Genomic DNA, 57,671 nt, shown 5'->3' on the forward strand with positions numbered 1-57,671 from the left:
CTAGGTGTACTACTTGCTTGTGCATTCGGTATCATCAACGCTCTTTGGTTAGAGCACACAGAAATGATGGACAAAGACAGTGAATAATCTCACTGACTTGATGACAAAAATACATGCGCCGTTAGATAAAGCTCCACTGCGAGTTTTATCTTTGGTGCTGGGCTTCTTCCATGTTGCGATGCTAATGTGGAACCCTCATGCTTATTCAGAAGCAATTGGTGGCTTTAACGCATTTATTTCACCATTGCTGATTTGGGCAGTGTGTTCAAGTATGGTGTTTGGCTTGTCTTTCAAACCAAGAAATTGGTATTGGCAGGTTTTATTTAGCCCATACATCAGTTTGGGCATCTTGAGCTACTTAACAATCGCTTACGTTTTGTAGCAATAATTGCCTAAATACTCATCAAGAAACCATTGAAAAAGCGCCTGATTTTTATATCAGGCGCTTTTTTTTCGTCTAACATCAGAATTCAGCTTTTAGCGCTTGCACATAAGTCGTTGTAATGCGTTATAGTATTGCGTTAAACAAAGGATTTACGGGTAATATTGTGAGTAACACTTTGGAAATATTTTCATGGCCTGTCACGGTCTATTATGAAGATACCGATGCCGGTGGTGTGGTCTATCATTCCAACTATTTAAAGTATTTTGAAAGGGCAAGAACGGAGATGCTTCGCAGTGTTGGCGTTTCACAACATGCACTTTTGGAACAAAATATTGGTTTTGTAGTCCGACATATGGACATCGATTATTTACAGGGTGCAAGGCTTGATGATCAATTACTGGTGAATACTTCGATCGCCGAGTTAAAAAAAGCATCGTTAACATTCTGTCAGGAGATCGTAAATCCTGACGGCAAGACATTGTGCCGCGCCATGGTTAAGGTAGCATGTATCGACAATCAGAGGATGAAACCAACTGCGATTCCTCAAGCAATATTTATGGAGTTTTCTGGAAGTGACCGCTGATATCTCAATTCTTGATCTGTTTTTGCAGGCGAGCTTGCTCGTAAAAATGGTAATGCTGATTCTTCTTGGTATGTCGATTGCCTCATGGGCGATGATCATAAAGCGCAGTAAAGTGCTTTCTCAAGCAGCAAAAGACACAGAAGCGTTTGAAGACAAATTCTGGTCAGGTACAGACCTATCTGTGATTTACCAAGCGGTGGCAAAACGCAAAGATGAACTCTCAGGTACTGAAGAAATTTTCTACTCAGGTTTTAGCGAATTTGCGCGTTTACATAAATCGAATGCGAATTCACCAGACTACATTATGGAAGGTACAGGCCGTGCTATGCGCGTTGCAGTTGCGCGTGAAGTAGACGAGCTAGAAACCAGTCTACCATTTTTGGCAACCGTTGGCTCAATCAGTCCATACATTGGTCTATTTGGTACGGTATGGGGCATCATGCACGCCTTCATCGCGCTGGGCGAAGTGAAACAAGCCACCCTTGCTATGGTAGCACCAGGTATCGCCGAAGCGTTGGTCGCGACAGCAATGGGCTTGTTCGCCGCTATTCCAGCAGTTATGGCATACAACCGTCTAAGCAACAAAGTTTCTAAGCTTGAGCATAACTACGCGACCTTCTCAGAAGAGTTTCATAGCATTCTGCACCGTCAAGTGATGGCGGGAAGGGAGTAACGCATGGCGGGTTATCAACCTAAAAAGCGTAAAATGACGGCAGAGATCAACGTAGTACCATACATCGATGTGATGTTGGTATTGTTGATCATCTTTATGGTGACTTCACCGTTCGTTACTCAAGGTGTGGAAGTTGAACTACCAAAAACTGAGAGCGCGACCCCAGCCCAAGATTTGGCGGGTGACAGTGATGCAAGCTTTATCATCGTTGAAGTAGATCGCGATGGTAATTTTGGCTTGAGCGTCAACGACGAAGAAGTGATTCGTGGTATTTCTTTGCAAGATCTGATCGTACGTGTAAAAGCAGAGCTGAGCTTAAAACCTAACTCACCAGTTGCGGTGGGTGGAGATGCAGCGACACCATACGCAGAGATTGTATTGATATTGGATGAGTTGAGCCAAGCAGGCATTGCCAAAGTCGGTCTGCTAACGGACATCAAGGAATAAGTCGTTCACTGCATGAAAGACCATAAGCTAAATAAAAACAAAATGGGCAAACCGATCTTAGTATCGGTGGCCCTGCATGCGACTTTAATTGCAGCACTTATCTGGGGTACCGATTTCACGATGTCAGAACCTACGCCAACGGCGGGAATGGTTGAGGCGGTAGTGATTGACCCTGCGTTGGTGCGCCAGCAAGCGCAGCAAATTCGCAAACAGCGCGAAGAAGCCTCACGTAAAGAGCAAGACCGCCTTGATAAACTCCGTCGTGAAAGTGAACAGCTTGAGAAAAACCGTAAAGCGGAAGAAGAACGCATTCGTAAACTGAAAGAGCAGCAAGCAAGAGAAGCAAAAGCAGCACGCGAAGCGGAAAACAACAAAAAGAAAGACAAAAGAAAGAAAGTTCGCAAAGAGAAAGAGCGAACAACAACGAAAAGAACATAAATAAAGAAGCGGCAATAGCAAAGCTGAAAAAGAGCGCATCGAAAAAGAAGCTGCAGCAGCGAAAGCAGAGCAGCAGCGTATCGAGCGTGAAAAACAAGCAAAAGCGGCCGAAGAGAAAGCGCGTAAAGAGCGTGACGCTGCAGAGCGAGCAGAGAAAGAGCGTATTGCTAAAGAAAAAGCAGCGAAAGAAGCCGCAGAAAAAGCGCGCAAAGAAAAAGAACGTTTAGAACGTTTAGAGCGCGAGCGTAAAGAGCAAGAAGCGGCTTTGGATGACATCTTCTCTGGGTTAGAAAGTGAAGCAGAACAAAACAGTGCGGCACGCGGCCAGTTTGTTGATAGTGAAGTTGCTCGTTATGGTGCCATCTATACGCAACTTATCAAAGATAAGCTATTGGTGGAGGACTACTTTCGGGGAAAGTCCTGTCGAGTTAACTTACGTCTCATTTCGACTGGGGCAGGTGCGATTGTCAGTAAGTTTAGCGTTCTAGAAGGCGATAACCGAGTGTGCGCAGCAACGGAGCGTGCCGTGTCACAAGTTACTAGCTTCCCGCTGCCTACCGACCCGAGTGTGGTTAGTAAACTAAAGAATATTAACCTAACTGTTGAACTTTAATGAAAGGATGAGCTTGTGTTAAAGCGATTAATATTAGGACTCGTACTGATTGTTTCGAGCACCATTCAAGTAGCCAATGCGGCACTGGAATTGGTGATCACAGATGGTATCGACTCGGCTCGCCCGATTGCTATCGTACCATTTAAATGGGAAGGCGCAGCGCCACTGCCGCAAGATGTTTCGGCAGTGATTGCCTCTGACTTACAACGTAGTGGTAAGTTCAGCCCTGTTGCGACTAACAACATGCCTCAAACGCCTTATACTGATGCTGAAATTAATTTTGAAGCATGGACACGTATTGGGGTCGACTCTCTGCTAACAGGCACAATTACCACAGACGCAAAGGGCGACTACGTGATCAATTACCAATTGATTGACGTTGCGCGTGGCCAATTGACCAAAGGTCAAAGTAAAGCACTCGGCGCCGATGGTGATCTTATACTTTCTCGCGATCATGTGCTGTTTAACAAACGTGCAGTGGTGCCGAAAAATCGTCTACGTGAGTATGCGCACCGCATTTCAGACCTTGTTTACGAAAAACTAACTGGCGAGCGCGGCGCATTCTTAACGCGCATTGCTTACGTAGTGGTGAATGACAAAGACCCATACCCATACCAACTGCGTGTGGCGGATTATGACGGATACAACGAGCGTTTAGTATTGCGTTCTAAGCAACCTCTAATGTCACCTGCTTGGTCACCAGATGGAAAACAACTGGCGTATGTGAGTTTCCAAGACGGCCAGGCGGAAATTTTCATCATGAACATTTACACCGGCAAGAGTGAAAAGATTACTTCTTACCCACGTCACAACGGTGCACCACGTTTTTCACCGGATGGTAAAACACTTGCTCTAGTATTGTCGAAAACGGGTAGCTTGCAGGTTTATACACTCGATCTAGCGACACGAAAGTTAACGCAAATTACGCGGGGCAGATCAAATAATACAGAACCATTTTGGCACCCTGATGGAAAATCCTTGATCTTCACTTCCGATCGGGGTGGTAAACCTCAGATTTATCGAGTAAATTTGGCAGACGGTGCCACAAGCCGTATAACTTGGCAGGGTAGCCAAAACCTGGGTGGCCAAATTACGCCAGATGGTCGTTATTTGGTTATGGTAAATAGAAGCAACTCAGGCTTTAACCTTGCCAAACAAGATCTGGAATCGGGTGCAGTACAAATATTAACCAAGACACTTTTGGACGAATCTCCAAGTATCGCGCCAAATGGTGGCATGGTTATTTACAGCTCTATCTATAACAAGACCAACGTACTATCGATGGTTTCAATAGATGGCCGCTTTAAAGCTCGTTTACCAGCAACAAATGGTCGCGTCCGCGCTCCGGCATGGTCACCGTTTTTGTAGCAAGTAAGTTTAAAATAGTAAGGAAAACACAAATGCAACTTAACAAAGTTCTTAAAGGGCTACTAATTGCACTACCAGTTCTAGCGGTTACGGCATGTAGTTCAAGCGACGATGCTGCAAATGCGGCTGGCTCAGAAACTAACAACAATGGTTCATCAACAACAGTAACAACTCCGATTGATGAGCAAGGTCAATTAGCTGAGCAAGAGCTTAAAGATCAAGTAATGCAAGCTTCAACTATTTACTTCGCGTTCGACAATGCAACTATTGCTAGCGACTACGAAAAAGTACTAGCGCTGCACGCTAAGTACCTAAGCTCTAACCCAGCAATCAAAGTTACTATCGAAGGTCACGCGGATGAGCGCGGTACTCCTGAGTACAACATCGCTCTTGGTGAACGTCGTGCACAAGCAGTATCTATGTACCTACAAGCACTAGGTGTACAGGCTGACCAAATCGCTATCGTAAGCTACGGTGAAGAGAAGCCGCTAGTTCTAGGTCAGTCTGACGAAGCATACGCTAAGAACCGCCGCGCAGTTCTAGTGTACTAATTCGAGGACGACCTCATGTTCAGTAACTTAAAGCATGTTTTTTCGCTTACGTTACTGGCAAGTGCAGCGAACCTAGCGTTCGCTGCACCAGCTCCAGTAGCCGATCTCAGTGGCAGCTCAGCCAATTCTTCCTTTTCTTCAAATGAGAACGACATTCAGCGTCTAGAACGACTGCTGGAAAACCGTAATCGCGTGCAATTACAATTGCAGCAACAAGTGGACTCAATGGCACTTGAAATCAGCGATTTACGTGGTCAAATTGAAAAGAATAATTATGACATGCAACAAATGTTGCAACGTCAGCGCGAGCTGTTCATCGAGCTCGATAAAGTTCGACAAGAAAAAGCAACGCCAGTTGTCGCGCCAGTTGAAAAACCAACGGCAAAAAAAGAACCGCAAGGAACGTTTAGCAGTAATGTGGACGAACAAACCGCGTATCAAAATGCGGTCGATTTGATCCTCAAAAAGCGTGACTACGCAGGCGCTATTGCAGCGTTTGTGCAGTTCCAAAAAGACTTCCCTGATTCTACCTTTATGCCAAATTCCCATTATTGGTTAGGTCAGCTTTATTTCGCTAAAAAGCAAGATAAAGAAGCAGTGAAGAGTTTTGCTGCAGTTGTGGCGTACCCAGATTCAAACAAACGCGCTGATGCGTTAGTGAAATTGGGGGATATTGCAGAGCGTAACAATAACGCTGAGCAAGCGAAAAAGTACTATCAACAAGTGGTAACTGAATACCCTGGTAGCGCTTCAGCCAATATGGTGCAAGAAAAGCTAAAGTAAAACATTGAGCTTTTGAAAGAGGTGCTTCGGCACCTTTTTTTGTTTACGGCTCAGTGCAACTCGCAATAACGCTATCAGCGAGTATCAGCCAAAGCGCTTTGATTCTTGATATCGATCGGAGTTACAATACTCGGACTAACGGAAGTTGCGTAGAGCAGAGCAATGAGTCACATTTTAGATAAAATCGATACAGTTTATCCTTTCCCTCCAAAACCAAAACCATTAAGCGATGAACAAAAGCGCGCTCATATCGAAAACATTAAGCGTTTGCTTAAAGAAAAAGATGCGGTATTGATCGCCCACTATTACACCGATCCCGAGATCCAAGCATTAGCGGAAGAGACGGGTGGTTTTGTTGGTGACTCATTGGAGATGGCGAAGTTTGGTAACCGTCATTCTGCGAGTACATTGATCATTGCTGGCGTTCGTTTTATGGGTGAATCAGCGAAGATTCTTACTCCTGAAAAACGTATTTTGATGCCAACACTTGATGCGGAATGCTCACTTGACTTGGGCTGTCCTGCAGATAAATTCACTGAGTTTTGTGATGCGCACCCAGACCACACTGTTGTGGTTTATGCAAACACTTCTGCAGCGGTTAAAGCACGTGCTGATTGGGTGGTTACCTCAAGCATCGCGCTTGAAATCGTCGAGCACCTAGACAGTGAAGATAAGCCAATCATTTGGGGCCCAGACCGCCACTTAGGTTCATACATCGCTAACAAAACTGGCGCAGATATGCTGCTATGGCAAGGTGAGTGTGTTGTTCACGATGAGTTCTCTGCTGATGCACTGCGTAAAGCGAAAACGCTTTACCCTGATGCAGCGGTATTGGTTCACCCAGAATCACCAGCAAGCGTTGTAGAGCTTGCTGATGCAGTTGGTTCAACTAGCCAGTTAATCAAGGCAGCCAAAGAGCTACCACAACAAAAAATGATTGTGGCGACAGACAAAGGCATCTTCTTTAAGATGCAACAGCTTGTGCCTGAGAAAGAACTGATTGAAGCGCCAACAGCGGGCGCAGGCGCGACTTGTCGTAGCTGCGCACACTGCCCTTGGATGGCTATGAACGGCTTGCAAGCGATTGAAGCGGCACTGACAGAAGGCGGTGAACAACATGAGATCTTTGTTGATGAAGCACTACGTGTGAAATCACTGATCCCACTGAACCGCATGCTTGATTTTGCCGAGCAGCTTAATATGCAAGTGAAAGGCAATGCCTAATTTGCCTTACTGAATGACTGTTTAGATACACGATTCAGAATATGATTTTCAAGCCAGCAGTTTTGCTGGCTTTTTTTATCCGCTTGCGCAGCCTCTCATCTTATCGTTCGTTATTCGCATCAATTCACTATATCTGCTTGAATTACACTATGGTTCATAATAATCAGCGGAATGATTGATGACACTGTGGCTTTATCTCAGGCGCGCATTGAAAGCGACCTTATTTGACCTCAGCACTCGTAATTTGCTGCTATTAACCGCTCTTTACGTGGTTTTATCATGGCTATTGTTGAAGCTCACGGGTGAATACGAGCTGACGGACAATTTCTCCAATTTTATTTACTACTTGATGGTCACTGCGAGTACGGTGGGCTATGGCGATCATTCACCCGTAACCGACATGGGGAAATGGGTGGTGGTGATCTTTATCATTCCAGGTGGATTGGCACTATTCGCTTCAATATTGGGGCGTATTGGTTCAAATCTTGTCGACTATTGGCGAGCAGGCGTATTAGGGAAGAGAAAAGTGAATACTGACAATCATATTTTATTATTGGGCTGGAATGGTCAACGCACTCTGCATCTGATTCGCATGTTGCAACACGAAGAAGAGGGGAATCGTCCAATCGTGCTTTGTACGCGTTCAGATATTGAAAATCCGCTGCCGGGTGAAATCGGGTTTGTTAAGGTGAGTAGCTACACCGATGCACAAGAGATGAAAAATGCCCGTATTGATGTCGCGAGTTGTATCGTGGTGGACAATTTAGAAGACGACATCACGCTCTCTGCCGCGCTCTACTGCACGAATATCAACCCTGACGCTCATCTCGTTGCTTACTTTAAAGACGAGGCTCTGAGCGCGCTATTGAGCCAGCACTGCCCTAATGCGGAATGTATTCCTGCAGTGGGTGCAGAGATGTTGGCAAAAGCGGCCGTCGACCCTGGCTCAAGTGCCTTGCATCAAGAGTTATTGGCATCAACTCGAGGAATGACGCAATACTCAACCTACTATCCGGCTACGGCATTGGAGATTTCGGTAGAGAAAGTGTTCTTGTTTATGAAAAATCACCATCAAGCAACGTTAATTGCGGTTGAAGGCGAGGGTAATATTGAGTTAAACCCAGATCTGGAGACGGTCATTAAGCCTGGAAATAAATTGTTCTATATTGCTGATGAGCGCATCGAACAGTTTGAGTGGGGGAAGATAGTGTAAGATTAGACTTGCCATTTCTGACAGCCAAAGTCCAGATTTGTCATTCCTGATTGCCGTAGTCAGGAATTTCGCCCTTTATTGCTTTGACCATAAACAAAAAGGCCCCACTGTCGCGACGCCTTGCATAAAATGTCGACGTAATTCTCAACTATAAATGAAAAGTGAATGGTTGAAGTTAGTTCCCTCGATTTATTTGCAACAAGCCCTTTCTTGGTGCCTAGGAAGTGGCTTTAAATACTATCTTTCATCTTAGTACTCTTAATTACAGCGTGTTTCTGAGACATCGCTTTTGTGGCCGCAACAGGTGATGAGCCCATTATTGGGTATATAACCATGCGTCTGATGATGGTTTTCTCCATGGTAATACGGTTGAGAAAGCGCCGTTGAATAGAACGTTAAGAGCAAGATAAATATATTTCTAGTGAGAAAATAAAATCCTTATAAATATACCTATTTAGTATTCGATTGTTCATTGGAAGCCCGCTTGCTAGAAGATATTAATTGAAGCAAATAGTGCTATGTCAAAATAATTGGTGTTGTCCGTTAAGTGGCTAATGAATAAAGCCCCTGAGCATAAATAAGCGATGTAAATGGGGGAGTGAATTCAGTCAGTAACGCGGCAACTTCAAGGAAGAAGTGTATAAGTTTTTAAGGAAAAATATGAAGTACAGTATGTTAGTGGGTGGAGTGCTGATTGCTTTCTGTCTGGGTTTTATGGCCAGTCATTATCAACAGATACCCCCATTAGAGTCACTTGATTCAAAGGCAACGGAGATAGTTGAAACGGCAGAACCTGTTGCTGACTTCAAAGCCATCTATCTAGCGGCGCGACAAGGGGATGCTGAAGCGCAATTTCAGATGGCGATGCATCAGAACGTCAAAATACTAAACCACTCTGCTTTTATTTGGTTTAAGCGTGCGGCACGTCAGGGACATGTCGAAGCAATGTATCAATTAGCAGGGTTATACTTTGAATCATATGCTAAAGATAAGCGGGCTAGAGCTGAAGAGTGGGCGATAAAAGCGGATGAAGCGGGTCATCCGTTAGCCGCTTTATTGCTTGCACGCCGAGCTCCTGATAATGAGCGTCTCAAATGGCAGGAAAAAGCCGCTTTAACCGACCCTGCTATTGGACTTCAGTTAGCTTCGAATCTTAGCTGCGGCAATGAAACAGAAAAGCGCTGCCTTCAATTGATTGAACAAGCTGCTGCTTATGGTTACGCTGCGGCACAATATCAGTTAGTGCCTCATGCCGTTTTTGGCTACACCTATAGTCCTCCCTCTCCGAAGCAACAACAACTTGCAAACCGTTGGCTATCATTGGCAGCGAAACAACGTTACGGTGAAGCACAGCAAAGCTATGCCGAATTCTTATTTGAAATAGAAGATTATCCCAATGCCTGGGTCTGGGGGAAAATTGTGCGAGACGAATATCTCTATAACGACGCCGAACGCGAATTATCAATGGTCGAGTTCGGTCCTGTATTGGAACAATTAGTCTGACTTTACAGCGTTATCAGATCCCAGAAAATAATGACGATAGGTATTAATTCAATGAAGATCAAAACTCAATATCTGTTTTCTGTGTTGATGGTGATTTTTACAGCGAGTGGCATAGTTAGCGCTAATGAGGACAAGGTTGATGTCCCCCAAAATATGGCTTCACCTTTAGCAGAACATTACCAAGCAGCGTTAAATGGTGAGCCTGAAGGGCTTATGGCAATGGTGGCACTGTATGAAAGATTCCCAGGTTGGGGCTCTGAAGAACCTCTTCAGTATTGGCTGGAACAGTTAGCAGATACGGGTGATACTGGTGCCAAGGCGAAGCTCTGTCAGTTTGATAATCAAGTTGCTTTTGATTATTGCCTCAGTGCTGCAGCGAGTGGGGAGATTCAAGCAATGCTCTCTATTGCTCAAAAATACAGCTTTGGCGATGGTGTTGAAAGATCAGAGAAAATCGAAGCTTACTGGTTGCTGAAAGCCGCTCAAGCTGGCGACTCAAGAGCTCAGGAGTCTATTGGTATTTCCTATTATTGGGGACATGGTGTTTCAATAGATTACCAACAAGCTTATCAATGGTTTACTTTGGCAGCGCAGCAGGGAGAGCCTACAGCACAACGTTTTTTAGGGGTGATGTATCTAGAAGGCACGGAGCCCGTTGTTCAAGATTATGCTCAAGCACTAGATTGGCTGCAACAGGCTTCTGAGCAAGGAGACAGCTCGGCGCAAATGGAGCTTGCAATCATGTACTATAAGGGGCTGGGTGTTGAGCAGAAAAAAGTTGAGTCCTATGCCTGGATGCGTTTAGCACTAGAGCGTGTTATAGGGATAAATAAGGGACAATGGGACGCTAATCTAGCGTCAATAAAATCTGGATTAAGCGAAACAGATATTGCAGAGGGAGAAAAGTTATTTCAAAAACTGCAAGAAGAGTATTTAGACTAATTAATATTATGCGTCGTTCCTTCATTATTCTGGGTGTTTCTGGCTTGTTGAAAAAATTAATTCAAGGTTGAAACTATCATCGTATGAAATAAGGGTTGCTGAGAGCAATGACGAACGATTTCATCGCTATTCATGGCTTTCACCGCAAACAAAAAAGGCTTCACTTAGTGAAGCCTTTGAACCAATAGCGTTAAAGCAAGTGATTACTACTCACCAGCCTCAACCAACTGAACGCCACGCATGGTTAAACCACACAGCATGGTTGGAATAGCGTTAAAGATCTCTTCAAACTGATCCATGCCTTCAAAACCTTGAGCAGCAAGTGTGGTAAGAGACGTTTCTGGATCGTACAGCATAGTCAGAGACAGCAGTACACCACCTAACAGTGCGTTGTCTTGGCTATCTTCAGGCATGATTTCTTCCCAGTCATCGCGTGCCAGTTGGTAACCTTGCAGCAAGCCTTCACAGAAGTCGCGAGTTGCTTCAGTTACAATCTCTCCTTCGTCTAGCGCGCAGCCTTCTGGCCATTGCCACTCATTGTTTAGTAGAGCAGGGCGGTATTGATTCCATAGATTGATCACCTGCTCGATGTAGCTCTCTAGCTGCTCACCGTCAGAGAATGGCGCAACTTCTTCACCGCCCCAAAGGAACGGTAGCCATTCATGTGGGTCAAGGATATGAGGTGCAGTCGCCATAGCCGTAACAAAGCCGTGAGTTTTTGCATTGTTGATCAGCTTACCTTCTAGTTCAGGTAGCGCGAGAATTTGTTCTAAAGTCAAAATCAATACCGATTCAATTTGAGATATAGGATGGGCATATACTATCAGGGCATTGTTAACAAAAATAGTTTGCTGTTCGATATTATCTACGCCCATTAACCTCAAGATACTTAGTTTAGTGAGAACGACTTGGTTTGTAGACAAGGCAACGAGTGGGCGACCTAGTGATTTTCAATTCTGCATCTTGACGTTACTCAGGTAAAGACGACTTACTTGAACTGGGTTCAGTGAAAAGTATGGAAAACCTGTATCTTGGCCCGACTTGTGTATACTGATTATCTATAAACTCCAAAAACCCAGTTGGTTATGACGGCACGTTCATCGTTAAAACGTAAGAGTATAGTTGCTCTTGCCCTCTATCTTGCTCTGGTGGTCGCAACCATTGGGGCCGTGAGCTATTTTGCTGTTGAGCCACCTATTCGCGCACAATTGATGCGTAACTTAGACTCTCGCTCGCAAATTATTGCCAGTGAAATCGAAACCTCCTTTCAATCCTCTTTAGGGGTTTTGAGTAGCTTAGTGGGTATCGCTAGAACAGGTCAATCATCCGAGCTACAAGCGCAGATAGTGCAAAACATTTTCCATTCTCTTGATGGGGTAACCGTTAGTGGTGGCTTGTGGCCAAATCCAAATATTACCAAAGGCCAGGTTAGCTATGACAGCCTATTTGTTAATCGCACATCAGAGGGTGAAGTTGAGCGCATCTATTCTTGGAACAATGCAACCCTTGGTGGTTATGATGGGGAGCAATGGTACAGCGATGCTCAAATAGAGCCGCTTGGTAGCGTGGTTTGGTCTCCAGTCTATATTGACCCATTTACCCATGTGCAAATGATTACTGCTTCCTCTCCCTATTATGTCAACGGGGAGTTTGCTGGCGTCGCTACCGTGGATTTATCACTGACTCGATTACTCGATGCAATCAAAGCGCATGCAGAGCAATATGGGCTCGGGATTATTATACGCGATGCAAATCATCAAGTGGTGCTCAACCATAACGTACAATTGGTTGAAGGCATTTATATCAGCCATCAAACCTTTGGGGACTTTGGCTGGACTTTAGATGTCGTGAACGCCAATCAGCGTGTTGCGGATCAAACCTATGATTTGGTCTCGAAAGTAGAAATGGGCATCATGCCAGTGATGTTGGTTTGTGTCTTAATTGGTTATGTGGTGATCAACCGAACCTTGATCGATCCTATCGTGCGGATTGCGCGTGATGTCGATGATTCTAAACAGGGGGGCGTTATCGATATTGATTACCGCCAGGACGATGAGATCAAACATCTAATAGACGTGTTTAATGAGAAAACACGTTACCTAGAGCGAGAGAAGCAAAATGCACAAGCTTCAACGCAAGCAAAAAGTGCGTTTTTAGCCACTATCTCTCATGAGGTTCGCACGCCAATGAACGGTGTGCTCGGCACCGCACAGATATTACTCAAAACGGATCTTACGAGTGAGCAAAGAAAGCACCTAAAAACGCTCTATGATTCAGGCGATCACATGATGATGCTGCTGAATGAGATCCTCGATTACTCGAAAATTGAGCAGGGACGTTTAGAGTTAGAAAAAGCGCCGTTCCCACTCTCTTCAATCTTGGGCAGCATTAACAGCGTTTACCACACTTTGTGTGCAGAAAAGGGGCTCGAGTTTAGGATCGTCAATAACATCGATAAGCTGCGTTGGTACAACGGTGATAAAGCACGTTTAAGACAGGTGCTGTTCAATTTGCTTAACAATGCCGTTAAGTTTACCGCTAGTGGCTTTGTGGAAATCAGTTTTGATGAAGTCAGTTTAGATGGACGTAACTGCCTGAATATTAAAGTGACTGACTCGGGTGTCGGTATTGCGCGCTCTTCGTTAGACAAAATATTTAAGCCGTTTGTGCAAGCTGAGTCTTCTACCACGCGAAAATTTGGCGGTACGGGATTAGGGTTATCCATTGTTAAGCAGATCAGTGAGTTGATGCAGGGTGATATCTCGGTACAAAGTGAATTAAATAAGGGTACAACGTTTGATGTACTCTTGGCTTTGGATACCTGCTTACCCGCTCAAGCCGATATCGTAGAGCATCACAAGCTCGATTACAGCGGATTAAAAGTACTTATTGTGGAAGATAATCGTACTAACAGTATTATTATTAATACCTTACTGTCTGCTAAGGGTTTTGAATGCCAAGTGGTTGGCGATGGACAACAGGCGATAGACACGCTTCAAAGCCACCAGTTTGATTTAATTATGATGGATAACCACATGCCGATTAAAGACGGCATTAGTGCCACCAATGAAATTCGTGCGATGCACAGTAAACAAGCGAAAACGCTAATATTTGGCTGTACCGCCGATCTATTCAAAGAAACTCAAGACAGAATGCGCGCAGCGGGTGTGGATGCGATCGTTTCCAAACCGATCGATGAAAAAGAGCTCGACGATATGCTGTTCCGTTTTGCAGATAAATTGTACCAATTCAAATCTCCTCATCAAAGAGCTGTAAAATTTAATACGGAGCAAGAGTTGATTGCTCTCTACATCGCATTAGAGAATCGCAACTCGAGTGAGGTCAATGATATGTTGCAGCGCTTCTACACTCAGTTTGAAACGACCGAACATGACCAACTATTGACCTTGCTTAAGCAGATGATCGAACATCGTTCCTTGCCCTCACAATACGAAATAGACTTGCTCACCATGTTATTAAAGGATGTTTAATCCTCACGATAAATATTCCATAACAATCTAACGCCTCTAGTGAAACTTGCTACTTTTGAACAAAAATCAGTGGTTTATTAACCGTTAATTAAAAAATATGGAATCTAAAACTGGAAAATTAATGTTTTAATAGCGCCAATTGCTAGCTGGTGGTCTTAATCATAGTTATTGGTGTTGCAATTTGGCTATTTAACTAGTTTTTTATGTTGAGGTTGGAATGAAAGTCTTTGGGGCTTTAAATATTCGAGGTGCATTGGCTGATACTTTTGCAATGGTAGTGTTTTGTTTTGTTACTGGTATGTTTATCGAGATATTTATCTCCGGTATGACATTTGAACAATCACTAGCATCACGCTGTTTATCGATTCCGGTGAACATCGCTATTGCTTGGCCATATGGTGTATTCCGTGACTTTATGTTGCGTACAGGCCACCGTATATCGCCAACGTCAATTATGAAAAACATCGCAGATTTGTTGGCATACGTATTATTCCAATCTCCGGTTTATGCCATCATCTTGTTGGTAGTTGGCGCATCAACTGAGCAGATCATGACGGCAGTCGCTTCTAACGCACTAGTATCGTGTGTGATGGGCGTTTTTTACGGTTACTTCTTGGATGCATGCCGCAAGTGGTTTCGCGTGCCAGGCTACTACATGCCAGTTACAGCGGATAAACTCTCAGCAGATTAGCCAATAGATAACCAATCAGACATCTATCGGCGGATTTTTTCAGGATTAAGCTTGACCAAACCCTCTAGAATCATTAAATTAGCGCCTCGTTAGCGTAGCGCTAACCACAATTTGATTTGGTGAGTTGTCCGAGTGGCTGAAGGAGCACGCCTGGAAAGTGTGTATACGGCAACGTATCGAGAGTTCGAATCTCTCACTCACCGCCACATTATAAAGGTCTGATTTTCAGGCCTTTTCGTTTCTAAAGCCTAGTGAGCTGCCAGAGGGCACAATGGAGCGCACAATGGCACATCAATCTTCACTCAATCCATCTCGTCGGGAATGCACGTATCTAGTGCGTGGTAGGACAGGGATCATTCTTTCGTTGGAACGTTGCTGATAACGGAACGTATCGACAGACCAAGCTCAGTTTAAGAACCCGTGACTATCTTAAAGCAATCAACTTAGCTTCAACGCTAGCATTAAAAATCACGTCGATAGGAAATATCACACCAGAAGATGTTCAAACCATCTATAGAGAGTTTAAGGGAGAAACTGACAAAGTATCAAAATGCATTCATTCTCTGTATGTTGAAGAGGCTTTGACTGATCTTGCACCTAAAGTCGGTTGGAGTATCGAAATTGTTGGCTCACATTTACGAAGACCCTCGATGCTTCCACGACAATCACTACCATTCGAAAATCCCATATAGAGAAGTGGAAAGCGACACAAACGTGCAGTGAAACCACATTAAAGAAAAAGTTACGCTTCTCTCATCATGTTTTAGTCGCTTGAGATTTCATACGAACCGGACTGGTTTAGGTTAAAGATCAAATCAGGAGGATAAGTCAAAACGCGCTCTAGAGCAATCTGAGTTAGAAAACTATTCAGCATCACTCGACAATACAAACCAGCAGATCAATCAAATAGAGCGGGTGCTTGGAATATTTACCTAGATTAGCTGCTCTCACAGGTTGCAGGCTTAACGAGATTGCACAAATGCGCGTAGGTGATGTCACCTACAAATAAGCCATTCCTTTCAATCAATGACAGCGGGGACACTAAACGCCTTAAAACCGTTCAAGCCGGAGAAATATTCCGTCTCTTCTCAATTACATGACTTATTGATACCGCTAGTTCAAGGCGGGAAAAATCAGAATTACTATTTAATGATCTGCCATATCGTGAGGTTGGTGGCTATGCTCCAGTTCCTAGTAAATGGTTTACAGGCATATTCAAAGCAGCATTCAATGATTCTACGATCACTTTTCATTCAATACGGCATTACGTCGTAACGTCGTTATTCAACAATAACTGCCATGAAGACCTAATTGCAGAGCTTGTCGGGCACAGTATTGGTAAGCGGATGACGGGCAAAGTCTACATGTCTGGATTCAGTTTCGACATAAAGCTAGCTGCAATATCTACATTGACTATCTGTAACTAGAGGATAGTTTCTGATTTTGAAAAATTGGATAAATTTTTCACGCCGATTCATGGATGTGGGGAGGTGTTGGCCGTGGTCTCGCCCCCACACATCTAAACTTTCATATTAATCATTGTGTTGAACTTTGGAGTTATATAATCAAGCTATGATGAAGTTCACATTTAACAATAGGCACAGTACTCCCCAAAAAATATTAAGAGGTTAATATTTCACCTATGTGTATCTAGTTTGAATATAATTTCCCGAGGTAAAGATGATGTATGGGGTCATAAAGTCATACGACGGAGTGGAGCAATATGGCTACGTGATGGATGTCGATACCAACAAGAGTTATCACTTTTCATTTCGCAACTGTGATTATTCGTTGATCCCTTTCATTAACGATGGTGTGTATGTCACTTTTGAGCTAAAGCCATCCCCGAAAGGTTATAAAGCAATAAATGTAGAGTTATTGAATGATAGTAACTTCCTTTACGAAATACCTAACAAACTCTTGACCTCAAAAGGAACCAGCATAGAAGGCTGGAATTTGCACCAAACACCAGATTGGTATGTTGTAGGGAGTGGTGAATCTCCTGATGAAGCGCGACAATCGATGTATTCGCATTGTCGTGAATTGGGAGCAACAGGAGTTCTAGCTGTATCGTACCAGAAGACGACTGGTACGGACGGAAACTATCAGTTTACCGTTCACAACTATGTTGGAGCCCCCGCGATGCTAACGAGAAAGCACCCTAGAGGGACAATTCACGGTCATGAACTTGGCGACTTGAATGGAGAATTAGCGAAGTTAAAAGCTACGTATATAAACAAAACGAGAACTGCATTTATGGTTAGGCTCGGACTTATTATATTAATAGCCATCCTTGGCATCGGTTTTTTTGGAGAGTTTGGTGGGCTAGTTGCCTTAATACTGGCGATAATTTTCGTTCCACGTAGGACATACGGAGAGTGGCTTCAACGATATACACCAAAGAGAAAATACTCGACGGGTAAGGAGTGGAAGTCACTGTGAACCCTCATTGGTAAATTGTGTAAAAATCGAGGTTTGAGACAATTTATTGAAGGAATGCATTTATGCATGTTTTATGCAGTATTTATTCATCTAGTTTTGGCTGGAATACATAAGAAAACGAGCAACTCAACCCAAATCCTCGAGTTACCCACTCTCTGTAGTGCAGATTAGATACATTATGTTAAATGCGGTTGATTTCTAAACAATTTGAGGAATTGCAGAGGCATGCTCCGATTCATTCGCAATGTCTGCAAGGATGAAGGCTAGTGGGTTCTCTTGATTACCCGATAGTTCGACCTGTTGTTTTGCATTCCAGTTACCACGACTACGGCAACGTAACCAGAATTCCATCGCACGTACGTCAGGCGGCAATTCTTCACGGTACTGAACTATCTCACCTGAACTCAGAACCTTCTCCTTAAGCAAAGTAATTCCAGTAGCGCGCTTGAAGAGTTGATAGGCGACCTCAGCATCTGCCTGTAACTTGCCTCGCTTACGAGCTTCTGCAAATTCAGGGTAGAGGCTAACCCAGTGGAATATCGTATCACGGTGTACGTCGAAGAAGTCCGCGAGGTCTTGATCGCGTGCGCCCATTAAACAAAGCTTGTAGGTTTGTTTTGCGTATTCGGAACAGTATTTGTTGCTATTCAAGTTCCCCAGAGGTGCAGCCATATCCGTACTCCTTGTAGTCAGCAATCTTTATTATACTCCCATTAATTTAGCAAGTGCTAATGTATGTCGGAGTTAATATTAATATCGGTAATATTGGGTTTATTAGCTGGTAGGAATATTTCTGCTGGTAGGAGCTTAAGAAGAAAATGCCCATTTCTTGTTCGTGCAAATACTCATTCATATTTTGTTAACGTGAATTTGTACTACTGCAAGTTATGTGTATTTCGCCCATTCAGGAATTATGCCTCTTAGCAGTGTAATATCTTTATACGGATGGTAAGGTAATGATTTATAAATTAATAAATAATTGAAAACGATATTTTATGAAGATTATAAACGGCTATTAGTCGTCTAATCAGCGTTAAGTGTTAAGGGTGAAAATAAAGGTTTAGCGTATGAAAATTCCAGCTCAGTTTATGCATGTCGGATCTTTGACTTGTTGTGTGATGCATTGATACAACATACCCAAGCGCAACATAGTGAAAATAGTAGTTACAGATGTAACCGTTTTCCTGCTCGTCTATTTGCATCTGTTCTGTCTATCGAAAATTGTGCTAATGCTTTACTTCAGCAAATTGAAGTATCACCGCAAACATTGAATGATTTAGACAGGATGCCAGCTTTATCAAAATAGACATGTACTTACGAGTTGAACATCAGATGTCAGGCCTAGACTACGGGAGCAATATAGTTCAAAAGTTAAAGAGTTACTTCAAATCCGCAATCAGTTTGTACATCAGAAAGGAAGCAAAATCAAAACTGATATTGGTAAACCAGAATATGGTAAGGGAAATTGGATCCTCCTATGGACTTGGAAGGCAAATTACATAAACAAGTGAAAATTCCTAAATGTTCAATGTTCTGGAGTCACAATCACGCATATGAAGTGCTTAAAACAGTTTTCAATTTTACAACTATTTGTTTTCAAAACTCGTTCCCTCAGTGAGAAGGAGTTAACCCCAATGCTGATGAACCGAATTCAATTCAATTACTATGTAATGCCAAATTTGTTTGATGAAATACAGGTTGAATTACAAGAGGCAGAAAGTATTGGTCTTAAGTTAAAGTTTTTGATGCCGCCCTTGGAAACGTACTTAACAAAGCAACTTAAGACGGATTCACAACGCTTGGCATTTTGTTTCTACTTCAAATTTAGTATTTATGGCACAATGCTTTAGGATTGATGAAACCATTGTGGAGAAAAGCTATCTGACGAGATGTTAGTGCGCATTCAGTAAACATAACAAACGCTTTAAGACAGATTCGCAACACGTAGCATTTTACCATGCGTTGATTTAGTGATTATGGTGGTGTGCAGAAACATTGCATTACGTTGATCGCGTCTAAATCGGTGTTATATAGTGTCAGTAGGTAGGTTTATGTCAGAGAAAAATGGTCACAAGTAGATAAGGCGTATACATTCTTCCTGAGAGTTTTAAGTCTGACATGAGTTCATGTTAGATGAATTAGCTGAAAAGACAGGTTGGAGTGTATCTACAGTAAAACGTATTTACGTAAAAAATGGGTATCATTGCTAGAGCGGACGAACAATGGTTATAAGGTCACAGAAGTTATTACAACTTATAACTCAACTACTTTTCGTCAGCACCAAAGCCAAAAAGATGAGGTAGAAAAGTACCTTCACCAGATCATGTTAGAAAAGGCTATCTCGGCGTGTATCTCAGCGATAGAAATATATAACAAACCTAATTTTCAGCATCGAGAAGAGACTTTCAATTCTAATGACAAATGCATGGGAACTTCTTCTAAAATCCAAGTTGGTAAAAGATGATGGTGATAATCCTGAGTCCATTCATGTTTTTAATAAGGGCGTTGTAATATCCCCAAGCGGTAACCCAAAACGATTCCATTAGGCGCCGCTCTAAATCGTTTACTAGCTAATGGGTTATCCCAAAGGTGGTCGGAGATAACATTCGATTGTTAATGAATATCCGAGATGATTCGGTGCATTTTATCTGTGGTGATCTTGAGTTGAGCACTAGTATCCAAGAAATTGGTACAGCATCACTGAAAACTTCATGACTCTTGCAATGAACTGGTTCAACCATGACTTTAGTCGGTACAACTTCTACCTCATGCCTGTATCATTTTCCATCTTTCAGATGTTGCTAGTTTTAGCGTGGATAGTGAGGTTAAATCAAACCTCTTGAAGTATCTGAAAGACATTGAGAAAGATCATGAGCGACAAAGATGCAAACTATGCTATATCGTTGAAACTTCATACTAAGTTGGTAAAACGACAAATGATGAAGCCTTACAAGTGCGTCTAACTAATGACCCTGATGCTCCAGAAATTGTTTTTCCGAAGAAGATGCTCTGAAAAATTATCCACACGATTACAACGAGCTGCTAGAAATACTCAAAGCACGTTATACGAACTTTAAACAAAATAAGGTCTTTCATGACCAAATGAGGACGTTAAAAGCTGAAGGTGAAAGGTACTGTAAACTGCGCCGATTAGATCCAACCCTAGAAGTATTAGTAAAACTTTCTATCACAACAGGGTCATCGACCAGTTTGACCAATGGTACGAAAGGGTTCGGGTCAAATAAACATATACAAGATACTATGGCGTTAATAGCTGACTTTTGACGCCACCGTCACTCCACATCACATAGTCTCTCTGTTTCGATTGGAGTATCACAACCATTTAAGGTTTCAAGATACTTTATCAACCTCAGATAAATGCGTTAGAGATCATTAATCTAACGCATTTATATCCATTTTCGTGTCTGCACGATCTGTGTTGAATATGTGATCCTTCGAGAATCAAAAGTGAATCAATCGTCACCTTTTCTCAAAAAATGCAAGACTCGATAAACGCGGTGTCCTCGTCGGTGAGGGTGTTGCGCTTTCTCACGTCTTTGGCAGAGTTACGTTTCGGGTTGTTCCTACGGAGAATCATCTTCCTGATTACGTAAAACAAGCCAAGCGCGACCAAGGCGACTATGATGGCAAAGCTCATGCTGTTATCGGCAAAATACGCTTCTATTTGGTTGCTGAACATTTAGATACCCAAAGCAAGGTTGAAGAAACTCTGTTCCATGAAGTCTAGGGTGACGTGAATAATCCTAATATAACTGGTAGTTGCTTGATGTGATGTACTGCTTGTTACTATTCCCCAAATGGCTGCCTGTTAATTTAATACCCATATTACCGACATTAATAACTAATAGGTAAATCTCATAAAAATTTGAGGTCGGTATCCGCTATTGTGGCACCGCTGATAGAGTTATCTATACTTAGGTTTCCTTACGATGATATGAGGGAACAAGTAATGGGTATGAAGAAGGGTATCAAACAGTTTGGTCAACGTAAGCAGAAGGTCTACATCACTGATGGCTGCGTACCTGAAAAATGGATTTTCAATTGATAATGCAAAGAAAGCTACAGACATCGCCGTAGATAATGAAGTGGATAGTTTTGTAGACGAGCAGTTCAAGAATAAGGATGCAGCAGGAATTACAACTCGAATTGCTGAATTTGGTAAGAAGGATGATTAAATTTCACGTTTTTAAAGCGAAGCTCTCATGCCGAGAGCTTCGTATTTAGTTGAATTGTTATACCCGCAATAATCAGGGTGTTTGTAATAAAGGATGGTTGGGTGTCTTTTTCTTATCTAAATATTATTAAAATCAATGAGTTACGGTTTTGTGGTGTTCCATAAAGTGTCGTAAAAGCGCTTGTCTAGAGTAATACCTAAAGTAATACCCAGTATTCCTACTTGATGCTAGTATTACTTTGAGCACTAAATCAGGTATTACTTTATCGTCATTTTCTCTATCAGTTCGATCTTTAACTTTATGTAAGTTAAGCAGTTATCGACTAAAAGTGATACCTAGATTTTCGAAAATCGAGCATTTTTAGGTATTACTTGAGAGGTAAAATTGCACCTGTGTTAGTTCCCCACTCACACGAAATACTGTATGTGTTTTTCTTTTGCTGACTTTGCATTGCTGGAGTTACAAGCATAACAGCCGATGCGCATTGCTGTGTTAGTCTCACATTGTGGGCAATACACATAATACCCGTATTTGCCATATCTAGGCTCTGTTTCCATGTTTTGGCATTTCTTACAACAAAAACCATTTTGAATGTTGGTTTGGTAGTTTCTTTGAGCGTTTCGGTAATACCGTATTGATTATGTCGCTCAATTCCTACTGTTTTTGGTTTAATTACTTTTTGATAACTTGCTGCTGTCGGGGTGTGTTGTTCAACGAGAAAATTAACAATTGAAACAGTTCATCACGGCTGAAGTTAGGGTTAACATTGAGAACTAATCCAGAACGGCGCCGTTTAATCAGTTTGTCGACTGCGCTACCAATTGATTCAGATTTAACGAGTTTCGTTGAGATATCTTTAGGCATAGAGTTGCGATCAATTAGTGCATCGTTTGAAGCAGCACATAGCTGATCCCAACAACGACCGCCAAGTATTCCTGAATAAATGCCACTTTTCCCAATAGTGATTTCGCATTTTCATTTAGTAAAGATTTAAGCAGTTGACTCTGCAATTTCGCTTGTTCGATTGGAGAGGGCATCCCTGTCCATTTCCCCGGACTGTTCGACTCATCTGAGTTGCTCATTGATTTTCACTTCCCACGAATGGATTTAGATTCGATAATAATGAATCTTTATTGTAGATAACAAGATGATCAATTTGAGCTGTTTCATGTTTAAGCTGGATGCGTAGATCATTAATAACGAATACGTCGTTAACTTCGCCAAACTGTCTACGCAAATAAAAGCAACGTCTTGCTCAACTTTCCTACTTTTCTTTGAGGTTTTGTATCTGGTTTTCGGTCTCTGTCTTTGGTAATCATTTTATTATCCCAAACACTAACGTTCTTATTGAAACAGAGTATCAGGTGCAACCTAATTCATACTTTGTTCTTTATAAAATATGTGACATAAGTGGTTCTTAGTAGGAAATTGCTTATAAATATGACGTTGCCAACATAACCCAATACTTTTGCTCGGCTTTATCGCCATCCATTGTTAATCCGTATACCATCTTGAATATATGATATGCGGGTTGTTGTATGGATTCAACATCTTCTTTACGAAAAAATGCCGCTGAATTGGCAGAGCAATATAATGCGCTTGATTTTGAGACTGTCCACCAAGGTGGTTAGCGTATTGGCCTTCAAAGGTGCCAGTGTTTTGGATGTTGGTGCTGCTCTGGTCGTGATGCTAAATGGATGAGCGTAAGTGGCTGCAAAGTGGTGGCCGTCGAACCATCGTATACTGCTGCGAATTGGGATGCGCAATACAGGAGCATCCGTCATTTGGCTTGATGACTCCCTGCCAGATTTACTCAAAACTCAAGCGTTGTCCCGACAATATAGTCTCATTCTTATCTCCGCCGTGTGGATGCATATTCCAATTAAGTTACGTGCTCACTCCTTGCTACGTTGAGTAGCTTGTTAACTGATGAGTGGTTGGTTGTTACTGCGTCATGGCTCATTTTAGATGGACGTGTTTTGGCGTTTCTGTTGCCGAGCTAGAAAGTTTGGCTACTGAGTATGGTTTAAAACTGGTTAACGTAAGTGATTCCGAATGATTCGATGGCAAGGATGGATGTGACTTGGCAAACCGTTGTGTTGGAAAAAGCTGGTGGCGAGAAGGTAGTAGTGTCGCTAGATTATTATGTAGATAAGTTTCAAAACTTAAATATGAACAGTAGCAACGGCAAGAAAAGCCCGCATAAGGTTTGTATGCTGCTGAGTGTGATGGATCTCATAGCCGCTGGTCATATTTCATCAAATCGTATTGAGTTCAATCAGCCACTTAAAGATAGATTTAGCTTTACTTTAATAACCTTGCCCAAGACAACGATCGTAATACGCCAGAAAACCCATATTTCCATTTAAGGAGTGAAGGTTTTGGCATTTGCACTACAAAGATGGATTTGATCAAGCCAACACGAAACGTTATTCCTCGAAAGCAATTGAATTTGCTTCATTGGATGATGATCTGTTTGTGTATATGCAAAGCTCAATTGTTTCAAATGAACTAAAAGATGCCTTGGTTTCGAATCTTGCAGATCTACCCTCATTATTCTCGCGCTGGCTGTTAGATATTGGTAAATCAGATAAAACAGTCACTAATTATCTCGGCGCAATTCGAGGTTCAATTTCGAATTGGTTGATGGATGACCAGCTTGATCGGTCTTTGATTGAAATTAAATCGTTTAAGCAGTTTGCTCATTACGAAAAGTTGCTCGTGAGTTGGATGAGTTCAAAATAAAAGACTCAACGAGGAAGGGCATGTATAGCGGCTTATCCCACTACCACCAATTCTTGGCTGATCTATCACGAATCGATGTGAACGCTGATGTGCGCAGTGATGAGTGACAAAAAGCTTAGTGAAACCGAGAAGTCGATTCTGGTCAATGCAAGAATGGGGCAAGGGCATTTTCGCTCAAATTGATCGATTATTGGGGTGGCTGTGCTGTAACGGGATATCGAAATACTCAGTTATTGGTTGCATCGCATATTAAGCCGTGGAGAGACTCAAATAATGATGAAAGATTGGATAGGTTCAACGGCCTGCTTTTGTTAGCCAACATAGATAAGGCTTTTGATTTAGGGATTTATCTCTTTTAACGATGACGGCAAAATATTGATATCAAAATTCTTAGAAAAGCCAAGTGTTCTGGGGTTGGAAGAGGGGATGTCATTTCATGTCAGAAATGAGCACAAACCTTACCTTGGTTACCACCGAGGATTCTATTTAAGGGACTATAATAACCAAGCCCGCGACAACCAAACAGTCATAGCGGGCTTGTTCATTTAAAGTGCTAAAGATCTTAATCCATCAAGCTTTTTGACTTAATCGCTTTTTTGGCAAGCTCTTTAGCAAAGTCAGCGATGTCTGCTTCCATTGCGTCGATGGTAGGGCGAATCTCATCGAGGGTTACCGTTTGCATTTGGCGGTTTTCCATCACCACTTTGCCGTTGACGATGGTGGTGTCGACGTTGCTTGGGTTCGCTTGGAATACCAACGTCGCGTATGGGTCGTAGTTTGGCATCATGTTGGCGGATTGGGTTTCAACAATGATGATGTCAGCTTGTTTGCCCACTTCTAATGAGCCGATTTTGTCTTCCATATGCAGAGATTTAGCGCCGCCTAGCGTTGCCATTTCAATCACTTGTTCTGGGATCATAATCGTGCGGTCATCATGCTTTAGACGTTGCATGGTTGAGGCATAGCTGAGTGTGCGCCATAGATCGACTTGGTTTGAGCTCATTGGGCCGTCAGTGCCTAGGCCGATGCGCACGTCATCACGGTACATTTCCCATGCAGGTGCCATGCCTGTTGCGCCTTTGGCATTCGCCATCGGGTTGTAGGCTACGCCAGCATCGGCTTGTTTTACCAACTCAATATCGTTTTCAGAGAAGTGAATACCGTGTGCGAGCACAACGCGCTCATCTAATGCGCCGATTTGTGCTAGGTATTCAACCGGTGATTTCGCGCTGTGTTCTTCTTTAATACGTCCTTCCTCATTTGGGAATTCGGCAACGTGGATAAGCACAGGCACGTCATGCTGTTTTGATAAGCGGTTGATCTCTTGCAGTTTATCTTTGCTGACGGTGTATACCGCATGTGGCGCATAGGCTGGCGTGATCAGGGGATCCTGCTTGTATTGCTCAATAAATCCCTCTGCGTACTCAATACCGCCATAAGCTTCTTTGCTATCTACTACAGGGAATTTAATCACGGTTTGGCCAAGTACTGCTCGTAGGCCGACTTCTTTGGTCGCTTTGGCCATTTCATCCATGTGGTAATACATATCAACGTAAGTAGTTACGCCGCTTTGTGCTAAGTCGATGGCACCCAATTTGGTTGCATTGTAGATAAGCTCACGGCTTAGCTTTTCACCTTCCAATGGGAAGAAGTAAGCAAAGAGGCGGTTAGCGATGCCTTCTTCACCTAAGCCACGAAAAGCAATCATCGGTAAGTGGTTGTGGGTGTTGATCATCCCTGGCATCACAATGCCATCGTTGGCATCAATGGTTTTTGGTGCACGGTATTGTGCTGCGATGTCTGCTTCACCAACGGCAATGATTTTGTCGTCTTTGACAACCACCACACCATCTTCGATCACTTGCATGGTCTGGTTGATAGTTAACACCTCGCCATTGGTGATGATGAGGTCAGCATTATAGTTAGGTGCGAACTGAGCGCAGCCGCTAACGGTAAGTGCAACAAAGGAAGCAAGCAAAGTAGGCTTAAGCATGAAAGATCTCTTCTATGGGAGGTTTTACTGGAGATAAAAATCGCGCGCATCATAGAAGAGGCGATGAATCAAAGCGACGCAAACGTTTCAAAACAGTGATGTTAAGAGCAAAAATGTTGATAAGGGGAGAGGAGAAAAGCGTGCTGATATGCAATTGCATCAATGAAATCGGCCAATCGCTCAAGAGACGCCAGAGCGATTGGAATTTGTATGGATGTTTAATTGCCTAGTGGCAATACGGTCGAGAACTTGAGAGATTCCATCGCAAAGGTTGAAGTCACATTGGTTAGGCCATCGACGCGGTTGACTAAATGTTTGTAGAAGCGGTCGAACGATTCCATATCTTCTACCTGTACGCGCATCATATAGTCGTATTCACCCGCCATGCGGTAGAAGTCCATTACTTCTGGCATGTCGAGTACTGCGAGAACAAATTTCTCATACCAAGCGTGAGAGTGATCGGAGGTTTTTACCTGAACAAAAGCGGTAAAGTTAACGCCGATTTTTGCAGGGTCGAGTAGGGCGACGCGCTTGGTTATCACTCCCTCTTCTTCAAGGCGTTTTAATCGTTTCCAGCACGGGGTCGTGGTTAGGTTTACGATTCTCGCCAATTCATTGAGTGGTAGCGTTGCATCTTCTTGTAACGCCGCCAAAAGCTGACGATCCACTCTGTCTAACTTAACTCGTTCTCCCACAATGTCCTCACATTAGATTTTAAGTCATGCCTTAGGAATATTTACTCTTGTTAAGGCAATTTAAGAAAAAGGTAAAATTTAGTGCTAACTATATAATAGTAATAATTTCAGTAATGTTAGCTCTATATCTAAATGAATTATCCCTATTTTATATTATGTTTGGTAGGAAAAAATTCTCTAAATTTACCTTAATGGAGAAAAAATGGAAAAAAAATTCCCCGACTAATGTTTTACAATGGCATTAAATCGCGGTCCTCTGACCAAAAGCTATAACTATTACTGGAAGCGAGCCAATACATGAAACAACACCTATGGCCATTATTTATTGATGTAATTAACCGTGAAGTGGTACCAGCACTGGGTTGTACAGAACCTGTTTCGGTTGCCCTAGCAACAGCCATCGCCATTGACAAGCTTGGCGTAAAAGCTGACGCAAGCGCAGTGAACATTGAAGTAAGCGTATCTGCTAACTTGATGAAAAACGGCATGGGTGTAGGTATTCCTGGTACAGGAATGGTCGGCCTACCTATGGCGGCGACTATCGGTGCAGTGGCAGGTGATCACACTGCAAACCTAGAAGTATTGAAAAACGTAACGGCTGAAGACGTAGCGGTTGCGAAGCAAATGCTAGATAACCATCAAGTCTCTGTCGGTGTGGCTGACGTAGCAAATATTCTGTATGCCAAAGTCACAGTATTCTACCAAGACCGCAGCGTAGCAGTGACGATTGCAGATAGTCACACTCAAGTGATTGCTATTGAAGAAGATGGCATGACCGTGTTTAAAGCAGAGCCTAAAGCGGCAGAAGAGAAATCTCACGACAATCCATTTGCAGAAGCCACGGCAAAAGATGTGTTTGAGTTTGCGATGAACGCCGATCTAGAAGACATTCGTTTTATCGAACAAGCTAAAGTGTTGAACACTGCGCTATCAGAAGAAGGCTTGTCGGGTAACTACGGTTTGGAGATCGGCGCAACATTTCGTAAAAATGAATCACGCGGTCTATTGTCTGGTGGATTGTTAACAGAAGTACTAGCACGTACCTCTGCAGCATCTGACGCTCGTATGGATGGTGCAATGAAGCCAGCTATGAGTAACTCAGGCTCAGGTAACCAAGGTATTGCAGCGACAATGCCAGTGGTTGCAGCTGCTGAATTCCTAAAAGCGACAGAAGAACAAACCATTCGTGCTTTGATGTTGTCACACCTAATGGCGATTTACGTAAAGAGCTACCAAAACAAACTATCAGCGCTGTGTGGTGCAACTACAGCATCAATGGGCTCAGCGGCAGGCATTACTTACCTATTGGGCGGTGACTTTGAGCAAGTGAGTGCATCGATTTGTAGCATGATTGGTGACGTTGCTGGTGTGATTTGTGATGGTGCGAAAACCTCATGCGCGATGAAAGTCTCTTCTTCTGCAGGTGCTGCAGTGAAAACAGCACTAATGGCTATCGATGGTATTCGTGTAACAGGTGCTGAAGGTATTGTGGCGAATGATGTCGATCAGTCAATCATCAACCTATCGGTACTGGCTAATGGCTCGATGACGCAAACTGACGTGCAAATCCTCGATATCATGATGCAAAAATAACTGCTTAACGCCCCCTATACGTTAAGTTAAACCGCTATCGCAGCCTCATTAGTCAGGGGCTGCGACATTCCAATCGAATTTCTCCTTTTCTCCCAATCCTGTTTCTATCCTTCATATTCTTGTTGCACGAAAATTGCGCTGCTAAGAGAAAATAATTTTTCCTTTTTTGCTCAGACATTCCTTTTTTGAACGCGAAAACTCACGTTACTTACTTATTTCTTATCTCGAATATAGCCAACAGTTGAGCGAGGAGTTTCTTACAATCTCATTAGTTTAGAATGCTGGCATATTCCAACGAATAGTCATTTATTCTTAAAGTCACAATGGTGAGGTGTTTTGTCGCTATAAGTGGAGATAAATAAGCCTTTTTGGTGTTATTTTCGCTTTAATTAGTTAGTTAATTAATAGAAGTGTGAACAATCTCCCGAATGAGTTGCGTGGGATAATGATGATAATTTTCAACATAAAGTGAAGCGAATCATGCTTTTATGGAGGTATTTTAGATTTCAATTGATGTGGATCATGACAAAAACAATAACAACAAAGGTGCATATAAATAGTATAAATTTCTACTATTGTGCTATTTCGCGATATTTTAAAAACTATTTCTCTAAGACCTGCGTATGCTCCGAAACAAGTCAAACGCTCCTAGTGAGTGTTTGTATAACAAGATCTCTCAATTAGATAATGGCTTTAGCCATATATAAATGGAATCATACTTATGAGCGAAACAATCCAAAGCGTCCCTACAAGCGCCACTGATAACAGTTTACCGCACGAACGAGCGAACATGACCAAACAAGAATGGCAACAAGCTATTAAGTTTGACAGTGTCGATATCGGCTGGGTGGTGATGAGTATCGGTATGGCAATCGGTGCCGGTATCGTATTCTTGCCAGTACAAGTTGGTGTAATGGGTCTATGGGTATTTCTTCTTTCTTCAGTGATTGGCTATCCAGCCATGTATCTGTTCCAAAAACTTTTTATCAATACTCTAGCCGAATCTAAAAAATGTACTGACTACCCAGGAGTTATCGAAGGTTACTTAGGTAAAAACTGGGGCGTTGCGCTTGGCGTGCTTTACTTCCTCATGTTGGTTATCTGGGTGTTGGTGTACTCGCTTGCAGTGACCAATGACAGTGCATCATACTTACACTCGTTTGGTGTGACAGAAGGCTACCTAAATGAGAACGTGTTCTACGGTTTAGCGCTTATCTGTGTGCTTGCGTTTATCGGTTCTAAAGGCGAGAAGTTACTATTTAAGCTTTCTGGCTTTATGGCGGTAACGGTACTGTCTCTGGTTGCAGTGATGGGTATTTTGCTCATGGCTCGTTGGGATATGGCAAACATTCCTGCTATTGGTGAATTTGGCCCAATGCTGAAAAACGCCATCATCACACTACCATTTACGCTAACGTCTATTCTGTTTATCCAGTCGTTAAGCCCAATGGTTATCTCATACCGCTCACACGAAAAATCTATCGAAGTGGCTCGCTATAAAGCTGAGCGCGCGATGAAGATTGCGTTCGCAATCCTATTTGTTGTAGTGTTCTTCTTCGCAGTATCGTTCACATTTGCGATTAGCCAAGAGCAAGCAACAGAAGCGATGAACAAGAACATTTCTGCGCTAGCAATCATTGCACACTACTTCCCAGGTAGCTGGGCAACCGTCGCTGGTATCGTAATCAATATCTTTGCCGTGGTAACTTCATTCTTTGGCGTGTTCCTAGCGTTCCAAGAAGCATGTCGTGGCCTAGCGATGAACATTCTACTTCGTTCTCGCAAAGAGTCTGATATCAACAAAGAATTGGTAAATAAGCTTGTAACCGTATTCATTATTCTGCTTGCTTGGTCTGCGATTGCACTTAATGCTCCAATTCTGTCGTTTACTTCAATTTGTAGCCCAATCTTCGGTATGGTTGGCTGTTTGATCCCGGCTTACCTTGTTTACAAAGTGCCTGAGCTAAACAAATACAAAGGCATGGCGACAAATCTGATTATCATCACTGGTATTCTACTGTGCATCTCTCTCCACTGCTAGCGTTTATGTAATTTCTAGTTAGCATATTGAAATGAAAAAGCGGCTCACAAGAGCCGCTTTTTTTGTTGGAGCAAATTGAGAACTTAGAACCACTACGCATAAGATTACGACATTATTCAACGAGTTTATTATTGTCCGTATAATGTACTAAATAGTGGAATTTGCGAGAGCCGTAATGAGATTGTGGAAAGTTGTATTACTGTCACTATTGGTTAGCGGTTGCAATGAAAGTGAAGAGCAGCAGTGTGTAAAAACATTGGTCGCTTTTCATGACTACACAGGTATTGAAGCGCGCTCTTTTTGTGTTGGTTACTACAAGGAACTGCAGCAACTAACGAAGACGCGTGGGCCTAATTCAGAGAATCAAGATCGTTTTGTTGCTCTAGATTTTACTGAGCAATCGGCAATCGATTCGGAGCAAGTTCGTATTAATCAGCAGAAAAATCTGGCGAGGTCAGACGACAATTTTCTCTATTGGTTAAAGATGTAGTTTTGCATCTGGAGTGACTTGAGTATCAGCGTACATAAGGAAGTGTTCGTGAGAGGATTATTAACAGCTGTGTTAATTCAGGCTTTATTGGGTTGCTCGGAATCAACAGAACAACTGTGTATCGATAATGTGATGACATTCCATCACTTATCTATTCTTGAAGCCCATGATCATTGTGGGCAGACGATCAGGATCAGCAAACAAGAGACCGTAAGAGAAGCATTTAGACTCGGTATGTCGCAAGGCTTTAATGACTTTTAGAATGTTATTTCAACCACTCTAACGGTGACTATAGCAATCCACTTAACCGTCAATATTGTTCGCTCTAAAAATAGGAAATATAAAAAAAGGTGCCGTTTGGCACCTTTTTTTAATTGAACAACAGATTTGATCTAAGCGTTCTGCGAGCACGTCTTCTAGACGCGCTTTCCAGATCGCCATCGCTAGTGCTGGAGTGCGCAGCACTTGTGGTGTTGGGATCCATTTGTGTTTGATTTTTGAGAACACATCAAAGCGCTCGGCGTTGCCAGCCATAGCTTCGGCAACTACTTTACCTGCGATGTTGGTTAGACCAACGCCGTGGCCAGTGTAACCGTGTGCCACGTACACATCATCACCTAGGTGATCGATCTGTGGCATGTATTCACGTGTTACGGTAAATAGACCGCCCCAATGGTATTCCATTTTCACATCAGACAGTTGTGGGAATACTTTCACCATACGTTGACGCAGGCGCTCCATTGAGTCTTTGTATTCCAAGTTAAATGGATGGTTAACACCACCAAACAGAATGCGACCATCAGGGGTTGGGCGCATGTAGTCTAGGCTGTTCTTAATGTCAGAAATCGCCATCATGTTGGTGATTGGTTGACGATCGCCTAGTGGTTCAGTTACCGCGATGTAAGAAGCGACAGGTAGCACCACACTCTGCGCTTTGCGGTTTAAACCATCAAGGTATGCGTTACACGCAAGGAGAATAAACTTCGATTTAACACGGCCTTTAGGTGTTACCACAGTGTGTGGTTTGCCTTTGTTCAGCTTTACTGCTGGCGTGTTTTCAAAGACTTGAGCGCCAAGATCAATCGCCGCTTTAGCAAGGCCAAGCGTGTAGTTTAGTGGGTGCATGTGAGCACTGTTAGTGTCATGCAAGCCACCAAGGTAGCGCTCTGTGTTTGCGACTTGGTTGATTTTCTCTTTATCCCACCAAGATGCGCTAGGGTAGTTGTAATGGCCTTGCTTTAGGTCATACCAAGATTTCAGTTCTTTCTCATGGTTTTTAGTCAGCGCGACTTCGATGTAACCTTGTTGGAAGCCACAATCGATGTTGAATTCTTTTACGCGGTCACGTGCGATGTCGATAGCTTCAACAGAAAGATCCCAAAGCTGTTTACCCCAAGTCTCGCCGTACGTTTCATGAACTTCACGCAAGCCTAGGCAGTAACCTACCAAACATTGACCACCGTTACGGCCAGAACCACCCCACGCAAGGCGCTTTGACTCAAGTACTGCAACAGTGTAACCGCGTTGGCGCAGTTCAATCGCTGCGTTCAAGCCAGTCATACCACCGCCGATGATACAAACATCAACATCAATATCTTGAGTGAGCTCAGGTTGAAGGGGAAGAGGGTTAATTGTTGCTTGATGGTAACTATCGATATATTCGCTTTGAATCGACATGGAAATTGAATCCGCTAGGTATTGAAATAAAAATTCACAAAAACCAGTAAAAACTGATGAAAAAATATTGTCCCATGTTTTCATATGCGCGACAAGCTATTGATAATGTTGCCAAAACATTAAAATAACTTGTTTATCGTGACGACAATAAATTATTTGTCGTTTTTTATATTTTATTTTCTTAGAGTTTATCGAAATGAAAACAACAGTTTATTACTGGTTTAATGATCGCTTCTTGCAGTGTTTCTGCGTTCAGTGTGGCCGCTGGTGAGCGCATGCTGAACGTATACAACTGGGCTGAATATATGCCAGTGGACGTGATTAAGGCGTTTGAGAAGGAATATGATGTAGCAGTGAACTACTCAACCTTTGAAAACAATGAAGCGATGTACACCAAACTTAAGCTGCTCGATAGCAAGGGGTACGATGTCGCATTTGCCTCGACTTATATTATTGCCAAGATGGGCAAAGAGGGCATGTTAGCCCCAATCGATAAAGCTCAGCTTTCTCACCTAAAAGATATTACCCCAAGTCTTCTTAACCAATCTTTTGACCCTAATAACCAATATTCCGTGCCTTATGTATGGGGCGTAACGGGTATTTCCTACAATGGCGATTACTACCAAGCAAGTGACGTTCAAAGCTGGCAAGATCTGTGGAATGACAAATTCCAACAACAGGTGATGCTGCTAGATGACGTGCGTGACGTATTTGGTATGGCGCTAAAATCTTTGGGTTACAGCATCAACTCCACTAACGAAAATGAAATCAAACAAGCTTATGAACGCTTGCGCGAACTAAAACCAAACGTCGTGGTGTATAACTCTGATGCGCCTCAAGTCCCATTTGTGACTGGCGAAGTAACGGCTGGTATGCAATGGAACGGCAACGCTTATTTAGGCCGTGAAGAACTTCCAGAACTTGGTTTTGTGTATCCAAAAGAGGGTGCCATCTTGTGGATGGACAACTTTGTGATTCCGAAAGGTTCGGCAAACAAAGAATTGGCTCATCAATTCATTAATTTTATTTTGCGCCCAGAAAACCAAGCTCAAATTGTGAAAACATTAGGCTACCAACCACCAAGTCGTGCAGCGAAACAGCACCTACCGGTTGAAATGCAAAATGATCCACTGATCTTCCCTGATGATACCTTGATTTCAAACGGTGAATTCACCAATGACATCGGCAGCTTTGCTGAGGTATATCAGAAATACTGGCAAATGCTAAAAAGCTAATTTGCTCGCGCTGCCTTAACTTTACGATTAGGGTGGGGTGACAACCGAACAGCAATACTAGCTGTTAATACTGATTTGTATATTGAACCCCGGCACTGTGTGTTGGGGTTTTTTAGTTACGCCTAAACCACACAAAAGTACTTGTTTTCGCGTGAATACTTTGGGTGTCTGTTTGATAAATATTTTTAGTGATGCAGAGAAGAAAAGATTGTGTAGAATGCGCCACCTTTTATAAAATCACCATAAAAACATTCATGAAATTCAAATTGCTTATTTCTTTTGTCGTAGCTTTGACTTTAACGGCATGCGCAAACCCAGTGCCTAAAAACTGGTTTGTTGTAGATGGCAGCAAACACCACGCGACGATTAAACTTGCTTATGATGAAGGCCTGTTACAACAAGCGGTTGTTGATGAACAAGAGGCACTGTTTACGGCGCAAAATGGTTGTAAAGCTTGGGGCTACAAAAATGCGCAAAGCTTAGGTGCACCGCTAGCACAATGTGCGCGTAAAGATAAGCTATTGGGTTGTATCTCTACTCGTTATACTCAAATTTATCAGTGCACTAACTAAAATATACGCATGTAACCTCGCTCTTAGGGAGTCAGTTACTTTCTGATGTCAGCATATTGAAGTTACATTGCATACAAAGGGGCTTATTGGCCCCTTTATATTACCGCTCGAACCACTTCCTCAAATTTTCTACGGTCATTTACGTTGAAAGAAAGATTGAGACACGCCTTATCATTTCGGTTTATTGTGTTGTTGAGTGTTTTTTAATCAAATCGAGATCTCGAATACAAAATTTTTAGCAAACAAGGACTATGCTCGTAGGTAACAAAGTCGCTGAGGGCATAGGTATGAAGTACAACCATATTCTTGTTGCATTAGAACTATCCGAAGACAGCAAGGTGCTGATTGATAAGGCAGTTTCTTTAGCCGAAATGATAGGTGCTGAAGTCTCTTTAATTCACATAGATGGTAACATCGGTGAGGTTTATCCGGAGCTTATCGATATTCAAGCTGAGCCAGAGCAGCGTCCTTTGAATTTGCATGCCATGGAGCAGTTACATCAACTGCAAAACTATACAACGTTTCCGTTGCGACACTTTTTTGTTGGGACGGGCGATTTAGCTGCAAAACTAAAAAGTGTGGTTGAAGATCATGGTGTTGATATGATCGTCTGCGGCCATCATCATGATTTTATCAGTCATATTATCTCTTACTCACGTCGCCTAATAAATAAATCAACCGTTGATATGTTAGTTGTACCGGTTGATTAATATACTCAAGTAACCTCAAGGTGCGGAGTTCAGCGAGAATGACTTGGATTGCAGACAAGGCAATGATTTGAAGATCTAGTGGTTCTAAATCAAAAATCGTTAACGACGTATGCGAGCCAAGTCATCTCGCCCTTTGGGAGCAAGTTACTGCCTCGATTTTTGCGTCAAACTACTCGAAAATAGATGGCTATTTCGCTTCGTAGTTTTCCTTAAACTCAAAGCAGTAACAATGCTCTGAATCCTGCATCTTGAAGTCACTTGAGTATAAACCCATTACTTCGCCTTACTCGAGGTAATTAAAAGCCCTTTCAATATTAAGAGGGCTTTTCATTAATATCATTATTTAAATATATTATTTAGCGGCTACCAAGTTCGCGTTTTCTATATTCATATTCAACATTTAAAATAGGTTGATAGGCAATTTGCCCATTGTCTTGTAGAAACTCGTCCACAGTGACCGTTGCTTCCGTTACTGCAAATGATTGGCGATCCACGTTATCGAAACTCGATGTAAATTCTTTACGTAGTTCCAACGAGCTCTTGCTTTGGTAATCATTAATCATCGCTAAGCCCATATCGTAAGCCGCTTGCTTCGAATTCACCACATCACCTTCGATGCTTTGGACTTTGCTTTGCCATTGATATCCGCCTGCAAAAGCTGCAGAAGATGCGCCGAGAGCTAGGATGCTTACAAAGAGATAATAGTCGTTTCATAATATATTCCCTTTAGGTGACAACGCTTGATAAACGCTTTATTTGTCGGTGGTAATAGTTTTATTTAGTATCACTATTACTTGCTGTGTAACTTGCTTTGAACAAGTGTATTGCTCAAGAAGACCTCCAGGTTTGCCAGGTAATTTCAAATTAATTTCAGTTTATTTTGTTTTACAGATTGAACTTTTTCCGGTCTGAAATTTGCTCTGAAAAAATTGGATGATTAATCTGATGTTTATGATTTATTCGTCTTAGTTTGAGTACAGCAATGGCGGTTGTTTCGATCGCTTTTTATGCGGTTTGGGAATAGCGAATTACTCAAAGGAATAAAGAAAGGGCATTTTTGTTTTGCGACAGAACGGCAAAAGTAAAGCGAGCATTTTAGTGCCGCACTAAGAGATTACGCTTAAATATCACTCAGTTAATCAATTTTCTCTATCAATGAAATAGGTAGTAACTGTTTTAGTCTTACACAAGGAGGAGTATTGTGCCTGTAACACGAAGTTATCCCAAAGCGTCTGATTGTAGGGGTTTCGGTATGACGGGTAAAAACAGCAAATATTGTAATTAGCTAAGTCCCGATTGATAGGGAATGGAGTGAACATGAGTCAAAATAATAACACCAGCGGACAATGCCCTGTAATGCACGGTGCAGTTACGTCATCTCAATCTTCAAACGTTGCTTGGTGGCCGAATGCCTTAAATCTAGACATTCTTTCTCAACACGATACCAAAACAAATCCTCTAGGCGCAGACTTCAATTACCGTGAAGAATTGAAAAAACTTGATGTTGAAGCGTTAAAAAATGACGTTAAAGCATTGATGACTGATAGCCAAGAATGGTGGCCAGCAGACTGGGGTCACTACGGCGGTTTGATGGTTCGTATGGCATGGCACTCAGCAGGTTCTTACCGTACAGGTGATGGCCGCGGTGGTGCAAGTACGGGTAACCAACGTTTTGCTCCACTTAACTCATGGCCAGATAACGCAAACTTAGACAAAGCACGTCGTCTACTTTGGCCTATCAAACAAAAATACGGCAACAAAATCAGCTGGGCAGATTTAATCGTACTTGCTGGTACGATGGCGTACGAATCAATGGGCTTGAAATCATTTGGTTTCGGTTTTGGTCGTGAAGACATTTGGCATCCAGAAAAAGACGTTTACTGGGGTTCTGAAAAAGAATGGTTAGCGCCATCAGGTGCTGAAAACAGCCGTTACTCAAATGACCGTGACCTAGAAAACCCACTTGCATCAGTAATGATGGGTCTAATCTACGTAAACCCAGAAGGTGTAGATGGCAACCCAGATCCACTAAAAACAGCGGAAGACATGCGTGTGACATTCGCTCGTATGGGTATGAACGATGAAGAAACGGTTGCGCTAACTGCTGGTGGTCACACAATCGGTAAAGCGCATGGTAATGGTGATGCAGCGAATCTTGGTCAAGATCCAGAAAGCGCAGACGTTGTAGAGCAAGGTCTTGGTTGGAATAACCACAAATCTCGCGGCATCGGACGTGATACGGTAACAAGTGGTATTGAAGGTGCGTGGACTTCTAACCCAACACAATGGGATAACGGCTTCTTTGAAATGCTACTAAACCATGAGTGGGCACTGACTAAGAGCCCAGCAGGTGCATGGCAATGGGAACCAGTTGACATTAAAGAAGAAGACAAGCCAGCTGACGTTGAAGATGCAAGCATTCGTCACAATCCAATGATGACAGATGCGGATATGGCGCTAAAAGTAGACCCAGAATACCGTAAAATTTCTGAGCGTTTCTACAACGACCCTGAGCACTTCTCTGATATCTTTGCTCGCGCTTGGTTTAAACTGACTCACCGTGATATGGGTCCTAAATCTCGCTACCTTGGCCCTGATGTACCAGCAGAAGAGCTAATTTGGCAAGATCCAGTACCAGCTGGCCGTACAGATTACGATGTGGCAGCCATTAAAGCGAAAATTGCGTCAACAGACCTAAGCATCGCTGATTTAGTTTCAACTGCTTGGGATAGTGCTCGCACTTACCGTGGTTCCGATAAACGTGGCGGTGCAAACGGAGCTCGTATTCGTCTAGCGCCACAAAAAGATTGGCAAGGTAACGAGCCAGAAAAACTAGCTCGCGTATTGTCAGTGCTTGAAGGCATTGCCGCTGAAAGCAATGTAAGCGTTGCAGATGTTATCGTGCTTGCCGGTAACCTAGGTGTGGAACTTGCAGCAAAAGAAGCTGGCTTTGAAGTGGAAGTACCTTTTGCTCCTGGCCGTGGTGATGCGACTGCAGAGCAGACCGATGTTGAGTCATTTGAAGTGCTAGAACCTGTTGCTGACGGTTTCCGTAACTGGCAGAAACAACACTACGCTGCGGCACCTGAAGAAATGTTGCTAGACCGTGCACAACTAATGGGGCTAACTGCGCCAGAAATGACAGTGCTACTAGGTGGTATGCGTGTTCTAGGTGCGAACTACGAAGGCAGCGCTCACGGTGTATTCACTGACCGCGTTGGTGCGCTAACTAATGATTTCTTTGTTGGTCTAACTGACATGAATTACAACTGGAAACCAACTGGCCGCAACTCTTACGACATCGTTTCTCGTAAAACAGGTGAAGTAAAATGGACTGCGACTCGCGTAGACTTGGTGTTCGGTTCGAACTCAATCCTACGTGCTTACGCGGAAGTGTATGCGCAAGACGACAACAAAGAAAAATTCGTGAAAGACTTTGTTGCAGCTTGGACTAAAGTGATGAATGCAGATCGTTTCGACCTAGCATAATCGCTTAGCGAATGAACCCCGTAATGGCAATGCTGTTACGGGGTTTGTTTTATCGAATATCCAATGTGCCTAAAAGCGATGGATAGCCCCAACCATTTTGGTTCACCGTGACGCTTTCTTGAGTGAGGTATTCATATAGCGTTGGCGCTAAAGAGCCATTTTCTTCACTAATCAGCGTTTTGGCATTGTCACCAATGGGGTCACCCCAAAAGCCGATAAACGCGTCTTTTTCTAAATAGCTTTCACCCGCATGTCGACCGGGCACTTTCGTGTTATAGCCGATACCATCACGTGGAAATAGGTTGATCGTTCCAGCCCGAGATTCGGCATAAATATTGGCTAATTGCACCACAGAATCTGGACGAGGGGTGTAGCTGGTGAGCATTTGCCACTGTTTTTTATCACACCAAGTGGTGCTATCTGCGATATCTGCGTTAATGACACATTGTTGATACAGTCCGAGATAGCGGTTGAACTCATTTTGATTTGGTACGGATAAGTAAGGGTTAAAGGTGGTTAGGCCAAGTAGGCTAGCATCATTCGACTGACTCGATGGCATGGTGTTCGATTGCATGGTGTAATAGTAACGTTCACCACGCTTATAGATCAGCTCGTCACTACGCTGGCCATCTCGCAGACCAATGACGCGCACGTCGCAGTTCTGTTCATTGCATTGTGATTCACGCACCACCAAATAATCGAGTGTTTCATCTAAGTAGTGCAGGGTTTTATCGATGATATCGACACTTTGCTCTGGCTGCGCATGAATAGGTTTCCACACCACCAGTTCGTTATACAGAGGTTGAGTTGTCCAACCTTGCTTAGAGTTAAACAGATCCAGCATAAAGTTGCCGCCAGCGGTTGAAGCAACTACAACGTCGATACCTTTATTACTCGGTGAGTTTAGAGCATTGGTGATTTTAGGGCCTTCACCTTCATCAGATGAGATCTTCACTATGTTCAATGGATAGCCAAGTTCTTGTTCTAACGGAGAGAAGATCGCTTTTTCAGGGTTTAGGGTATAGTAAACCGGAGCAAGCCCATGATCGCCCGCCATTCCCCACAAGGTGCGTTGATAGACGCCAGCATCGCGATAAGTTTGCTCAATTTGCCCAATCCAATAATCCAAGCGGTTAAGTTCACCAGTCGGCATAATGATCTCATCACTAAACGGGCCCACAAAGTGCGCAAAGTGATCTGGCCAAGGGTTGTAGATCAAGGTGTAATCAGGCATGCCTTTGCCATCGAGTGCAGCGTATTGTTCGAGTTGTTGCTCAATCTTCCATTTTAAAGAGAGCTTGGTGTAGAGTTTCCAACTTGATGTCGATTGATAGCGTTCGATCTCTGCAATTAGGTCGGTGCGCATTTGATTTAATCGTTGTTCATTGCTGGCTCTTTCTTGCAATTCCCGCACGCAACGTTTTTCTCCGAAATCACGTAACGCTTCTCCCGCGCCCAAATTGACCAGAGCGTCATAACTGGTGTGAGCATTCCAATCATATTGGGCATTGCAATTGAGCGTTTTGAGATAATTGAGTCGATCAAACATGGTTTCGACTTGGTTGGCCTGCATCAGACGGTCAAGTTGTAGAGCATCATTACCAAAGAAATAGTAAGCGCGGTCTTGTTCTCGATCGACAAAGTGAAAGTTAGGGATCCCTGTTCCTTGTGCACCCGCAACCTTAGCTCCCGTCTTAATAATGGGGAGATTTCGAACACTGATTGTCGGCGTGGAAGATATGCCCACCCGAGCAATACTGGTTTGATGTTGCTGATAAAGACGTTTAAAGAATGGTAGATAATAAGGGTCTTTGTACGTCTGCTCGGCGAGGGTTTGTAAAAAGCGTGTATCTTGTTGATGCTCAGGGCTCGATGTGGCTTGAGACGCGCGATAGCTTTGATGTTGCAAATGATTGTTATAGGCATGCTTAATAAAGGGTTTATTTGGGTCAACTAAGCCTTCCATCAGGCCTTGCTGCAAACCATCGACCGTAATTTGAACTGCGATGCGACGCTGTTGCTGAGATTGAAGAAACCCTTTGGTCTGATTTGGATCTTGTTCAAAGCTATCCTGTAGCCATTGATTGAGGGCGATGGAGCGCTCATCTTGGTAGACAAATTGGCGATAGGCTTTGAGAACATTTAAACGCACAAAATCAATCAAAGTAATGGTTAATGCTTGTGCTTTGTTGTTCGGTTTATTGGCATTTTCAGCTTTACCGTCATCAATGATGGCAAGGAGCGCGTTTTTCATGTCTCCTTCATCCATACCCGATGAGGCTTGGATTAGGATGTGAATCACAATCGGTTGAATGCGATTGATCAGCGCTAAATCCTCGTCACTATCGGTAAGATAAGTGTACTGTGCCGGCAGTGTCTCCATCTTTTGCCATTCGCCAATTTGTACCAGTGCGTCATAAACGGTGACCATGGCAGCCATAAAATCACGGTTGATCTTTATGCCTTCTTGATGGGCTTGATCCTTTTTGTGTTCTTGAACTGTCGCATCCGTTGTTTCATCGAGTTGGAAAAGTGAATGCTCAAACCCTTTTAGGGCTCGGTCGTCATAAACCGTTTTCAAATACGCTTTAAATGTGTCTTCGCTGCCGATGCCGGTGTAGCGATCGTAAAACTGATACAGAAAATATCCGAGTGGAATAGAGTAGGTTGGATCGGCGATTTGACCCATGACTCGAGTTTTGGTTTTTACATCCAACGGTAGGCTAAGTAAGTAGCTCTCTAAGGTGACGCCACCAATGGTAAACAGCGTCATATCGCGTGAGACACGAGTGGAGTAGGAGATAGCGGATACAATCTTGTTTTGCAGTATGTCCGCAGAATTCACCAAGCCACCGAGAACCGGAGCATCACTGACATTTGCCCAGCTGATTGCCGGCATAAGTAAGCAGATTGGTGTCAGTTTCCACATTTGCTTGTGTGAAGTTGCGTCGAGATTCTTCCTTGACATAAAGCCGTCCCACTAAATTCCGTTTATTGAGGTTGCTTGAATATGTTGGCTATATTGGCAGCAAACAGAAATTGTGCAACTACTCGAGGCTAACTCGAAGTTCAAGTGATCTAGCGTTGAGTGTATGTATGATTAGTCACCGTGACTAATGCAAAGCGGCATCACTCTACAACACGTAATATCAAATAGTGCGATCGGCATCATCTTGTTGTTTTCTCGTCATTCATAACCTTTTGCTAAAGTGGTGTTGCAAGCCATGTTTTGCCGCTTGGTTTACTCAAAACCAAACAGGGAAACGCAGTATTAATGACGGACGAATGAATAGAGGGAACGATGAAAAAAGGATTGATTGCGCTGATGGCAACCATGGGAGCATTAATGGTTATGCCAGTAAAAGCCGATACGATGGCATTAACGACCTGTTTTGTTGATTCTTTAAATGGCAAAGAGCGAAAACAGTTGGCAACTTGGATCTATTTTGCGGTTGCTGCCCATCCTGAGATGAAGCCATTTTCAAATATTTCACCGCAGCAAAGAGAAGCGATCGATAAAAAGGTCGGTGCATTGGTGACTCGCTTATTAGTTGAAGATTGTGAGCAAGAGTTTATCGTGGCACAAAAACGCGATCCGCTAGCGGTTGAAGCGGCATTTGAGATGGTCGGGAAGGTCGCGATGCAGGAGCTTATGAATAGCGAAGATGTCACACAATCGATCACCAATTACGTTAAATATACCGATCAAAAGGCAATATCGAAGTTGTTTAATCAGTGATAAACATGCTGTAGTTGCGGATACGAGCAAGCGAACAGGTATCCGCAGCTAAGATGCTATTTAAATTTTGGCCTTTCAAAAAGCGGTAAAAAATGCGAAAGATAATCATCATAGCGCTGATGGTAATCGTTGTTCGAGCTGCATATGTGAGCTGGGATAGCGGTGGTAACGATTTATACGCCAGACTGGTCGCTCAATTGGATGAAAAACACGTTATTCATTAAAGGGCGGAAAAACGCTCAAGATGTCACTATAGCGTCGGGCTTTTGAGCAAGCAGCACATTGACTGTTTGGCCAGTGCAAAACCTCATTGGGGCGAAACCCAATCATGCTGGTGGTCAGTATAATCTGTTGCCGAGCATTGAATTGGACCAAATCAATTATTACCTAATGGTCACTTTCGATGATAAGCAAAAACGAATAATGTCATGCTTGTATCCAAGAGGAGGATCGCTTTGAGACTTATCACACTAGCCCATTATTTCTGTTTTGTTCACTGGAAAACAAGACTGGTTAGCTTCGCGTTAAATCTATTTTAGCCAACCAACTGATACTATTTAAGAGCTTGCTCGTATTGATTAGGAGTGCAATGTCAGAGTAAGGATACTGGGTTCGATGAATATTTTCGTATTAGACAACAACATCAATAAGTGCGCGCAATACCACTGCGATCAACACGTGGTCAAAATGATTCTCGAGAGCGTGCAATTACTTTGCACGGCGCTAAACAAAAAAGGCTTTACGACACCGTATAAATCAACCCACGTTAAGCACCCGTGTGTCTACTGGGTGGAAGAGTCGTACGACAACTTTCTCTGGCTCAAAGATCTCACCTTAGCGCTGAACAAGGAATACAAATATCGCTATCGCAAAGAGCAAGATCATAAGTCGATCGCGGTGCTAGAACAGATCAGCCATATTCAATTCCCTGCCAAGGGTCTAACGCCATTTCCACAAGCAATGCCAGATGAATACAAAGTCGAGAATGATCCGATTCAGGCTTATCGAAACTTTTACTTGGGTGATAAAGCGAAGTTTGCTAAGTGGACTCGTCGTTCCGTACCTGAGTGGTTTGCAGCCTCGTGAAATAAGCTGGATGTGTTGTTGCACCCTCTAAAACAATACGTTGTAATGTCCTCGTTTAAATCTAAGGAGCGACGTTGTGATTTTAGAGGGCATTCATCATGTGGCCATCATTTGTTCAGATTATGCAGAGTCAAAACGATTTTACACCCAAGTTCTGGGCTTAAAAGTGATTGCTGAGACTTACCGAGAGCAAAGACAATCTTACAAGCTGGATCTTGCCATGCCCAATGGTAATCAAATTGAGTTGTTTTCCTTCCCGAATGCTCCCAAAAGAGTGAGCGGACCTGAAGCGCAAGGATTGAGGCATCTTGCTTTTGTGGTGCAATCTGTTGAGGAGTCCGTCAAATATCTGCAGTCGCAGGGCGTTGAGGTTGAACCCATTCGTATTGATGAACTCACCGGAAAACCATTTACTTTTTTCAAAGACCCAGATGATCTGCCGCTGGAGCTGTATCAGGCTTAGCGAATTAACCGTGAATAGTCGGTTACAGTAAGCTGACCCCAAAGTGTTTCGCAACAAGGTTGGTAATGGCAAAGCAGGTTATGGAGACGACACAGCTAATCAGCAGTGTCAGCCAAAAGGAATACTTGCTCAGCAAATAAGGAAACAGCAGAAACATGGGCAGGGTTGGTACCACAAACCAAAAGGTATAAAACGCATGGTTGGCGAGTTTCTCGTGACCTTGCCCTTCAATGTACATCCAGATCAACGCTAATATGGTGACCGTTGGCAAGGCAGCAACTAATGCGCCTAATCGGTCACTGCGTTTAGCCACTTCTGAAATCAGCACTACGAGCGCGGCTGTCACCCCATATTTAAACAAGATCCATAACACGGCTAAATTCCTTTCAATCCAATATCCAATACTGTAACCACCTGAGTATATAGCTTAATTGAGTAGGACTGTGGCGGAAACACTAATTTCAATTGTTGGTGATAGCATGAGGCATACGTGGCAGTATTTTTCGATGGCTTGATTCGCCGCCTCAATAATGACCGCTTCTGTCATATTTGGCGCCTTAACTGAAAAATGCAGGTTCGCGGTTTTGTACAAACGTGGTTCTTCATCGGTCAGAGTATAGCTGACTTCATTTTGCAAGCTTTGAATGGCATAACCTTGCTGTTGTAATTGCAATACCACATCCGTCGCGCTGCACGAACCTAGTGCAGACAATAACAGTTCGGTTGGGCAAGGCGCTGCTTGATTGTTGGCATCGACATTGAGTTCAAATCCTTTATTCGTCGTGATCTTGAATTGGCACTCAGTGTTCCATTTGACGTTAATTGTCATTATTGCGTTCTCTTCTGCTCGTTATATGGTCAGATCGAATCAAGTCGCCTTTCCATTTTGTGGATTTACCCACGGATTCAATTGTTTCAGAAAAAGTTTTCTTGCTTGGTGAGAATTGGTGACTATTTGCGCGTTGACCGAACAAATCGTATTCGATTAATTATTCGTTATAGAAATGGAACAGGGAGTTCCATATAACGGAACAACGGTATGTTAGACAAGGTCGCCCTCGTTATTGCTCAGTATCAAATTCCTGGAAGCTATAACGGATTCTCATATTCTGAGTTGCTCACTTACACCAAGTTACCAAAGAGTACTTTGTCACGTTTGTTGGCAAATCTTGTTGCGTCGGGTTTTCTGGAACGCGATAAGCAAGGCAAGTTTGTGCTAGGCAATTTAATCATCGCATCGGCGACCAATGTCCTCTCCAGTAATTTAATTGACATCGCATCGGAATTAATGGGCAACTTGTCACGTGAGACGGGTTTAGCGGGATACATTTCGGTGTTATCAGGTCACAGCGTGATTGTGACTCGCTCTTATTCTGGCAATCGTCTTCAACCTCAATTTGTCTCTCCTGTTGGTTGCCGCGTTTGTGCCGCGCAAACCGCGGTAGGCCGTGCCATTTTGTCACGAATGGACAAAGCCGTCGTACTTGACGTATTGACCGAGCATTATGCCGAGTACGACGCATTTCAAATTGCCGCGCAAATCAAAATGGCGGATTCCAGCCGATGTATCAAAACAGAGGGTGAATTTATCACTGGCGTGGGCACGTTGGCGACGAACGTTCGCCACCCTATGACAGGCGATGTGGTGGGACTTTGTTTGTCCTATCCACAAGATCAGTTAGAAACAGATGTATTAGTGAGTGCAGAGCAGGCACTGCTTGGTGTTGCACGTAGAGTTGGTGTCCAAGTCAAAGACACGTATTGGGTTGAGTAATCATTATGATTTTAAAACAAACATTAACCACATTGGACTTGTTAGATTGTCCAAATGTAGACGGCACAGTCATTAAGAATTACTTCGCTCAATATGAAGGAGTGGACTGCACGGTAAGCACGATTCATGGCAAAAAAGGTAAAACGGATTTCGTTCGCATCGTTATTCCAGGGCTTAATGGCAAGTTAAGCGGTGGTCAATCACCGACGTTAGGTGTGATTGGTCGCTTAGGTGGTATTGGTGCAAGACCGACTCATGTTGGATTGGTATCTGATGCAGATGGCGCAGTTGCTGCCATTGCGACAGCAATGAAGTTGGCGGAAATGTTCCAACGTGGTGATCGCATTCAGTCAGATGTGATCATTACCACGCATATTTGCCCTGATGCACCGACATTCCCTCACAAACCGGTCGACTTTATGGACTCTCCAGTGTCAATGGTCGAAATGAATCAACATGAGGTCGATCCGGCATGCGATGCGATTATCTCTGTTGATACAACCAAGGGGAACCGCATTATCAACCATAAAGGTATCGCGATTTCACCAACGGTTATGCAGGGTGTGATTTTGCATGTGGCAGAGGACATGGTGCGTATCGTCGAGACTTGTACCGGTCAACCTGCGGTGACATTTCCACTCTCAATGCTAGACATTACGCCATACGGCAATGGTTTGTATCACATTAACAGTATTTTACAGCCAGCCGTCGCTGCGCAATGTCCGGTTGTTGGCTTGGCGATTACCGCAGCGGTTGCTGTTCCGGGATGCGCAACGGGTGCAAGCCATGCGACCGATATTGCTCTGGCCGCTTCAGTATGTGTTGAAACTGCGAAACAGATGAGCGCTGGTAATTGTAAGTTCTTCTGTACTGAGCAAGTCGAAATCTTCCGTAATTTATACGGCAGTATGCAGCATCTTCAAAGTTGATGTGTGCGGCTTAGATGAATTCAAATCTAGTTAAAAGGAATAAACTATGAAAGAGAATGAAAATCTCATTAACAACCCGGTCCCCATGGACCAACGTATCGGCTGGAAAGCGCCATTAATTAACTTCTTGGGCTGTAATATTGCGCTAAGTGAGTTGATGGTTGGCGGCGCACTTATCGCAGGTATGAGTGTTTCTGGGTTAGTGACTGCGGCGATTATTGGTAACCTTATTTTGATCGTGGTTGCCACTATTCAAGGCAATATTGCGGCTCGTGAAGGTCTGAACACTTACGTATTAGCAACGGGTGCTTTTGGTAAAAAAGGCGGCGTGTGGATGATTTCCTTGCTGCTTGGTTTTACCAGTTTTGGTTGGTTTGGTATTCAAGCCGGGGTTGCGGGCCTCTCTATTCAACAAATTTTCCCATCCGTAAACCTGACTTTTGCCACTATTGTACTTGGCCTGTTGATGATGGTTGTGGCTGTATACGGCTTCTCGCTAATGGCAAAATTTAACGCTTTTGCATTACCACCTTTGATTTTGCTGATGATCTACGGTTTGTACAAAGCGATGTCCGTAGACAACAGCATTGCCATTAGTGATTACCAACCATTGGCTGAAAATGCGATTTCGATGTTAGACGGTATCAATTTAGTGGTGGGTGTGGTGATCGTTGGTGCGGTTATTTCACCAGATTATTTACGCTATACCCGTAACGTGAAAGATGTGGCGATCATCGCGATTGTTGGCATTGGTTTTATCTCATTTATTCAACAGCTTTCTGCCGGCATTATGGCGATAAACTCACCAACCTGGGACATCACCGCTGTAATGGCTGATTTAGGCATGGGGTGGGGGGCATTCTTAGTTCTACTCCTAGCGGCTTGGTCGACTAACTTGAGCAATGCCTATTCTGGTGGTTTGGCGCTGAAAAATATCTTCCCAGATGTGAATCGCTCAACGCTTACCTTGGTTGCAGGTTTAATTGGTACCGCTTTAGCAGCATCAGGTTTGATCTTTAAGTTCCAAATGTTCTTGTCGGTACTGAGTATCGCCGTGCCTGCAGTCGCTGGGGTTATGTGGGCAGAATATTACCTGATCCAAGGTAAGAAGTTTGTTCAACGTGAAGGCTTCAACTGGTTTGCAGTCGGCGCTTGGGTGTTGGGCTTTGCAGTATCGATGCTTTCCAATAAATACGGTTTTGGTTTACCGCCAGTGAATGCGATCTTGGTTTCGGGTATCGCTTATTGGTTGGTGATGTCACGTCTTGAAGTCGCAAAAGTACAGCCTCAGTAATAAGAGCATGACTTGGAGTATAGAATGACGACAAAACTTCAGTTAGCCATGATCCAGCCGGGCGGTAAGCCTGGCGAGGTCGAGCAAAACATTGAATTGGCTATCGCACAATGCCGTGCCGCGGCTGAGAAAGGCGCGAACTTTTTGTGCCTTCCTGAGCTTTTCAATACTGGCTACCACTTACAGTATTTAGCACATGACACGATTACCTTAGGCGAGCAGTGGTACAAATCTACGGTTGAGCGATTTTCAGCGTTAGCGAAAGAGCTCGAAGCTTATATTGTTTGCCCGATAGTCGAGCCAACGTCAATGCCAGGTGTGGCATTAAACAGTGCATTGTTATTTGACGATCAAGGTGTGTTAGTGACTAGCTACGCTAAGTCACATCTTTGGGCACTTGAAGCCTCATATTTTTGTGCGGGTAACCGTATTGAAGCGATTGATACCAAGTTCGGCCGCATTGGCTTATTAATTTGCTATGACATTGGCTTCCCTGAAGCGGCTCGTACGCTATGCAAAGATGGTGTGGAGCTCCTCATCGTGCCAGCGGCTTGGCGTATTCAAGATAAAGATATGTGGGATTTAAATCTTCGTCAGCGCGCGTTGGAAAACAACTTTTTTGTGGTGGGTATCAACGCAGCAATGGATTTTGAAGGTTTAAACCTATTTGGTCATAGCTACGCTTGTGATCCTCGTGGAACGGTCATCGCGCAAATGGATCAGCAAGTAGGGCATCAATTAGTCGAGTTGGATTTAACGCAAGTTAAAGCCTTTCGCCAAGAGATCCCTTACTTAAAAGATCGCCGTCCAGATTTATATCGATAGTCATCCCTCAATAAGGCACCAAATGGACTTGGTGTCTTATTTTCTCACACTGGCTTTCTAAGAGGCAGCAATGAAGAATAAAACCATTGGTTTGATTCGCGTCCTTTCGGGACAGTCTAAAGAATTTCTAGCGATTCAAGAGCAGCTTGTCAGTTCATACACTGGATGTCGAGTGGTGAGCTTTTGTATTGATGATCAACCACAAGGGATCAATAGCGCAGAAACCCTCGCTTGTGCCGTGCCTAAAGTGGTGGCATTGGCTCATGCCAATCAAGATAAAGTGGATGGCATGATTATTAGCTGCACTTCAGACCCAGCAGTAAGAGAGCTAAAGCGTTCGTTAGATATTCCTGTCGTTGGTGCTGGGGAGTCTTGTTTTACGCAAGCATTTAGTATTGGTGAGCATCTCGGTGGCATTGGTATAGAGCCATATCAACCAGAAAGTATTAGCGACTTAGCAAAATCCTATCAATGTGAAGTCACGTATCGACAACCGACGGACGTGATAGATACCAATACTCTGGAAGATAACCTAGATAAGGTTACTGACAACATTCTTCGCCTGCAAAGAGAAGGGTGTGATGCAGTGATGCTACTTTGCACTGGATTATCTAGCCTAGAGTACAGTCGTTACTATGCGCACCACTTTCGCATCGCGATTGTTGACCCACTTGAGGCAGCATCAGAAGCCATTATGCAGTTACTTTAACTGGAATAAACTCAACTCACCTATGGTAACTCAAAAATTAGGGCAGTACTGTTTGTAGTGCTCGGGTTATGGAGTTTCAGTTGGGTTTGATGCTCTACTTTTGCACCATCTCCTGCACTTATGGTGATGCCATCGACAAGCAACTCACTTTGAACTTGTTGTACATACATGTTCCGATTGAGTGGAATGTCAAACTCAAGGCTTTGGTTGGGAGCAAGGATCAATTGACGTAACGTGGCATCTTGTTTGATCTGCAGAGCGCCATTTTCACCGTCTGGTGTAGCAATGGTGGTTAACCCAAATTCTTGGCCAAAGTTTTTCTGTTGGTAGCTCGGCTTACCACCACGGGTGTTCGGTTCAATCCAGATTTGCAGTAACTGTAGCGGCTCACTATCTGATGCGTTGTATTCGCTATGATAAATCCCTTTTCCGGCAGACATTAACTGAAATTCGCCAGCGGGTAAGATCTCCACGTTACCTTCGCTATCTTGATGTCGAATCGCACCTTGAATAATGTAGGTAATGATTTCCATATCGCGATGACCATGCGTATCAAAACCGGTATTTGGTTGAATAATATCATCGTTAATGACGCGCAAAGCGGAGAACCCCATATGCTCTGGGTCATAGTAACTACCAAACGAGAAACTGTGCTTGGTATTGAGCCAGCCAAAATCCAAATGCCCTCGATGTTCTGCTTTACGTAATGTGATCATAACCGTTCTCCTTTCATTGATTGCGATCAGTCTAAGCTGTGCAATCATCGAAAATAACGACGCAATTTCGTTCAACACCATCAAATAATTCGAAGGTCTATTGCCAAATTTCGTATCGGTGACGAGTTTGAGTAATAACCGCTAAGCACACTTTACTTTTGTATCTAAGGCAGACTAACTTATTGAGTAGTAACAGGAGTGAATTTATGGCTGAAATAATAATTAAAACTGACCGACCTAGGGTAGAGATGTTGTTTGCGAAATATCGTGATGTGATTGGCAATGATTACATGGGCTATCGCAATCATGTCTATCGCAACATTACGTATGCGATGTATTTTCTAGACAATGATGAGCAGTACGAACAATTGGTTGAAACCGCGTTTGTTTATCACGATTTGGGATTATGGACGGATAAAGAGCTCGCTTATCTTGAACCTTCAGAAGCCATTGCTCTGGCGGATAACCAAACCCATCAATGGGGATTGGATCCCGATGCACTACGCGGTGCGATTCATTGGCATCATAAGATCTCGCCATACAAAGGGCCGCATCAAAAAGTGATCGAAGCGTGCCGTAAGGCGGATTGGATCGATGCTTCAATGGGTAATGTGCGTAAAGGGCTAAGTAAAGAGCAAATTCGTCGAGTGGAAGCCGCATTCCCTAATGAAGGTTTTCACAAAACGCTGTTGCGTCTGACCAAAGATTTAGGCGGCTCGACGGTCGTCGGTAGCATTAAAGTCACACTCGGTATTGTTAAGCTCTAGTTCTTTTGCTTTCCTTCTCCACACTCTTCACTGATACAAACAATGCAATTTAGCATGAAGGGTGTGGAACATTTTGCTTACGCTATCCTTTCATTTGTTCACAACTCGTCACAAAAATAATGATGAGTTGTCCGTTTTAACGACAATATCGCGCTCCCATAGCAAGCTTTATTTCACTGTTAACATTTTTAGCTCTTCCATCCTTAAAGCTTCTCAAAATGCCCCAAACCACTGACACATTGGTTTCAAATTGCTCATAAATCACCAAATCAACGCGAAAACTCAGTGTGTATTTTGATTTAAATCATGAAAACTTAGATTCTGGTTTTTGTGGCACCACTTTTCCCCATAAATTTCTATTTCATTGGTTCACATTCATTTATATTTCTTCACCTCAAAAGTGGCTAGCACGTAAATAACGTCATTTATTGTCACAAAACACGCTGATTTTCCTTACGAGGATATTCAACGTGAAACATAAAAATAAGCAATGAATCGCACAAGCGATGTGAGAAAAAATGAAAAACTGGATTGATAAAGCGGTACTAACACCGATGAAGCGTCGTAGCTTCATGAAGTGGGGTGCAGCCGTTAGCGGTGGTAGTGCCCTAACAGCAGCGTTACCATTAAAAGCAGTGGCTAAATCGGCAGCTGAAGAAACAGCGCAAACCAACACGGTTTGGTCGGCATGTATGGTGAACTGTGGTAGCCGCTGTGCGCTGCAAGTACACACTAAAAATGGTGTGATCACACAAATTGAGTCAGACAACCGTGGTGATGACCAAGGTTTTGGTAACCACCAAATCCGTGCTTGTTTGCGTGGCCGTTCAATTAAGCACCGTGTTTACAATCCAGATCGTTTGAAATACCCAATGAAGCGTGTTGGCAAACGTGGCGAAGGTCAGTTTGAACGTATTAGCTGGGATGAAGCACTTGATTTGATGGCAGAGAAACTGCAATACACCATCAAAGAGTACGGCAACGATGCGATTTTCATTACCTACGGTTCTGGTACTCAGGGCTACCGCACCGATGGTAAAGATTGCTTTAAGCGTCTATTCAACCTTGTAGGTGGTTTCCTAGATTACTACGGTAACTACAGCTGGGGCCAAATTCAGTTTGCACTGCCATTTACTTACGGCTCAACAAAACCATCTGCTTACGGTAGTTACACCACTGAGATTGAAAACTCAGATTTATTGGTGATGTTCGGTTACAACCCAGCGGAAACTCGTATGAGTGGCGGCGGTGAAATTCACGAGCATATCAACGCACAACGTAAGAACAACGTACGCACTATCATTATCGACCCGCGTTACACCGATACCATGCTAGGCAAAGAAGATTTGTGGCTGCCTATTCGCCCAGGTACGGATGCGGCATTAGTGGAAGGTATTGCACACGTATTGATCAAAGAAAACTTGGTTGACCAAGCGTTCCTGGATAAATACTGCCAAGGCTATGATGAAAAAACGCTGCCAGCGTCTGCACCAAAGAACGGCCACTACAAAGCGCATATTCTAGGCCAAGGTCCGGATGGTATTGAGAAGACTCCTGCGTGGGCTTCACAAATCACTGGCATTCCTGTGGATCAAATTGAACAACTTGCGCGTGAAATCGGTACGGCGAAAGCGTGTTTCATCACTCAAGGTACAGGTATTCAGCGTCAAGCTAACGGTGAGCAAACTTCTCGTGCGATCGTTATGTTACCAATCCTAACGGGTCACATTGGTCGTAAAGGCACGAACACCGGTGATATGCCTGCGAACTGGAGCTACCCATCGCCACGTATTCCAGTGGGTACTAACCCGATTGCGGTAAAAGTTCCGTTCTTTAAGTGGAGCGATGCGATTTTCCGTCACCATGAAATGACTGACAAAACAGACGGTATTCAAGGTGGTGAACGTCTACGTACGCCGATCAAGTTCCTGTTGAGCTACTCAGGCAACATGATCATGAACCAGCATGCTGACATCAACAAACACCGTAAATTGATTGAAGATGAGAGCAAAGCAGAGTTCATCGTAGTGTGCGATAACCACATGACGGCATCGGCTCGTTTTGCGGATCTTCTGCTACCTGACGTGACGACAATCGAAAACAACGAAGTCAGCTCAGATGGTTACTCTTCAGGCTCACTAGGCGGCGTATTCCCTCTAGTGCGTGCAATTGAACCGCTATACGAAACGCGTTGTGCTTACGATATGTGTGTGGGTCTGTCTGAGCGTCTTGGCGTGAAAGAGGCGTTTACAGAAGGTCGTACTCGTGATCAATGGCTTGAGTTCCTATACAACGGCGCGCGTGCAAAAGATCCAAAACTGCCAACGCTAGAAGATCTACGTAAAAATGGTCCTTACACATTGGCGGCGCCAATGGAGGGACGTGTGGCACTGGAAGATTTCCGTAACGATCCAGAAAAACATGCGCTAGGCACACCATCAGGCAAGATTGAGATCTACTCAACTAAGCTAGAAACCATCGCAAAAGAGTGGGTTTTGGCAGAAGACGAAGTGATCACCCCAATCCCACAATACGTGACGACTTGGGAAAGCCATCTAGACCCGAAAACTGAGCAGTTCCCACTACAGCTATTTGGTTACCACACCAAAGGCCGCACACTCAACCTACCACAACATTCCATGGCTACGTGAAGTAGTGTTTGACGGTATTTGGATGAACCCAATTGATGCGAAAAAACGTGGTCTGCAAAGTGGCGATTACGTGCGCGTATTCAACGACCGTGGTGAAATCCGTGTGGCGATCAAAGTGACTCCTCGCATCATGCCAGGCGTAACTGCACTAGGCCAAGGCGCTTGGTATAACCCAGACAAAAACGGTATCGACTTGGGTGGTTGTGTGAACACACTAACCTCGCAAAAGAATACCCCATTGTCGAAGGGTAACCCTCAACACACCATTCTGGTTGAAGTAGCTAAGGCTTAAGCGAGAGATAGAAAATGACTCAATACGGATTTCACGTAGATACCAGTAAGTGTACTGGTTGTAAAACATGCCAAGTTTCATGTAAAGACCGCAGCGATCTTCCAGTGGGTGTTAACTGGCGTCGCGTATACGAATACGCTGGTGGTGACTGGGTAGAAAATGAAGACGGCACAGTAAGCCAAAACGTATTTGCTTACTACATGTCAATCTCATGTAACCACTGTTCAAACCCTGCGTGTGTGAAAGCATGTCCAACAGGTGCGATGCATAAGCGCAGCGAAGATGGTTTGGTTGTGGTTGATAAAGATGTGTGTGTAGGCTGCCAATACTGTGGTATGGCTTGTCCTTACGGCGCACCTCAATACCACCCAGAGAAAAAACACATGACTAAGTGTGACGGCTGTTACGAGCGCGTGGCAGAAGGTCGCAAGCCAGTGTGTGTAGAATCTTGCCCACTGCGTGCATTGGATTTTGGTCCAATTGATGAACTACGTAAGCAATACGGCACCAAGAACGATGTGGCACCACTGCCAGACCCACGTTTAACGTCGCCAAACGTGATCATCACTACTTGTCGTAACTCTCGTCCTTCAGGCGATACAACAGGTAGCATCCAAAACCCAACGGAGGTGTCGCTATGAGCGAGTTATCACTGGTTTTCTTTACCGTACTAGCACAATCAGCAGTCGGTATGTTTATCGCATTGGGTTTGGTGGAGCTATGCTTCAAGCCTGAACGTAAAGCGATGAATATTGCGTTTATGGCAAGCCTTGCGTTACTTGGTCTTGGTGCTCTTGCATCAGTGACTCACCTTGGTCAGCCACTGCGTATGTTTAACGTTATGTTCGGTCTTGCGCACCTATCACCGCTAAGTATGGAAATTGTTGCGCTATCACTATTTGGTGGTGCGGCGTTTACTTACACGGCGATGCGCGTACTTAACATTCAACCAATGCTACAAAAATTGGTGTTGCCAGTGGCAATGGTGCTCGGTGTGGTATTTGTGTTGGCGATTGTTAACGTTTACCGCCTACCAACAGTTCTAAGCTGGAACTCTCATTGGACTACGTTCCAATTTTTGATGACAGCGGGTGTGGTTGGCCCTGTTGCGGCAGCGTTAGTACTGCGAGTATTAGCACCGCAACTTGGCACGACTCAAGTGCATGCAGACCGCAGCTTGGCGCTACTTGCGCTAATGACGATGACGCTATCACTAGTTGGTTTTGCTGCCTACGCAGTGTGGCTAGGTCAGTTGAACGCTTACCTTAATCCATTTGCGATCGCACACGGTGAGTTATTCACAGTGGCACGTATTGGTTTGATGGTGATGGGTGTTCTATTGCTGGCGATTCAAGCGCTACGTGGTGAAAGCCTAAACAAAGGCAGTGCATTGTTCGCATTTATCTTTGTTGTTCTGGCTGAACTTGCTGGTCGCGCGTTCTTCTACGATTCATACATTAGCGCTAGCGCAGGTATGTAATCTCGCAATCTGGGGTTAATCACTTAACCCCAGATTCTTTTTGTTTATTTACATGATTTAAGTCCTATGAACGAAACACATTATTCCAATCTTGCAGGCCTAACGATTGCGAGTCACTTTCTATACCGTGCCTTGCATCAAGCTGCGAACTCAGAGTTTATCGACGCGCTATATCAAGATGCGTTGTTTGATGAATGGCCGGTTGAATTGAGTAATGACAAAGTCAATCGAGGACTAGAACTCTTAAAGGCTGAGCCTGAGTTAGCGGCACTAGGTCGTGATTATGCTCAATTGTTTGTTGGTCCAAATGCACTAACGGCTGCTCCTTGGGGCTCGGTGTATCTGACGGAAGAGCAAATCACTTGTGGTGAATCAACGTTAGCCATTCGTGACTTTTATCAAGCACATGGCATTGCCATTGACACGGGTGAGCGCGAGCCAGAAGACCATATTGGTATTATTTTTTCTTTTATCGCTTACCTTACGGATACGGCATTAGATGCACAAGTGGTAGAAGTGAGTCACAACGATAGCTTGCAGGCATTACAAACGTTTCTGACCGAGCATGTATTGCCATGGGCACCACGCTTTTGCCTGACGATGCGTGAAGCGGCGCAAACACCATTTTATCAAGGTATCAGCTATTTAGCAGAAGGTACCCTCGAGCAGTTAGCTCAATTGGTGGATGCAAAATATAAGTTGGTGAAGTTGTACCGATAATCGAGTAGGGCAAGACCTTGTATGCGAGATAAAGATCAGCGTTATTACCAAGCTCAACTCAACATGCAGCAATGCAGTCGTCGAGGTCTGTTTCGTGGCTTTTGGTCTGGCGTGAATAAATCGATGCAACAAAGTGAGCGCATGGTTTGTCGACCGGTGCCACGCCCACCCACCGCGGCGGATGAAGCAACGTTAAAAAGGCTGTGCAATCAATGCGGTCTGTGCGTTTCAGCTTGCCCGCAACGTGTAATCACACTCGTGAGCGGATTGCCTGAGCTGGCGCTAGATTCCAATAGCTGCACCGAGTGTGGGGAATGTCAGCGAGCGTGTTCAACGTTAGCGTTAGCGGCTTCGACCCAGCATACCGGGGCGCTGGCGACGATGTCGGGCATGTGCATTCGTCAAATGGGTGCCAGTTGCCAAGAATGTGTAGAAAGTTGTCCTCATCAAGCCATTGTCTTGAGCCCGAGAGGGATAACGATTGATAAAGAGAGTTGTAGTGGTTGTGGACAATGCAAAGTCGCTTGTCCTTCAAGTGCCATTCAGATGGGTATGAAGAGCTAATTGTGCAACAGTAGATGTAGAAACCGACCGAGGGGCATCCCTAAACGGTCGGTTTTGATTGTTATAGAAAACTCTCAATAGGCAATAGGCCGCTTAGCCACGCACCACTGCGTAGCAGCCATCCAGCATCCGGTTCACTATCCAGCACTTGATTGTTTTGGTAGTCATGCCAAATCAGATCACCATCTTTGATTTCAAGTTTGTAGGCACTGGTTTTTAGCAGTTCCAATAAGCCCTGCTCAGCTTCTGCGACATACTCTGGATGCTCAAATATCACTGCCATTTCAGTATTGAGCTCAGCTGAACGTGGGTCCATATTCATCGAGCCAACAAACATCTTGCGGCTATCCAATAGCATCACTTTAGCGTGCAAACTTGAGCGACTGCTGCCCGTGACACTCCATTGATGCTCAATCTTGGCTTTGGCTTTCATTTCCCATAATTCGACGCCACCCTCGAGAAGTTCTTCACGGTATTTCGCGTACCAGCCATGCACAGCAAATACATCATTTGAAGCGAGAGAGTTGGTCAATATGATGATTTTTTTGCCACTTTTTGCGGCTTTGGTGAGTGCTTGGGTACCTGTTTCAGTGGGTACAAAATACGGCGAAACGATGATGGCAGTATTTTGAACATCAGCCAGAAGTTGCGCCAAGCCATCAATCAACTGACTTTGCCCATTGTCGATTTTTTCCGGTAAATCGTAGAGTAAGACGCCTTCGCCCCAATTGAGTGCCAATTGGTTATCAATGATGTGTTGATAGAGTGGTAATGACTCAAAGCTGTATTGATCACTGGTAAACTTGTGCTCAATTTTTGATTCTTTGCGCCACTTTTCAATATCTTGTTGGTTTAAGGCGCGCTCGCTTTGGTGGATTT

General features: G+C 43.6%; 49 protein-coding genes, 1 tRNA gene and 5 pseudogenes (2 of these 55 running past the window's edge). 43 read left to right on the forward strand and 12 right to left on the reverse strand.

Annotated features, from left to right (window positions below; genetic code table 11):
• From cydX to Vt282_RS04865, 13 genes and pseudogenes are all read left to right on the forward strand, one after another.
• Positions 1-87: the 3' portion of a cytochrome bd-I oxidase subunit CydX gene (gene cydX, locus Vt282_RS04805; RefSeq protein WP_000270285.1), read on the forward strand. 21 nt of this gene lie to the left of the window's left edge; 87 of the gene's 108 nt are visible here — the last part of the coding sequence; its start codon lies beyond the left edge, outside the window; it ends in the stop codon at positions 85-87.
• A complete protein-coding gene (ybgE, locus tag Vt282_RS04810) occupies positions 80-382 on the forward strand; it encodes a cyd operon protein YbgE (RefSeq protein WP_162046705.1) in 303 nt (100 codons plus the stop codon). The genes cydX and ybgE overlap by 8 nt, the downstream gene beginning before the upstream one ends.
• A gap of 121 nt (positions 383-503) precedes the next feature.
• Positions 504-968 carry a tol-pal system-associated acyl-CoA thioesterase gene (ybgC, locus tag Vt282_RS04815; RefSeq protein WP_232055106.1) on the forward strand — a complete coding sequence of 155 codons (465 nt, stop codon included), beginning with the start codon at positions 504-506 and terminating at the stop codon, positions 966-968.
• Entirely contained in the window at positions 958-1,641 is a 684-nt protein-coding gene (tolQ, locus tag Vt282_RS04820; protein WP_162046704.1) for a protein TolQ, read from the forward strand. The genes ybgC and tolQ overlap by 11 nt, the downstream gene beginning before the upstream one ends.
• 3 nt (positions 1,642-1,644) lie before the next feature.
• Complete coding sequence (gene tolR / locus Vt282_RS04825) at positions 1,645-2,088, forward strand: protein TolR (RefSeq protein ID WP_162062700.1); 444 nt, start codon at positions 1,645-1,647, stop codon at positions 2,086-2,088.
• A 12-nt stretch (positions 2,089-2,100) separates the two neighbouring features.
• A pseudogene (tolA, locus tag Vt282_RS04830) lies at positions 2,101-3,139 on the forward strand (cell envelope integrity protein TolA).
• A gap of 15 nt (positions 3,140-3,154) precedes the next feature.
• The gene (gene tolB / locus Vt282_RS04835; protein WP_162062701.1) at positions 3,155-4,507 is read left to right on the forward strand and encodes a Tol-Pal system beta propeller repeat protein TolB; all 1,353 of its coding nucleotides are present in this window, start codon (positions 3,155-3,157) and stop codon (positions 4,505-4,507) included.
• Between the two features lie 32 nt (positions 4,508-4,539).
• A complete protein-coding gene (gene pal, locus Vt282_RS04840) occupies positions 4,540-5,058 on the forward strand; it encodes a peptidoglycan-associated lipoprotein Pal (RefSeq protein WP_162046700.1) in 519 nt (172 codons plus the stop codon).
• Between the two features lie 15 nt (positions 5,059-5,073).
• On the forward strand, positions 5,074-5,841 hold the full coding sequence (gene ybgF, locus Vt282_RS04845; RefSeq protein WP_162046699.1) for a tol-pal system protein YbgF: 768 nt from the start codon (positions 5,074-5,076) through the stop codon (positions 5,839-5,841).
• A gap of 162 nt (positions 5,842-6,003) precedes the next feature.
• A complete protein-coding gene (gene nadA, locus Vt282_RS04850) occupies positions 6,004-7,065 on the forward strand; it encodes a quinolinate synthase NadA (RefSeq protein WP_162046698.1) in 1,062 nt (353 codons plus the stop codon).
• 178 nt (positions 7,066-7,243) lie between these two features.
• Positions 7,244-8,278 carry a potassium channel family protein gene (locus tag Vt282_RS04855; protein ID WP_162062702.1) on the forward strand — a complete coding sequence of 345 codons (1,035 nt, stop codon included), beginning with the start codon at positions 7,244-7,246 and terminating at the stop codon, positions 8,276-8,278.
• Positions 8,279-8,914: 636 nt separating this feature from the next.
• Positions 8,915-9,781, forward strand: a complete 867-nt coding sequence (locus Vt282_RS04860; RefSeq protein ID WP_162062703.1) for a tetratricopeptide repeat protein — start codon at positions 8,915-8,917, stop codon at positions 9,779-9,781.
• A gap of 51 nt (positions 9,782-9,832) precedes the next feature.
• Complete coding sequence (locus Vt282_RS04865; RefSeq protein WP_162062704.1) at positions 9,833-10,723, forward strand: tetratricopeptide repeat protein; 891 nt, start codon at positions 9,833-9,835, stop codon at positions 10,721-10,723.
• A gap of 206 nt (positions 10,724-10,929) precedes the next feature.
• Here the strand turns inward: Vt282_RS04865 and Vt282_RS04870 are convergent, their stop codons facing one another.
• Positions 10,930-11,502: a UPF0149 family protein gene (locus tag Vt282_RS04870; RefSeq protein WP_162062705.1), complete on the reverse strand. Its 573-nt coding sequence runs from the start codon at positions 11,500-11,502 to the stop codon at positions 10,930-10,932.
• Positions 11,503-11,808: 306 nt separating this feature from the next.
• On the opposite strand from Vt282_RS04870, the gene Vt282_RS04875 reads away from it, so the two are divergent.
• From Vt282_RS04875 to Vt282_RS04895, 5 genes are all read left to right on the forward strand, one after another.
• Positions 11,809-14,214, forward strand: coding sequence for a hybrid sensor histidine kinase/response regulator (locus Vt282_RS04875; RefSeq protein ID WP_162062706.1), 2,406 nt, complete (start codon positions 11,809-11,811; stop codon positions 14,212-14,214).
• A gap of 217 nt (positions 14,215-14,431) precedes the next feature.
• A complete protein-coding gene (locus tag Vt282_RS04880) occupies positions 14,432-14,905 on the forward strand; it encodes an L-alanine exporter AlaE (RefSeq protein ID WP_162046692.1) in 474 nt (157 codons plus the stop codon).
• A gap of 118 nt (positions 14,906-15,023) precedes the next feature.
• Positions 15,024-15,111, forward strand: a tRNA-Ser gene (locus Vt282_RS04885).
• 948 nt (positions 15,112-16,059) lie between these two features.
• Positions 16,060-16,332, forward strand: coding sequence for a site-specific integrase (locus Vt282_RS21640; protein WP_415663442.1), 273 nt, complete (start codon positions 16,060-16,062; stop codon positions 16,330-16,332).
• A 307-nt stretch (positions 16,333-16,639) separates the two neighbouring features.
• The gene (locus Vt282_RS04895) at positions 16,640-17,347 is read left to right on the forward strand and encodes a hypothetical protein (RefSeq protein ID WP_162046690.1); all 708 of its coding nucleotides are present in this window, start codon (positions 16,640-16,642) and stop codon (positions 17,345-17,347) included.
• A 198-nt stretch (positions 17,348-17,545) separates the two neighbouring features.
• Here Vt282_RS04895 and Vt282_RS04900 read toward each other — a convergent pair whose 3' ends face one another.
• Positions 17,546-18,019: a hypothetical protein gene (locus Vt282_RS04900; RefSeq protein WP_162062707.1), complete on the reverse strand. Its 474-nt coding sequence runs from the start codon at positions 18,017-18,019 to the stop codon at positions 17,546-17,548.
• A 1,651-nt stretch (positions 18,020-19,670) separates the two neighbouring features.
• Between Vt282_RS04900 and Vt282_RS21455 the strand changes: the two genes are divergently transcribed.
• On the forward strand, positions 19,671-19,811 hold the full coding sequence (locus Vt282_RS21455) for a DUF3644 domain-containing protein (protein WP_332057954.1): 141 nt from the start codon (positions 19,671-19,673) through the stop codon (positions 19,809-19,811).
• Positions 19,812-21,378: 1,567 nt separating this feature from the next.
• Positions 21,379-21,543: a hypothetical protein gene (locus tag Vt282_RS04910; protein ID WP_162062708.1), complete on the forward strand. Its 165-nt coding sequence runs from the start codon at positions 21,379-21,381 to the stop codon at positions 21,541-21,543.
• 878 nt (positions 21,544-22,421) lie between these two features.
• On the opposite strand, the gene Vt282_RS20440 is transcribed toward Vt282_RS04910, so the two are convergent.
• Positions 22,422-22,625, reverse strand: coding sequence for a hypothetical protein (locus Vt282_RS20440; RefSeq protein ID WP_232055108.1), 204 nt, complete (start codon positions 22,623-22,625; stop codon positions 22,422-22,424).
• 1,047 nt (positions 22,626-23,672) lie between these two features.
• Between Vt282_RS20440 and Vt282_RS04925 the strand changes: the two are divergent.
• A pseudogene (locus tag Vt282_RS04925) lies at positions 23,673-24,788 on the forward strand (HNH endonuclease).
• A 62-nt stretch (positions 24,789-24,850) separates the two neighbouring features.
• Here Vt282_RS04925 and Vt282_RS04930 read toward each other — a convergent pair.
• Both Vt282_RS04930 and Vt282_RS04935 read right to left on the reverse strand, forming a co-directional pair.
• Positions 24,851-26,281 (reverse strand): amidohydrolase, encoded by a 1,431-nt coding sequence (locus Vt282_RS04930; RefSeq protein WP_162062709.1) that lies wholly within the window; start codon positions 26,279-26,281, stop codon positions 24,851-24,853.
• Between the two features lie 218 nt (positions 26,282-26,499).
• Positions 26,500-26,976, reverse strand: a complete 477-nt coding sequence (locus Vt282_RS04935) for an Lrp/AsnC family transcriptional regulator (RefSeq protein WP_162046683.1) — start codon at positions 26,974-26,976, stop codon at positions 26,500-26,502.
• Positions 26,977-27,273: 297 nt separating this feature from the next.
• Here Vt282_RS04935 and Vt282_RS04940 point away from each other — a divergent pair, with 297 nt between their 5' ends.
• The 4 genes and pseudogenes from Vt282_RS04940 (at position 27,274) to Vt282_RS04955 (ending at position 31,361) form a co-directional block, all read left to right on the forward strand.
• Entirely contained in the window at positions 27,274-28,569 is a 1,296-nt protein-coding gene (locus Vt282_RS04940; RefSeq protein ID WP_162062710.1) for an L-cysteine desulfidase family protein, read from the forward strand.
• Between the two features lie 790 nt (positions 28,570-29,359).
• Positions 29,360-30,621 (forward strand): annotated as a pseudogene (locus tag Vt282_RS04945) (amino acid permease).
• Between the two features lie 164 nt (positions 30,622-30,785).
• Positions 30,786-31,100, forward strand: coding sequence for a hypothetical protein (locus Vt282_RS04950; protein ID WP_162062711.1), 315 nt, complete (start codon positions 30,786-30,788; stop codon positions 31,098-31,100).
• Between the two features lie 48 nt (positions 31,101-31,148).
• Positions 31,149-31,361 (forward strand): hypothetical protein, encoded by a 213-nt coding sequence (locus tag Vt282_RS04955; RefSeq protein ID WP_162062712.1) that lies wholly within the window; start codon positions 31,149-31,151, stop codon positions 31,359-31,361.
• A 42-nt stretch (positions 31,362-31,403) separates the two neighbouring features.
• On the opposite strand, the gene Vt282_RS04960 is transcribed toward Vt282_RS04955, so the two are convergent.
• Positions 31,404-32,777 carry an NAD(P)/FAD-dependent oxidoreductase gene (locus Vt282_RS04960; protein WP_162062713.1) on the reverse strand — a complete coding sequence of 458 codons (1,374 nt, stop codon included), beginning with the start codon at positions 32,775-32,777 and terminating at the stop codon, positions 31,404-31,406.
• 224 nt (positions 32,778-33,001) lie between these two features.
• Between Vt282_RS04960 and Vt282_RS04965 the strand changes: the two genes are divergently transcribed.
• The 3 genes from Vt282_RS04965 (at position 33,002) to Vt282_RS04975 (ending at position 35,294) form a co-directional block, all read left to right on the forward strand.
• Complete coding sequence (locus tag Vt282_RS04965; RefSeq protein WP_162047588.1) at positions 33,002-34,012, forward strand: ABC transporter substrate-binding protein; 1,011 nt, start codon at positions 33,002-33,004, stop codon at positions 34,010-34,012.
• A 254-nt stretch (positions 34,013-34,266) separates the two neighbouring features.
• Entirely contained in the window at positions 34,267-34,584 is a 318-nt protein-coding gene (yecR, locus tag Vt282_RS04970; protein WP_162062714.1) for a YecR family lipoprotein, read from the forward strand.
• Positions 34,585-34,871: 287 nt separating this feature from the next.
• Positions 34,872-35,294: a universal stress protein gene (locus Vt282_RS04975; protein ID WP_162063679.1), complete on the forward strand. Its 423-nt coding sequence runs from the start codon at positions 34,872-34,874 to the stop codon at positions 35,292-35,294.
• 356 nt (positions 35,295-35,650) lie between these two features.
• On the opposite strand, the pseudogene Vt282_RS04980 reads toward Vt282_RS04975, so the two are convergent.
• Positions 35,651-36,008, reverse strand: a pseudogene (locus tag Vt282_RS04980) (DUF3316 domain-containing protein).
• Positions 36,009-36,611: 603 nt separating this feature from the next.
• Between Vt282_RS04980 and katG the strand changes: the two are divergent.
• Positions 36,612-38,783 carry a catalase/peroxidase HPI gene (gene katG / locus Vt282_RS04985; RefSeq protein ID WP_162046675.1) on the forward strand — a complete coding sequence of 724 codons (2,172 nt, stop codon included), beginning with the start codon at positions 36,612-36,614 and terminating at the stop codon, positions 38,781-38,783.
• Positions 38,784-38,832: 49 nt separating this feature from the next.
• Here the strand turns inward: katG and Vt282_RS04990 are convergent, their stop codons facing one another.
• The gene (locus Vt282_RS04990) at positions 38,833-41,682 is read right to left on the reverse strand and encodes an alkaline phosphatase family protein (RefSeq protein ID WP_232055149.1); all 2,850 of its coding nucleotides are present in this window, start codon (positions 41,680-41,682) and stop codon (positions 38,833-38,835) included.
• A gap of 402 nt (positions 41,683-42,084) precedes the next feature.
• Between Vt282_RS04990 and Vt282_RS04995 the strand changes: the two genes are divergently transcribed.
• The 3 genes from Vt282_RS04995 to gloA2 all read left to right on the forward strand — a co-directional run bounded on the left by Vt282_RS04995 (position 42,085) and on the right by gloA2 (position 44,071).
• On the forward strand, positions 42,085-42,522 hold the full coding sequence (locus Vt282_RS04995; RefSeq protein ID WP_162062716.1) for a hypothetical protein: 438 nt from the start codon (positions 42,085-42,087) through the stop codon (positions 42,520-42,522).
• A gap of 615 nt (positions 42,523-43,137) precedes the next feature.
• Positions 43,138-43,608, forward strand: a complete 471-nt coding sequence (locus Vt282_RS05000) for a pyrimidine dimer DNA glycosylase/endonuclease V (RefSeq protein ID WP_162062717.1) — start codon at positions 43,138-43,140, stop codon at positions 43,606-43,608.
• A gap of 79 nt (positions 43,609-43,687) precedes the next feature.
• Complete coding sequence (gene gloA2 / locus Vt282_RS05005; RefSeq protein WP_162063681.1) at positions 43,688-44,071, forward strand: SMU1112c/YaeR family gloxylase I-like metalloprotein; 384 nt, start codon at positions 43,688-43,690, stop codon at positions 44,069-44,071.
• Between the two features lie 22 nt (positions 44,072-44,093).
• Here the strand turns inward: gloA2 and Vt282_RS05010 are convergent, their stop codons facing one another.
• Positions 44,094-44,444: a DUF3147 family protein gene (locus Vt282_RS05010; RefSeq protein WP_162046670.1), complete on the reverse strand. Its 351-nt coding sequence runs from the start codon at positions 44,442-44,444 to the stop codon at positions 44,094-44,096.
• A gap of 54 nt (positions 44,445-44,498) precedes the next feature.
• Entirely contained in the window at positions 44,499-44,900 is a 402-nt protein-coding gene (locus Vt282_RS05015) for an OsmC family protein (RefSeq protein WP_162062718.1), read from the reverse strand.
• 210 nt (positions 44,901-45,110) lie between these two features.
• On the opposite strand from Vt282_RS05015, the gene Vt282_RS05020 reads away from it, so the two are divergent.
• The 5 genes from Vt282_RS05020 (at position 45,111) to Vt282_RS05040 (ending at position 49,602) form a co-directional block, all read left to right on the forward strand.
• A complete protein-coding gene (locus Vt282_RS05020; protein ID WP_162062719.1) occupies positions 45,111-45,845 on the forward strand; it encodes an IclR family transcriptional regulator in 735 nt (244 codons plus the stop codon).
• Positions 45,846-45,850: 5 nt separating this feature from the next.
• Positions 45,851-46,774 (forward strand): DUF1177 domain-containing protein, encoded by a 924-nt coding sequence (locus Vt282_RS05025; RefSeq protein ID WP_162046667.1) that lies wholly within the window; start codon positions 45,851-45,853, stop codon positions 46,772-46,774.
• A 46-nt stretch (positions 46,775-46,820) separates the two neighbouring features.
• Entirely contained in the window at positions 46,821-48,068 is a 1,248-nt protein-coding gene (locus tag Vt282_RS05030; RefSeq protein WP_162062720.1) for a cytosine permease, read from the forward strand.
• A 24-nt stretch (positions 48,069-48,092) separates the two neighbouring features.
• Positions 48,093-48,893, forward strand: a complete 801-nt coding sequence (locus Vt282_RS05035; protein WP_162062721.1) for a nitrilase-related carbon-nitrogen hydrolase — start codon at positions 48,093-48,095, stop codon at positions 48,891-48,893.
• 70 nt (positions 48,894-48,963) lie between these two features.
• Positions 48,964-49,602, forward strand: coding sequence for an aspartate/glutamate racemase family protein (locus tag Vt282_RS05040; RefSeq protein ID WP_162046664.1), 639 nt, complete (start codon positions 48,964-48,966; stop codon positions 49,600-49,602).
• A gap of 20 nt (positions 49,603-49,622) precedes the next feature.
• On the opposite strand, the gene Vt282_RS05045 is transcribed toward Vt282_RS05040, so the two are convergent.
• Positions 49,623-50,318 carry a pirin family protein gene (locus Vt282_RS05045; RefSeq protein ID WP_162062722.1) on the reverse strand — a complete coding sequence of 232 codons (696 nt, stop codon included), beginning with the start codon at positions 50,316-50,318 and terminating at the stop codon, positions 49,623-49,625.
• A gap of 206 nt (positions 50,319-50,524) precedes the next feature.
• Here Vt282_RS05045 and Vt282_RS05050 point away from each other — a divergent pair, with 206 nt between their 5' ends.
• From Vt282_RS05050 to Vt282_RS05075, 6 genes and pseudogenes are all read left to right on the forward strand, one after another.
• Positions 50,525-51,085: a phosphohydrolase gene (locus Vt282_RS05050; protein ID WP_162062723.1), complete on the forward strand. Its 561-nt coding sequence runs from the start codon at positions 50,525-50,527 to the stop codon at positions 51,083-51,085.
• Positions 51,086-51,603: 518 nt separating this feature from the next.
• Positions 51,604-54,028, forward strand: a pseudogene (locus Vt282_RS05055) (DMSO/selenate family reductase complex A subunit).
• A 14-nt stretch (positions 54,029-54,042) separates the two neighbouring features.
• Positions 54,043-54,669, forward strand: coding sequence for a DMSO/selenate family reductase complex B subunit (locus tag Vt282_RS05060; RefSeq protein ID WP_162062724.1), 627 nt, complete (start codon positions 54,043-54,045; stop codon positions 54,667-54,669).
• Positions 54,666-55,508, forward strand: coding sequence for a dimethyl sulfoxide reductase anchor subunit family protein (locus Vt282_RS05065; RefSeq protein ID WP_162062725.1), 843 nt, complete (start codon positions 54,666-54,668; stop codon positions 55,506-55,508). Before Vt282_RS05060 ends, Vt282_RS05065 begins: the two co-directional genes overlap by 4 nt.
• 66 nt (positions 55,509-55,574) lie before the next feature.
• Complete coding sequence (locus Vt282_RS05070) at positions 55,575-56,228, forward strand: TorD/DmsD family molecular chaperone (RefSeq protein ID WP_162046659.1); 654 nt, start codon at positions 55,575-55,577, stop codon at positions 56,226-56,228.
• A 21-nt stretch (positions 56,229-56,249) separates the two neighbouring features.
• Positions 56,250-56,792 carry a 4Fe-4S binding protein gene (locus Vt282_RS05075; RefSeq protein ID WP_162062726.1) on the forward strand — a complete coding sequence of 181 codons (543 nt, stop codon included), beginning with the start codon at positions 56,250-56,252 and terminating at the stop codon, positions 56,790-56,792.
• Positions 56,793-56,853: 61 nt separating this feature from the next.
• Here the strand turns inward: Vt282_RS05075 and Vt282_RS05080 are convergent, their stop codons facing one another.
• On the reverse strand, positions 56,854-57,671 hold the 3' portion of the coding sequence (locus tag Vt282_RS05080) for a phospholipase D family protein (protein WP_162062727.1). The gene runs 685 nt beyond the window's last position; the window shows 818 of its 1,503 coding nt (coding positions 686-1,503); its start codon lies off the right edge, out of view — the gene reads right to left on this strand; its stop codon occupies positions 56,854-56,856.

Origin of the sequence: Vibrio taketomensis, assembly GCF_009938165.1 — a bacterium.
GTDB lineage: Bacteria > Pseudomonadota > Gammaproteobacteria > Enterobacterales > Vibrionaceae > Vibrio > Vibrio taketomensis.

What these genes read in the sequence shown, in the direction of transcription:
- ybgC (WP_232055106.1), top strand. Translation starts at nt 504, where the DNA reads ATGCGTTATAGTATTGCGTTAAACAAAGGATTTACGGGTAATATTGTG.
- Vt282_RS04855 (WP_162062702.1), top strand. Translation starts at nt 7,244, where the DNA reads ATGACACTGTGGCTTTATCTCAGGCGCGCATTGAAAGCGACCTTATTT.
- Vt282_RS04950 (WP_162062711.1), top strand. Translation starts at nt 30,786, where the DNA reads ATGAGATTGTGGAAAGTTGTATTACTGTCACTATTGGTTAGCGGTTGC.
- nadA (WP_162046698.1), top strand. Translation starts at nt 6,004, where the DNA reads ATGAGTCACATTTTAGATAAAATCGATACAGTTTATCCTTTCCCTCCA.
- Vt282_RS05035 (WP_162062721.1), top strand. Translation starts at nt 48,093, where the DNA reads ATGACGACAAAACTTCAGTTAGCCATGATCCAGCCGGGCGGTAAGCCT.
- Vt282_RS05020 (WP_162062719.1), top strand. Translation starts at nt 45,111, where the DNA reads ATGTTAGACAAGGTCGCCCTCGTTATTGCTCAGTATCAAATTCCTGGA.
- yecR (WP_162062714.1), top strand. Translation starts at nt 34,267, where the DNA reads ATGAAATTCAAATTGCTTATTTCTTTTGTCGTAGCTTTGACTTTAACG.
- pal (WP_162046700.1), top strand. Translation starts at nt 4,540, where the DNA reads ATGCAACTTAACAAAGTTCTTAAAGGGCTACTAATTGCACTACCAGTT.
- katG (WP_162046675.1), top strand. Translation starts at nt 36,612, where the DNA reads ATGAGTCAAAATAATAACACCAGCGGACAATGCCCTGTAATGCACGGT.
- Vt282_RS04995 (WP_162062716.1), top strand. Translation starts at nt 42,085, where the DNA reads ATGAAAAAAGGATTGATTGCGCTGATGGCAACCATGGGAGCATTAATG.
- Vt282_RS05000 (WP_162062717.1), top strand. Translation starts at nt 43,138, where the DNA reads ATGAATATTTTCGTATTAGACAACAACATCAATAAGTGCGCGCAATAC.
- Vt282_RS05045 (WP_162062722.1), bottom strand. Translation starts at nt 50,318, where the DNA reads ATGATCACATTACGTAAAGCAGAACATCGAGGGCATTTGGATTTTGGC.
- Vt282_RS04960 (WP_162062713.1), bottom strand. Translation starts at nt 32,777, where the DNA reads ATGTCGATTCAAAGCGAATATATCGATAGTTACCATCAAGCAACAATT.
- Vt282_RS05025 (WP_162046667.1), top strand. Translation starts at nt 45,851, where the DNA reads ATGATTTTAAAACAAACATTAACCACATTGGACTTGTTAGATTGTCCA.
- Vt282_RS04875 (WP_162062706.1), top strand. Translation starts at nt 11,809, where the DNA reads ATGACGGCACGTTCATCGTTAAAACGTAAGAGTATAGTTGCTCTTGCC.
- Vt282_RS04900 (WP_162062707.1), bottom strand. Translation starts at nt 18,019, where the DNA reads ATGGCTGCACCTCTGGGGAACTTGAATAGCAACAAATACTGTTCCGAA.
- Vt282_RS04880 (WP_162046692.1), top strand. Translation starts at nt 14,432, where the DNA reads ATGAAAGTCTTTGGGGCTTTAAATATTCGAGGTGCATTGGCTGATACT.
- Vt282_RS05030 (WP_162062720.1), top strand. Translation starts at nt 46,821, where the DNA reads ATGAAAGAGAATGAAAATCTCATTAACAACCCGGTCCCCATGGACCAA.
- Vt282_RS05060 (WP_162062724.1), top strand. Translation starts at nt 54,043, where the DNA reads ATGACTCAATACGGATTTCACGTAGATACCAGTAAGTGTACTGGTTGT.
- Vt282_RS20440 (WP_232055108.1), bottom strand. Translation starts at nt 22,625, where the DNA reads ATGAGCAACTCAGATGAGTCGAACAGTCCGGGGAAATGGACAGGGATG.
- Vt282_RS05050 (WP_162062723.1), top strand. Translation starts at nt 50,525, where the DNA reads ATGGCTGAAATAATAATTAAAACTGACCGACCTAGGGTAGAGATGTTG.
- Vt282_RS04895 (WP_162046690.1), top strand. Translation starts at nt 16,640, where the DNA reads ATGGATGTCGATACCAACAAGAGTTATCACTTTTCATTTCGCAACTGT.
- Vt282_RS05015 (WP_162062718.1), bottom strand. Translation starts at nt 44,900, where the DNA reads ATGACAATTAACGTCAAATGGAACACTGAGTGCCAATTCAAGATCACG.
- Vt282_RS21455 (WP_332057954.1), top strand. Translation starts at nt 19,671, where the DNA reads ATGTTAGAAAAGGCTATCTCGGCGTGTATCTCAGCGATAGAAATATAT.
- Vt282_RS04965 (WP_162047588.1), top strand. Translation starts at nt 33,002, where the DNA reads ATGATCGCTTCTTGCAGTGTTTCTGCGTTCAGTGTGGCCGCTGGTGAG.
- Vt282_RS04910 (WP_162062708.1), top strand. Translation starts at nt 21,379, where the DNA reads ATGGCTGCGTACCTGAAAAATGGATTTTCAATTGATAATGCAAAGAAA.
- Vt282_RS05040 (WP_162046664.1), top strand. Translation starts at nt 48,964, where the DNA reads ATGAAGAATAAAACCATTGGTTTGATTCGCGTCCTTTCGGGACAGTCT.
- Vt282_RS04940 (WP_162062710.1), top strand. Translation starts at nt 27,274, where the DNA reads ATGAAACAACACCTATGGCCATTATTTATTGATGTAATTAACCGTGAA.
- tolR (WP_162062700.1), top strand. Translation starts at nt 1,645, where the DNA reads ATGGCGGGTTATCAACCTAAAAAGCGTAAAATGACGGCAGAGATCAAC.
- Vt282_RS04930 (WP_162062709.1), bottom strand. Translation starts at nt 26,281, where the DNA reads ATGCTTAAGCCTACTTTGCTTGCTTCCTTTGTTGCACTTACCGTTAGC.
- Vt282_RS05070 (WP_162046659.1), top strand. Translation starts at nt 55,575, where the DNA reads ATGAACGAAACACATTATTCCAATCTTGCAGGCCTAACGATTGCGAGT.
- Vt282_RS04975 (WP_162063679.1), top strand. Translation starts at nt 34,872, where the DNA reads ATGAAGTACAACCATATTCTTGTTGCATTAGAACTATCCGAAGACAGC.
- ybgF (WP_162046699.1), top strand. Translation starts at nt 5,074, where the DNA reads ATGTTCAGTAACTTAAAGCATGTTTTTTCGCTTACGTTACTGGCAAGT.
- Vt282_RS05065 (WP_162062725.1), top strand. Translation starts at nt 54,666, where the DNA reads ATGAGCGAGTTATCACTGGTTTTCTTTACCGTACTAGCACAATCAGCA.
- Vt282_RS05075 (WP_162062726.1), top strand. Translation starts at nt 56,250, where the DNA reads ATGCGAGATAAAGATCAGCGTTATTACCAAGCTCAACTCAACATGCAG.
- Vt282_RS04865 (WP_162062704.1), top strand. Translation starts at nt 9,833, where the DNA reads ATGAAGATCAAAACTCAATATCTGTTTTCTGTGTTGATGGTGATTTTT.
- Vt282_RS04990 (WP_232055149.1), bottom strand. Translation starts at nt 41,682, where the DNA reads ATGCCGGCAATCAGCTGGGCAAATGTCAGTGATGCTCCGGTTCTCGGT.